This is a genomic window from Algoriphagus boritolerans DSM 17298 = JCM 18970, from assembly GCF_900108085.1.
GTDB classification, from domain to species: domain Bacteria; phylum Bacteroidota; class Bacteroidia; order Cytophagales; family Cyclobacteriaceae; genus Algoriphagus; species Algoriphagus boritolerans.
On the sequence record NZ_FNVR01000001.1, the window covers coordinates 293,397 to 351,067 of the forward strand.

Annotated in this window: 52 protein-coding genes, 1 tRNA gene and 2 pseudogenes (2 of these 55 cut by a window edge); 32 read left to right on the forward strand and 23 right to left on the reverse strand. The window is 43.7% G+C overall.

Going from position 1 to position 57,671, the window contains the following annotated elements:
* The 3 genes from C4S61_RS01260 to C4S61_RS01270 all read left to right on the forward strand — a co-directional run.
* A protein-coding gene (locus tag C4S61_RS01260) for an AAA domain-containing protein (protein ID WP_103922978.1) crosses the window boundary here: on the forward strand, positions 1-336 show its 3' end. The gene continues 3,555 nt to the left of window position 1, outside the view; 336 of the gene's 3,891 nt are visible here — the last part of the coding sequence; its start codon lies off the left edge, out of view; the stop codon is at positions 334-336.
* Between the two features lie 299 nt (positions 337-635).
* Complete coding sequence (locus C4S61_RS01265; protein WP_103922979.1) at positions 636-977, forward strand: helix-turn-helix domain-containing protein; 342 nt, start codon at positions 636-638, stop codon at positions 975-977.
* Positions 971-2,272, forward strand: coding sequence for a type II toxin-antitoxin system HipA family toxin (locus C4S61_RS01270; RefSeq protein ID WP_103922980.1), 1,302 nt, complete (start codon positions 971-973; stop codon positions 2,270-2,272). The genes C4S61_RS01265 and C4S61_RS01270 overlap by 7 nt, the downstream gene beginning before the upstream one ends.
* 56 nt (positions 2,273-2,328) lie before the next feature.
* Here the strand turns inward: C4S61_RS01270 and C4S61_RS01275 are convergent, their stop codons facing one another.
* Positions 2,329-3,099, reverse strand: a complete 771-nt coding sequence (locus C4S61_RS01275; RefSeq protein ID WP_103922981.1) for a YdcF family protein — start codon at positions 3,097-3,099, stop codon at positions 2,329-2,331.
* Positions 3,100-3,279: 180 nt separating this feature from the next.
* On the opposite strand from C4S61_RS01275, the gene C4S61_RS01280 reads away from it, so the two are divergent.
* The 4 genes from C4S61_RS01280 to C4S61_RS01295 all read left to right on the forward strand — a co-directional run bounded on the left by C4S61_RS01280 (position 3,280) and on the right by C4S61_RS01295 (position 8,030).
* A complete protein-coding gene (locus C4S61_RS01280) occupies positions 3,280-3,687 on the forward strand; it encodes a nucleotidyltransferase substrate binding protein (RefSeq protein WP_103923155.1) in 408 nt (135 codons plus the stop codon).
* Complete coding sequence (locus tag C4S61_RS01285; RefSeq protein ID WP_103922982.1) at positions 3,687-4,004, forward strand: nucleotidyltransferase family protein; 318 nt, start codon at positions 3,687-3,689, stop codon at positions 4,002-4,004. The genes C4S61_RS01280 and C4S61_RS01285 overlap by 1 nt, the downstream gene beginning before the upstream one ends.
* A 227-nt stretch (positions 4,005-4,231) precedes the next feature.
* Positions 4,232-4,867 (forward strand): Uma2 family endonuclease, encoded by a 636-nt coding sequence (locus C4S61_RS01290; protein ID WP_103923156.1) that lies wholly within the window; start codon positions 4,232-4,234, stop codon positions 4,865-4,867.
* Between the two features lie 220 nt (positions 4,868-5,087).
* Entirely contained in the window at positions 5,088-8,030 is a 2,943-nt protein-coding gene (locus tag C4S61_RS01295; protein ID WP_103922983.1) for an FAD-binding and (Fe-S)-binding domain-containing protein, read from the forward strand.
* 74 nt (positions 8,031-8,104) lie between these two features.
* Here the strand turns inward: C4S61_RS01295 and C4S61_RS01300 are convergent, their stop codons facing one another.
* The 13 genes from C4S61_RS01300 to C4S61_RS01365 form a co-directional block, all read right to left on the reverse strand.
* Positions 8,105-8,518 carry a type II toxin-antitoxin system VapC family toxin gene (locus C4S61_RS01300; protein ID WP_103922984.1) on the reverse strand — a complete coding sequence of 138 codons (414 nt, stop codon included), beginning with the start codon at positions 8,516-8,518 and terminating at the stop codon, positions 8,105-8,107.
* A complete protein-coding gene (locus tag C4S61_RS01305; protein ID WP_103923157.1) occupies positions 8,502-8,774 on the reverse strand; it encodes a DUF6364 family protein in 273 nt (90 codons plus the stop codon). The genes C4S61_RS01300 and C4S61_RS01305 overlap by 17 nt, the downstream gene beginning before the upstream one ends.
* 194 nt (positions 8,775-8,968) lie before the next feature.
* Entirely contained in the window at positions 8,969-9,781 is an 813-nt protein-coding gene (locus tag C4S61_RS01310) for a ferritin-like domain-containing protein (RefSeq protein WP_103922985.1), read from the reverse strand.
* A gap of 18 nt (positions 9,782-9,799) precedes the next feature.
* Complete coding sequence (locus tag C4S61_RS01315) at positions 9,800-10,537, reverse strand: ferritin-like domain-containing protein (RefSeq protein WP_103922986.1); 738 nt, start codon at positions 10,535-10,537, stop codon at positions 9,800-9,802.
* 676 nt (positions 10,538-11,213) lie between these two features.
* Positions 11,214-13,733, reverse strand: a complete 2,520-nt coding sequence (priA, locus tag C4S61_RS01325; RefSeq protein WP_103923158.1) for a replication restart helicase PriA — start codon at positions 13,731-13,733, stop codon at positions 11,214-11,216.
* Between the two features lie 4 nt (positions 13,734-13,737).
* The gene (locus C4S61_RS01330; protein ID WP_103923159.1) at positions 13,738-15,762 is read right to left on the reverse strand and encodes a thioredoxin domain-containing protein; all 2,025 of its coding nucleotides are present in this window, start codon (positions 15,760-15,762) and stop codon (positions 13,738-13,740) included.
* A 69-nt stretch (positions 15,763-15,831) separates the two neighbouring features.
* Positions 15,832-16,818, reverse strand: a complete 987-nt coding sequence (locus tag C4S61_RS01335; protein WP_103922988.1) for a GSCFA domain-containing protein — start codon at positions 16,816-16,818, stop codon at positions 15,832-15,834.
* 150 nt (positions 16,819-16,968) lie between these two features.
* Complete coding sequence (locus C4S61_RS01340; RefSeq protein WP_103922989.1) at positions 16,969-17,400, reverse strand: DUF1801 domain-containing protein; 432 nt, start codon at positions 17,398-17,400, stop codon at positions 16,969-16,971.
* Between the two features lie 2 nt (positions 17,401-17,402).
* Positions 17,403-17,792, reverse strand: coding sequence for an SMU1112c/YaeR family gloxylase I-like metalloprotein (gene gloA2 / locus C4S61_RS01345; RefSeq protein WP_103922990.1), 390 nt, complete (start codon positions 17,790-17,792; stop codon positions 17,403-17,405).
* Positions 17,793-17,860: 68 nt separating this feature from the next.
* Positions 17,861-19,930: a S9 family peptidase gene (locus C4S61_RS01350; RefSeq protein WP_103922991.1), complete on the reverse strand. Its 2,070-nt coding sequence runs from the start codon at positions 19,928-19,930 to the stop codon at positions 17,861-17,863.
* A gap of 38 nt (positions 19,931-19,968) precedes the next feature.
* Positions 19,969-20,478, reverse strand: coding sequence for a DUF1016 N-terminal domain-containing protein (locus C4S61_RS01355; protein WP_103922992.1), 510 nt, complete (start codon positions 20,476-20,478; stop codon positions 19,969-19,971).
* Positions 20,479-20,481: 3 nt separating this feature from the next.
* Positions 20,482-21,789, reverse strand: coding sequence for a D-alanyl-D-alanine carboxypeptidase (locus tag C4S61_RS01360; RefSeq protein ID WP_103922993.1), 1,308 nt, complete (start codon positions 21,787-21,789; stop codon positions 20,482-20,484).
* Between the two features lie 217 nt (positions 21,790-22,006).
* Positions 22,007-24,223 (reverse strand): sodium-translocating pyrophosphatase, encoded by a 2,217-nt coding sequence (locus tag C4S61_RS01365; protein WP_103923160.1) that lies wholly within the window; start codon positions 24,221-24,223, stop codon positions 22,007-22,009.
* 226 nt (positions 24,224-24,449) lie between these two features.
* Between C4S61_RS01365 and C4S61_RS01370 the strand changes: the two genes are divergently transcribed.
* The 4 genes from C4S61_RS01370 (at position 24,450) to C4S61_RS01385 (ending at position 25,744) form a co-directional block, all read left to right on the forward strand.
* On the forward strand, positions 24,450-24,734 hold the full coding sequence (locus tag C4S61_RS01370) for a hypothetical protein (RefSeq protein WP_317046035.1): 285 nt from the start codon (positions 24,450-24,452) through the stop codon (positions 24,732-24,734).
* Positions 24,735-24,802: 68 nt separating this feature from the next.
* Entirely contained in the window at positions 24,803-25,210 is a 408-nt protein-coding gene (locus tag C4S61_RS01375) for a DUF4174 domain-containing protein (RefSeq protein WP_103922994.1), read from the forward strand.
* A 110-nt stretch (positions 25,211-25,320) separates the two neighbouring features.
* Entirely contained in the window at positions 25,321-25,557 is a 237-nt protein-coding gene (locus C4S61_RS01380; RefSeq protein ID WP_103922995.1) for a hypothetical protein, read from the forward strand.
* 113 nt (positions 25,558-25,670) lie between these two features.
* Positions 25,671-25,744: transfer RNA gene (locus tag C4S61_RS01385), tRNA-Pro, on the forward strand.
* Positions 25,745-25,997: 253 nt separating this feature from the next.
* Here the strand turns inward: C4S61_RS01385 and C4S61_RS01390 are convergent.
* Positions 25,998-26,243, reverse strand: coding sequence for a transposase (locus C4S61_RS01390; protein ID WP_235009718.1), 246 nt, complete (start codon positions 26,241-26,243; stop codon positions 25,998-26,000).
* Between the two features lie 397 nt (positions 26,244-26,640).
* Between C4S61_RS01390 and C4S61_RS22190 the strand changes: the two are divergent.
* The 10 genes and pseudogenes from C4S61_RS22190 to C4S61_RS01435 form a co-directional block, all read left to right on the forward strand.
* Positions 26,641-27,152 (forward strand): annotated as a pseudogene (locus tag C4S61_RS22190) (IS66 family transposase); the annotation flags it as partial.
* A gap of 84 nt (positions 27,153-27,236) precedes the next feature.
* The gene (locus C4S61_RS22195) at positions 27,237-27,371 is read left to right on the forward strand and encodes a transposase domain-containing protein (RefSeq protein ID WP_235009745.1); all 135 of its coding nucleotides are present in this window, start codon (positions 27,237-27,239) and stop codon (positions 27,369-27,371) included.
* A gap of 241 nt (positions 27,372-27,612) precedes the next feature.
* Positions 27,613-27,846 carry a thioredoxin family protein gene (locus C4S61_RS01400; RefSeq protein WP_103922996.1) on the forward strand — a complete coding sequence of 78 codons (234 nt, stop codon included), beginning with the start codon at positions 27,613-27,615 and terminating at the stop codon, positions 27,844-27,846.
* Positions 27,847-27,927: 81 nt separating this feature from the next.
* Positions 27,928-28,665, forward strand: a complete 738-nt coding sequence (locus C4S61_RS01405; RefSeq protein WP_103922997.1) for a hypothetical protein — start codon at positions 27,928-27,930, stop codon at positions 28,663-28,665.
* A gap of 64 nt (positions 28,666-28,729) precedes the next feature.
* Positions 28,730-28,840 (forward strand): DUF2024 family protein, encoded by a 111-nt coding sequence (locus C4S61_RS22595; protein ID WP_200820521.1) that lies wholly within the window; start codon positions 28,730-28,732, stop codon positions 28,838-28,840.
* Positions 28,841-28,997: 157 nt separating this feature from the next.
* Positions 28,998-29,606, forward strand: a complete 609-nt coding sequence (locus C4S61_RS01415; RefSeq protein ID WP_103922998.1) for a MarR family winged helix-turn-helix transcriptional regulator — start codon at positions 28,998-29,000, stop codon at positions 29,604-29,606.
* A gap of 406 nt (positions 29,607-30,012) precedes the next feature.
* On the forward strand, positions 30,013-30,246 hold the full coding sequence (locus C4S61_RS01420) for a YdeI/OmpD-associated family protein (protein ID WP_235009721.1): 234 nt from the start codon (positions 30,013-30,015) through the stop codon (positions 30,244-30,246).
* Between the two features lie 480 nt (positions 30,247-30,726).
* Complete coding sequence (locus C4S61_RS01425) at positions 30,727-31,563, forward strand: N-acetylmuramoyl-L-alanine amidase-like domain-containing protein (RefSeq protein WP_103923000.1); 837 nt, start codon at positions 30,727-30,729, stop codon at positions 31,561-31,563.
* A 152-nt stretch (positions 31,564-31,715) separates the two neighbouring features.
* Positions 31,716-33,539 carry a Xaa-Pro dipeptidyl-peptidase gene (locus tag C4S61_RS01430; RefSeq protein ID WP_103923001.1) on the forward strand — a complete coding sequence of 608 codons (1,824 nt, stop codon included), beginning with the start codon at positions 31,716-31,718 and terminating at the stop codon, positions 33,537-33,539.
* Between the two features lie 222 nt (positions 33,540-33,761).
* Positions 33,762-34,589: a sterol desaturase family protein gene (locus C4S61_RS01435; protein ID WP_103923002.1), complete on the forward strand. Its 828-nt coding sequence runs from the start codon at positions 33,762-33,764 to the stop codon at positions 34,587-34,589.
* A 5-nt stretch (positions 34,590-34,594) separates the two neighbouring features.
* Here C4S61_RS01435 and C4S61_RS01440 read toward each other — a convergent pair whose 3' ends face one another.
* Positions 34,595-35,029 carry a nuclear transport factor 2 family protein gene (locus C4S61_RS01440; RefSeq protein ID WP_103923003.1) on the reverse strand — a complete coding sequence of 145 codons (435 nt, stop codon included), beginning with the start codon at positions 35,027-35,029 and terminating at the stop codon, positions 34,595-34,597.
* A gap of 185 nt (positions 35,030-35,214) precedes the next feature.
* On the opposite strand from C4S61_RS01440, the pseudogene C4S61_RS01445 reads away from it, so the two are divergent.
* Positions 35,215-36,025 (forward strand): annotated as a pseudogene (locus C4S61_RS01445) (Gfo/Idh/MocA family protein); the annotation flags it as partial.
* A 15-nt stretch (positions 36,026-36,040) separates the two neighbouring features.
* On the opposite strand, the gene C4S61_RS01450 reads toward C4S61_RS01445, so the two are convergent.
* The gene (locus tag C4S61_RS01450) at positions 36,041-37,486 is read right to left on the reverse strand and encodes a M48 family metalloprotease (RefSeq protein WP_103923004.1); all 1,446 of its coding nucleotides are present in this window, start codon (positions 37,484-37,486) and stop codon (positions 36,041-36,043) included.
* A 279-nt stretch (positions 37,487-37,765) separates the two neighbouring features.
* Positions 37,766-38,005: a hypothetical protein gene (locus C4S61_RS01455; RefSeq protein ID WP_146064320.1), complete on the reverse strand. Its 240-nt coding sequence runs from the start codon at positions 38,003-38,005 to the stop codon at positions 37,766-37,768.
* A gap of 176 nt (positions 38,006-38,181) precedes the next feature.
* On the opposite strand from C4S61_RS01455, the gene pta reads away from it, so the two are divergent.
* From pta to C4S61_RS01490, 7 genes are all read left to right on the forward strand, one after another.
* On the forward strand, positions 38,182-40,272 hold the full coding sequence (gene pta / locus C4S61_RS01460) for a phosphate acetyltransferase (protein ID WP_103923006.1): 2,091 nt from the start codon (positions 38,182-38,184) through the stop codon (positions 40,270-40,272).
* A gap of 154 nt (positions 40,273-40,426) precedes the next feature.
* Positions 40,427-41,623, forward strand: coding sequence for an acetate/propionate family kinase (locus tag C4S61_RS01465; protein WP_103923007.1), 1,197 nt, complete (start codon positions 40,427-40,429; stop codon positions 41,621-41,623).
* A gap of 785 nt (positions 41,624-42,408) precedes the next feature.
* Entirely contained in the window at positions 42,409-43,341 is a 933-nt protein-coding gene (locus C4S61_RS01470; RefSeq protein WP_103923008.1) for an RraA family protein, read from the forward strand.
* A gap of 19 nt (positions 43,342-43,360) precedes the next feature.
* Positions 43,361-44,641: a mandelate racemase/muconate lactonizing enzyme family protein gene (locus C4S61_RS01475; protein WP_103923009.1), complete on the forward strand. Its 1,281-nt coding sequence runs from the start codon at positions 43,361-43,363 to the stop codon at positions 44,639-44,641.
* A 15-nt stretch (positions 44,642-44,656) separates the two neighbouring features.
* A complete protein-coding gene (locus C4S61_RS22200) occupies positions 44,657-45,319 on the forward strand; it encodes an enolase C-terminal domain-like protein (RefSeq protein ID WP_235009722.1) in 663 nt (220 codons plus the stop codon).
* Between the two features lie 79 nt (positions 45,320-45,398).
* Entirely contained in the window at positions 45,399-46,475 is a 1,077-nt protein-coding gene (locus C4S61_RS01485) for a bile acid:sodium symporter family protein (protein ID WP_103923010.1), read from the forward strand.
* 223 nt (positions 46,476-46,698) lie between these two features.
* A complete protein-coding gene (locus C4S61_RS01490) occupies positions 46,699-47,148 on the forward strand; it encodes a KTSC domain-containing protein (RefSeq protein ID WP_103923011.1) in 450 nt (149 codons plus the stop codon).
* A 97-nt stretch (positions 47,149-47,245) separates the two neighbouring features.
* Here C4S61_RS01490 and C4S61_RS01495 read toward each other — a convergent pair whose 3' ends face one another.
* The 5 genes from C4S61_RS01495 to C4S61_RS01515 form a co-directional block, all read right to left on the reverse strand.
* The gene (locus C4S61_RS01495) at positions 47,246-48,112 is read right to left on the reverse strand and encodes a cation diffusion facilitator family transporter (protein WP_103923012.1); all 867 of its coding nucleotides are present in this window, start codon (positions 48,110-48,112) and stop codon (positions 47,246-47,248) included.
* Between the two features lie 267 nt (positions 48,113-48,379).
* Positions 48,380-49,684, reverse strand: coding sequence for an APC family permease (locus C4S61_RS01500; protein ID WP_103923013.1), 1,305 nt, complete (start codon positions 49,682-49,684; stop codon positions 48,380-48,382).
* A gap of 111 nt (positions 49,685-49,795) precedes the next feature.
* A complete protein-coding gene (locus C4S61_RS01505) occupies positions 49,796-50,671 on the reverse strand; it encodes a hypothetical protein (RefSeq protein ID WP_103923014.1) in 876 nt (291 codons plus the stop codon).
* A 207-nt stretch (positions 50,672-50,878) separates the two neighbouring features.
* Entirely contained in the window at positions 50,879-53,455 is a 2,577-nt protein-coding gene (locus C4S61_RS01510) for a cation-translocating P-type ATPase (protein ID WP_235009723.1), read from the reverse strand.
* A 66-nt stretch (positions 53,456-53,521) separates the two neighbouring features.
* Positions 53,522-54,064: a DUF4924 family protein gene (locus tag C4S61_RS01515; RefSeq protein WP_103923015.1), complete on the reverse strand. Its 543-nt coding sequence runs from the start codon at positions 54,062-54,064 to the stop codon at positions 53,522-53,524.
* Between the two features lie 310 nt (positions 54,065-54,374).
* On the opposite strand from C4S61_RS01515, the gene lepA reads away from it, so the two are divergent.
* The 3 genes from lepA to folD form a co-directional block, all read left to right on the forward strand.
* The gene (gene lepA / locus C4S61_RS01520) at positions 54,375-56,162 is read left to right on the forward strand and encodes a translation elongation factor 4 (RefSeq protein ID WP_200820523.1); all 1,788 of its coding nucleotides are present in this window, start codon (positions 54,375-54,377) and stop codon (positions 56,160-56,162) included.
* 355 nt (positions 56,163-56,517) lie between these two features.
* Positions 56,518-56,886 (forward strand): four helix bundle protein, encoded by a 369-nt coding sequence (locus C4S61_RS01525; protein WP_103923017.1) that lies wholly within the window; start codon positions 56,518-56,520, stop codon positions 56,884-56,886.
* A 57-nt stretch (positions 56,887-56,943) separates the two neighbouring features.
* On the forward strand, positions 56,944-57,671 hold the 5' portion of the coding sequence (gene folD / locus C4S61_RS01530; RefSeq protein ID WP_103923018.1) for a bifunctional methylenetetrahydrofolate dehydrogenase/methenyltetrahydrofolate cyclohydrolase FolD. The gene runs 157 nt beyond the window's last position; only the first 728 of its 885 coding nucleotides appear in the window; the start codon lies at positions 56,944-56,946; its stop codon lies off the right edge, out of view.

Here is a 57,671-nt window from a genome sequence, read left to right on the forward strand (position 1 = left end):
CCCGGTTTGGCTTTGCTTCGGGAATTTTTGAGTTGGGTCAAATCTCAAAGCAAGGCTAGAACTGTTCCTGCCCCCGAAGTGGCTACTGATGGTTTTGAATTGGAATGGAGTCTGAAAAACCTACTTTTGGAACAGGATAAGCGTTTTTCCCTGCAAATTTCTTCCGGTATTATGGATTTGGTTAGGACCGATGAGCAAGATGAGCAATGTGCAATCTTGACCGATGATCAGCGCTTTTATGATTCACCTACCGCGAAAGCTGCGATGGCTTATCATCCGATTTTGTTGGAAGAGAAAGGCTGGAAATGGGAATGGAAGTGGAGCAGGCGATTTTAGAGTATCTGGATATTAGGCATAAGTATCAGAATTAAGAGACGAGATGCTAGAATTGAAATTTTTTAACGAATGATAAATCAATCATTATAATAATTTTCAACATTTAATGAATGAGAAACAACTCATTAAAATTTTGATTTAGAATATATTAAATCAAGCTTTGTCCTGGAAATTTTATTTCTAATAGCTAGCCTCTAATTTCTTGGCACTTGAGTCTTAATTCTCTCTAAAAACTAATTAAAGTTTGATTTGTCATTCATTAAGTGATATATTTGACTATAGTGAATGAATAAAGAGTCATGAATATAGCTCAGTTATCAGATATGGCCATTCTCCGGATGATCGGAGATTTTATCAAAAAGAAGCGAATGGACCTCAACAAGACTCAGGATGAGCTTTCTACGGAGGCGGGGATTAGTCGATCCACCCTGAGTCTACTTGAGCGTGGGGAGAAAGTCAATCTTATCACCTTGATTCAGGTATTGCGGGTTTTGGATGAGTTGCAGCTATTGGAAGTGTTTGAGGTGAGGCAGCAGATTCGTCCGCTCGATTACATTAAGCTTCAAAAAAAATACGAGCGGCAGCGAGTGAGGCACTCCGATATGGCTGCTGAGGATCCTATACCGCCTCTAGAATGGTAGTAGCAGCAGAAGTTTGGCTTTGGGAAAGGCTTGTCGGTGCGGTATTGTGGGATGATGGCGAGCAATTGGCGAGTTTTGAGTATGATCCCGGATTTTTGCGCTCAGGTTGGGATATTGCTCCGATTACCATGCCCTTGAGCCAAGGTAAAAGACTGCATACTTTTCCGGAGATCCGCAGAGGTCGGAGTGATGCTTTTGATACGTTTAGAGGACTGCCGGGGCTTTTGGCAGATATGCTCCCGGATAAATATGGGAATCAACTCATCAACGCCTGGCTTTCTCAAAATGGACGTCCAACGGATAGTCTGAATCCCGTAGAGCTGCTTTGCTTTATAGGAAAACGAGGGGTTGGCGCTTTGGAAATTAAGCCTTCTTTGCGAAGCGAGTCCGGTGTGGCCACCAATCTGGAAATAGACAGCTTGGTGCGCATGGCCAATAAGATTCTGAACGCCAAAGAAAGTTTCCAGACTGACTTATCCAAGGAAGAGGAGGAAGCATTGGCGGATATTTTAAAGATCGGAACTTCCGCAGGCGGGGCCCGTGCCAAGGCAGTGATTGCTTTCAATCCTGAAACTGGAGAGGTCAAAAGTGGTCAGATTGAAGCTCCTGTAGGTTTTTCACATTGGCTGATCAAGTTTGACGGGGTCACGGACAGTCAGTTCGGTGCTTCGGTGGGCTATGGTCGGGTGGAGATGGCGTATTATCTCATGGCTTTAGATGCTGGAATTCAGATGAATGAATGTCGGATTTTGGAGGAAAACGGTCGGGCGCACTTTATGACTAAGCGATTTGACCGAACAGATCAAGGCGGAAAAATCCACATGCAGAGCTTATGCGGTTTGCGGCATTTTGACTTCAATCAGGTGGGAGTCTACAGTTATGAGCAGGTATTTGAGACGATGCGGATGCTTCGTTTATTCTATCCTGAAGCAGAGCAGCTATTTATTCGGATGGTCTTCAATGTTTTGGCGCGAAACTGTGACGATCACACCAAAAACTTTGCATTTCTGATGGATAGAAGCGGAAAATGGTCGCTTTCACCTGCCTATGATATATGCTATGCCTACCGTCCGGGAAGCTTGTGGGTGAGTTCTCAGTCCCTTCAGGTCAATGGAAAAAGAGATAAAATCACAGACGTGGATTTTTTGGAAGTGGCCCGAAAGATGAATATCAGGAAGCCTGAGGAAAAGATCGAGCAAGTCAAGTCCGCGATTCGACGATGGAAGGAATTTGCGGAAGAGGTGAAAGTCGATGCAAAACTCCGAGATTCGATTCAGGCTACACTTTTGGTTTAGTGTCTACCAACCTAGGCCTTGGAAGGTTTTCGAAACCTGCTAGATCAAAAAAGCCATTAAATATATCCGATCAACTTATAAGCGATGATTCCAATCCACTCTTTAAATAGTTTAGTCCAGTATTCCAGAGAATAGGGGTCTGGAAAGAGGAGGGAAGGGATATCGTACTTGATGTCATGGGAATAATAATCTGTAGGGAAAGTAACAGTTCTCAATCCAACTTTATCAAAGCAGCCTTTGGCCCGCTTCATGTGAAAGGCTGAGGTGATTAGCATAAATTCCTGATCGGTGGAGATTCTGTTTTTTTCTAAAAAATCACGGGTAAACTGGGCGTTTTGGGCCGTGTTTTTACTTTGATCCTCGATTAGTATGTCCGATTCCGGCATTCCGGTCATGATCAAAAATCGCTGAAGTAATTCAGCTTCGGACTGAGGATTGACGGGATTCAGTCCCTGACCGCCCGTGATGAGAATTTTTTTGATTTTGCCCATGCGGTAGAGCTGGAGGGCATGGGTGATGCGGTCTGCGCCCTTGTTGAAAAAAGTACGGTCCGTGGCAGTCTTGTTGAGATTGGTGACGCCTGTGAGTACGATCCCGATTTCATGGTTTTCGATTCCATCGAAAGACTTAAATTCAGGTTCCCAAGCCAAAAGCGCCAAATTAGATAGGAAAGGATTGGTGAAAAAGAGCAAAAGTGCAAGGCCAGTCCAAAGGCATTTTTTTCCCCATTTTCTCTTAAGAAAAATTATTCCCGATAAAATCAGGATCAACACGATCGTCAATGGCATGGCCAAAAAACTCAGAAACTGGGAGAGATAGAAGAACATGTATGTGATTTATTTTATTGACAAAAAAGGGTTTAAATGATCAATTTTCAAATTCAATTTCCAAAGTTCGAGGAGGTCGAGTTCCTTGACCATTGATCATTGAGTTTGGTCATTGCTAATTGAACACTGATTTTTCTCCCAAGGTATTTGTGGTAAATTGAATCATCTATTTAGATGATTATGGATAAGGATATTCGTTGGATTCAGCGTTTGGATAACTTTCAAAAGGCGATTAATCTGCTTGTGGAAGTAGAATTTATGGATTTGGCCGAACTTTCTCAATTGGAAAAAGAGGGGATTGTCCAGCGATTTGAATATAACTTGGAGTTAGGCTGGAAGACGCTGAAAGATAAAATGGAGTTTGATGGCTTAATTTTGGATCGTATTTCTCCAAAAGTAGGGGTAAAGGAAGCCTTTCAGGCTAAGTACATCGATCAGATTGAGGTTTGGCTGGAAATGATCAATGATCGGAACTTACTAAGTCATAGTTATGATCTGGAAACCTTTGAATCCGTTATTCCTGATATCCAGTCTGTTTATACACCTTTATTAGCCTCACTGGCAAAAAAACTTTCAGAAATTCACTAATGGAAACCTTTGGCCTAACCGATAAATCCTTCCAAATCCTTCTAGAGATTTTCAGGAATTACCCTACCATTTCTGAAGTAAAAGTCTATGGTTCGCGTGCCAAAGGAACCTACAGCGAACGTAGTGATCTGGATTTGGTGATCTTAGATGAGCTTGATCGAAAGACCTTGGGTGAAATCTGGATGGATATTAATTCGAGCGATTTTCCATTGACCGTAGATTTGCAAGTCTATGGGGAAATTAAAAATGAAAATCTTAAAAAGCAGATCCATCGTGTGGGGAAGATTTTTTATGTCGCCAAGGGTAATTTAGTTTAATAACTTATTTCAATTTAAGGGTCAGTTGGATCTTCCTTGATCATTGAGTTTGCACATTGATAATTGATCGTTTCTAAATTCTCAATAGTCAAATTCAATTTTCAATATTCAAGTGTGCCTAAACCAGACATTACATTAAAACATTCTCTTTTTTTCAAGACAAGTTTCTGAAAACCAATGGATTTATTACTTTGGGTTTTGGTATTGACAACTTTAAGTTTATGATAATGAAAGAATACCGCATTCCATCCAGAATCATTGATCCTGCCGATCGTGTCGAAGAACCGGATGTCAATGCCGGACCCTATTCTTATGCGGATTATTTGACTTGGCAATTTGAAGAAATGGTGGAGTTGATCCATGGAAAAATATTCAAAAAAGCCGCAGCTGCCCCTCGAAGAAGTCATCAAATGGTTTCCGGTATCCTGTTCAATAAGTTGTTTAATTTCCTGGAAGGAAAGAAATGCCATGTATATTTAGCACCTTTCGATGTTCGTTTCCCAAAGGAATCAAAGGCAGACAAGGATGTTTACAATGTAGTACAGCCTGATATTTCAGTCATTTGCGATTTGTCCAAATTGGATGTGCGAGGATGCATTGGCGCGCCGGATTTGGTGGTGGAAATCCTGTCTCCGGGCAACAGTCAAACAGAAATCCGCTATAAGTATGGGCTTTATGAAGAGTTTGGGGTAAAAGAATACTGGATTATTCACCCAATAGAATTTTCACTTTTCATTTATACTTTGAAAGATGGGAAATTCCAATCCTCCCGTCCATTTACTTCCGGTGACCTGATTACCTCCGAGGTTCTTCCAGGATTCCACCTTGATTTGAAGGATGTTTTTAGAGGATATGATTTCTGAGTTGGAAATTCAAAGATTCAGATATCAAATTCAATACTCACTTATCAAGAGGTCCTTCCTTGATCATTGAGTTTGCTCATTGATAATTGATCGTTTCTAAATTCTCAATTTTCAAATTCAATTTTCGATTATCATGTAGGTCTTGCCTGGAGCAATGTAAATTGAACATTTTAATTTCAATCTCATTTCTCTTATCAGCCTCATAAAGCTATTTTTGACCATGCTTTCAGATCACCCAAACCTATTGCCTTTATTGGAGCAACTTTCAATTCAATTGGATGGTACTCTTCAGTTTGATTCCCTGACCAAGACGCTTTATGCGACCGATGCTTCCGTCTATCGGGAGATGCCTTTGGCAGTCGCTTTCCCCAAGTCAGAATCAGATATCCAAAAATTGATTCATTTCGCTACCGAGCACAACACTTCTCTCATTCCCAGAACGGCAGGAACTTCTCTTGCCGGGCAATGTGTAGGTAACGGCATCGTGGTCGATGTCTCCAAGCACTTCACCCAAATCTTGGAATTCAACAAGGAAGAACGTTGGGTTCGTGTGCAGCCGGGCGTAGTGCGCGACGAACTCAACCGGTTCCTGAAGCCTCACGGCCTATTTTTCAGTCCGATTACTTCTACTGCCAACCGAGCGATGATCGGTGGGATGGTGGGAAATAACTCTTCAGGCACAACTTCCATCGTTTATGGTGTGACTCGGGACAAAGTAATTTCCCTCCATACGATACTCAGTGATGGGAATAAGGTCGTTTTTGGGGAAATCTCTCAGGATGAATTTGATCGAAAATGTGGGCAAAAGGATCTGGAGGGAATGCTCTACCGACAGGCTTTTGATGAATTGAACAATCCGGAGAATCGTGAAGAGATTCATGCCCAATTCCCCAAAAAGTCCATTCATCGCCGAAATACGGGTTATGCGGTGGATGAATTGCTAAAAGCGGAGCTTTTTGAAGGCAAAGAAAAATTCAATTTCTGTAAGCTTCTGACAGGTTCGGAGGGAACTTTGGCTTTCACGACAGAAATCAAAATCAGCCTCGATCCCCTTCCCGATCCGGTAGAGATCGTGGTGGCTGCCCATTTCGAAAGCATTCACGAAAGCATGAAATCTGCCCAAGTTGCCATGAAGCATCCTGCAACTGCGGTAGAACTGATGGATAAAATCATCCTCGACTGCACGAAGGAAAGCATCGAATACTCCAAAAACCGCTACTTCGTGGAGGGCGATCCGATGGCGATTTTGATGATTGAGTTTCGTGGCAAAACGCTGGAAGAAGCTATGGCAAAAGGGGAGGCACTAGTTGCTGACCTGCATGCGGCTGGTTATGGCTACGCCTATCCGATTATCGAACCTGCCAAGGTTGCATCTGCTTGGGCACTACGTGCGGCTGGTTTGGGTCTCTTGGGTAATATTCCGGGCGATCCCAAAGCAGTGGCTTGTATTGAAGACACGGCCGTAGATATTGAGGACTTGGCGGACTACATTGATGAGGTGGATGCGATGATGGAGGGCTTCAACCAAAAGCCAGTCCATTATGCACATGCGGGTGCTGGTGAAATTCACTTGCGGCCGATTTTGAATTTGAAGAAAGCCGAGGATGTCGAGGAGTTTTACCAGATTTCTTTGGCCTCGGCCAAGTTGGTAAAGAAGTATCAAGGTTCACTTTCCGGTGAACATGGAGACGGACGCGTTCGGGCTGCATTTATTCCGCTGATGGTTGGGGAGAAGAATTACGAACTTTTCCGCAGAATCAAATACACCTGGGATCCAAAAAACATCTTCAATCCCGGCAAGATCGTGGATGCCGCCCCGATGAATAAGTTTCTGCGCTATGAGCCGGAAATGAAAACACCGGAACACCAGACCGTTTTTGACTTTTCAGCAGCAGGTGGAATTCTTCGCTTGGCTGAAAAGTGCAATGGTTCAGGAGATTGTCGAAAACTTCCGGGTTCGGGCGGGACGATGTGCCCAAGCTTCATGGCCACCCGAAATGAGCGGGACACGACTCGTGGTCGGGCGAATACCTTGAGGGAATTCCTGACCATGGACAAGAAAGAAAATGCCTTTGACCATCCCGAGATCAAAGAAGCCATGGACCTTTGCCTGAGTTGCAAAGGCTGCACAGCCGAGTGTCCATCCAACGTGGACATGTCAAGCATGAAGGCTGAATTTCTTTATCAATACCAAAAAACGAACGGAGTGCCACTTCGCTCCAAGGCTTTTGCTTACATCAATGAATTGAATGAATTGGGTTCAATCGTTCCGGGAATCGCTAATTTCTTCCTTAGCAATTCCTTTACCGGAGGTCTGATGAAGTCATTTCTGAATGTAGCGCCAAGCCGGAATATACCTGAAATCAGCCCGATCAGTCTTCGAAAGTGGTACAAAAAGAACTACGCTTCCTTAGCGGGTCCTACGAAAACGATCAAGTCAGTGTACTTCTTCGTGGATGAATTCACCAATCACAACGATACCCATATCGGAATTAAGGCGATTTCACTGTTGAAAAAGTTAGGCTATGAGGTGAGGGTAGTGGATCACCAGGAAAGTGGGCGGTCCGCGCTTTCCAAGGGTTTACTGGAAAAAGCCAAAAAACATGCGGAAGCAAACGTACGGATTTTCGAGAAACTGATCGATGGCAATACGCCGCTGATTGGATTGGAACCTTCTGCGATATTAAGTTTCCGGGATGAATATCCGCGGATTGTCAGTCCAGATTTGGTGCCTGCGGCAAAGAAGCTCAAGTTTCATGTCAAGTTGATCGATGAGTTTCTGGGGCAGGAAGTAGCTGCCGGGAATATCAAAGCGGAATCCTTCACGGCTCAACCTCAAAAGATTAAACTTCACGGCCATTGTCATCAGAAGGCTTTGTCCTCACTGAATTGGACGCAAAAGCTGCTTTCGCTTCCCGTCAATTATTTGGTTGAAACCATTCCTAGTGGTTGCTGTGGGATGGCGGGAAGCTTTGGGTATGAAGCAGAGCATTTTGATGTTTCTCAGCAAATCGGGGAGTTGGTGCTGTTTCCGGCTGTGAGAAATGCAGAGGCGGAAACCATCATCGCAGCACCGGGCACTTCTTGCCGTCATCAGATTGCTGATGGGACTGGGCGAAAAGCCAAGCATCCGGTGGAGATTTTGTGGGAGGCCTTGAAATAAGATCAAATTGAAATTTGAAATTCGAGTCAAACTTCACTTGTTTTCCTGCTTCTCCGGAAGCTGGATTTTTCCTTTCAAAGCTTTTTCAAAAGCTGAATGGGTGTCAAAATGGGAAGTTGTGGCTTGGAGTGTTTTAAAAATTTCAGATCATTTGTTACAATCCCTTCCATTTCAGAATTGATAGCGATAAAATAGTGTATAGCATCTTCGATGTCGTCAAAATCTGATTCTACTGCGCTAAGCACCTCATATTTTGAGCTTTCCAAAAAGTCAAATCTTTTAGCAATTACTCCTGCAATCTGTTTGGTCACTTCCAAACCCTTTGCAAACTCGAGGTAGTAACAGCAAGTTTGGAGTACTGAAATCGAGATAAAACCATGAATCTTTCTTTCTTCAAGTTTTAGGAAAAATTCATTCAATCGACCTTGGTCTGGGCTTCTTTCCAGAAAAAAATCCAGAATCACATTCACATCAAAGAAGATCTTCATAGCCCCACTTTTTAGCCTTGGCTTTATAGTATTCATCTTTCCAATTCATTTCTTTGGGAAATTCAACCTTGGATTTCGGCAAAGACTTCATGTATTCTACTAAAGTCATCCCATTTGGAAGGGTGGGGCGAGTTTTGATTAAAGCCTCAAAGTGTTCCTGTACCAGGTTTGAGACACTTGTTTCATGCTGCTCGGCGTATTGTTTGATTTTGTTGAGCAGATTTTCTTCGATCGTGATGTTGAGCTTCTTTTTCATCTTATGCGTATGAATGCTCCAATGCACGTATAAATGGTTGAAAATGATGTTGTTCTTTCTCTTTTTGGAAAAGGAAATACTGTGGAAATCTGGTAGAAATACAGCCTTCGGCCAGAATAAAGATTTACTTAGGTTTAAAAACAAAAAATAGGGCCAATACTTTCGGATTGGCCCTCCTGCATTTGAAAACAGGTTTAACTTTCTGACGGTACAATAAACAAACCAGCGATGGTCAATACCTCATCGGTAGTCAATGGCTCGTCAAAACTTTCAGTAATTCCGTCTGAACCTATTGGTGTCACCGTAGTTACATTGACACCTCCTTGGATCAAATTATCCTCCCCGTCATATACTGCCTGAGTAGCCTCAGGCATACCCATTCCCCGTTCTGCCTGAGTGATCCAACCTTTCAAACCTCTCAATCTCCTGACTTCCGAAGCATGTCGGGCCTCCACTGAATGAATTTGAAGGGCTGCAGTTAATACCCCATTCTCTTCAATTAAATTTCCAGCCTGACCTTTGTATGCTCTTACTCCGGTATCCTCAAAGGCCTGAGCCAAAGCCAGAAATTGCTGATAATCCGTGAATGGAGAGAAGGCACCTCCGACTGTAAAATCAAAAGTGGGCTTGGCTACCGGGGTACCGCCATAGCTTTCGATTACTTTGATCAGAAATGCCACATGATCCACTTCGTGTTTCTCGATGGTTGCAAACACTGCGCTATCTCTACCGCCGGGAATAAGACCTGGCGTATTGATCCCGGTAGTGTAATATTCAGCCTCCAGGAATTCTAGTGTCAGTGCAAAATTAAGTACACCCAAAACTGTGGGAATATGTGCTGCTGATGCTTTCTGGATACTTGCTGCAAAGATGGCAGTTGGTATGGCTGCAAAGGCCACATTTTTTCCAATATTGGTGAGCTTTCTGAACGCTTCACGTCTGCTGGTAAAGGCATCAAGCTCTTCGGTCTTGACACCATACATATTGAGAACTTCAAATATTTTCATGTCTTTCTTATTTTTTGATTAGGAGGTTGGAAGTTGATTTGCGATGATTTTATTGACGATAAAAGGTGAGGCCGCCTCAAGGACCTGAGCAGGTGAAAATGCCCTGTCTAATCCATTTACATCATCAACTACGTCTGATCCGGCAAAAGACGTGAAGTCAGCATCAAAAATGCTTCTGATCGCTGCGGCATGGCGTGCTTCGACGGAGACAATCTTTCCTGCAATCAGCAATAAATCAGCGCTTACAAGTAACTGACCCGCGCCATTGTAAGCTGCTACTCCCAAATCCTCGAAGGTTTTGGCAGTCGAAAGCACACTTGCTCTGTCGTTGAAGTCGACCGAGCTCAAATCAAATGTGAGGTCAATGATGGCGTCCTTGCCTAAGGCAGCTTTGAGAAAATCGCGGTGAGCTACCTCATGGTTGCGTAGGTCCTCCATGATCGTCATTTCCTCTTCGGATATGCCTGAATAGGGATTTGCCACCACAGCCAAATAGAATGCTGCCTCTAACTGCTCCAGGGTGTAGGCATAATTGAGCACGCCGATGTCTCCTTTTCCCAAAGGAACTGCACGCTGATCAGATGCAAGGGGAGCTTGGCGCCCATTTGGTAAGAAGTCAGAAACTTCCTGGCAACCTGCCATAATTAATCCGGTGGCAGCCAATGTAGCTCCTCCGAACTTCAGAAAATCCCGGCGATTTCCATTGTACTGGATTTCGGTGCTGTTTTCTGCTTTCGATTGTTTTGTTTGGGACATGTGATTTTTGGGTTTTGGTTTATAAATTAATTAACCATTAGACAGCTCAATACATTGCCTAAAAATTAAATAGGAAAGAAATGTCAATTCTCAGACTATATATTAAACTACACTAATGCTTTCCCAAATCAGAAAAATACCAATCACAGCCAGTTGGAATCGCAAAAACAGGAATTTTATTAAAGAATAAAATCCACTAATCGATATCTAAAAAGGCTTTTCCCATATACGAAGTGCATTTTTAAAGTGGATTTATCAGATTGGAAAAAAATTGGAATTTTTCGGGTTTTAATTTTTCAAAGTGATTGGGGAAGCAGAAATTAAAAAAAAATGAGGTAATTGGTGGGACAATTCCTGTTAATAAGGAAAATTATCGTGACGGTGAAAAGTAGGAAGAGACTAGGTAAAAATACAATTGAAACACAGCCTTTGGAGAAAAAATCCAATGGTACTACTTTTCGAGGTTTGGATTCTCTTTTGCGAACCTTTAGCATTTTATTTATGCATGGATTGCATATTCCGAGTGGCGGGAAATCCCTAAAAACCCAACTATTCAAGGAAAAAAATCCCGTTATCCTGCTTCTCCGGAAGCAGGATTTTTTGTTCGTAATTTACAGCTCCGCCTTAAACAAGAAAATTGGCGGTCACATTTTCAGATAAAAATCCGAAAATCAAATCAACTTGGATCCACATCCACGATCCACCTCACGGATCGGAATTCTGGGCGAGATTGGAGTTCTTCTTGGATTTTGGCCAAACTTTCCTTAAAAACGCTTTGGGTATTGCCGCTTCGGTCCAGTTTGATCAGGCTTTCAAACTGAAATTGATTCTTGATTCGGGCAATAATTCCTTTTTCCGGGCCGAGGACGATCTTTTTCACCGCAATATTCGCCATCTCCCGATGCAGGGCATGGGCGGCTTTTTCGGAGACTTTGAAGTCGGCATGCCTGGTGGTGATTTTTACCAGCTTGACATAAGGAGGATAGTAAAACTTCTTACGGTCCATCATTTCCTGACGGAAAAACTCGAAGTAATCGCCCTTAATTACTTTCTTATACAAGTCATTATTCGGGTTTCTACTTTGGATGATCACCTGACCCTGCACTTCTCTGCGCCCGGCACGACCAGCCACTTGAGTGATCTGCTGAAAAGCGCGTTCCCCAGATCGGAAATCCGGAAAATTCAAAATTCGATCTCCATCCCATATCCCCACCACAGTCACTTTACCAAAATCCAAGCCTTTGGTAATCATTTGCGTTCCCACCAAAATATCAATCTGCCCAGCTCCAAACTCATCCAGAAGACGCTGGTACCCATATTTGTTTCGGGTTGTATCGAGGTCCATTCTGCCCATTCGAGCCTCCGGGAAAAGTAAACTCAGCGATTCCTCGATTCGCTCCGTGCCCATTCCCATCGTCGTCAATTGCGTACTTCCACAAGCAGGGCAGGATTGAGGCACTTTTTCCTTATAACCACAGTAATGGCAGCGCATTTCCCCGGCAAACTGATGATAGGTCAAACTCACGTCGCATTGTACACACTGCCCCGTCCAGCCGCAGTCTTCACACTGAATGTAAGGGGAGTAGCCCCGGCGATTTTGGAAGATCAACACCTGCTCCTGCTTGTCCAATGCTGCTTGGATTTTCTCCCGCATCATGCGGGTGGAGTCCAGTTTGAGCAAGTTTTTCTTTCGATCTTCAGCCAAATCGGCCAAGTGATATTGTGGCATCGTGGCATCTCCGAAGCGATGGGTGATTTCCACATAGCCGTATTTTCCCTGATTGGCATTGAAATAGGACTCGAAGGACGGAGTCGCCGAACCTAAAAGTGTCTTGGCCTGATGAAAATAAGCCAACATCGTCGCCGCATCCCGGGCATGAAACCTCGGTGCCGGATCAAATTGCTTGTAACTGGGCTCGTGTTCCTCATCAATGATAATCATCCCCAGACTGTCAAATGGCAGGAAAATCGATGAACGGACACCGACTACGAATGAAAACCTTCCGCTTAAAACGCCATTCCAAACCTCAACTCGCTCATTGTCGGAATATTTGGAATGGTAGACACCCATTTGGGAGCCAAAGACTTTTTTCAGCCGACTCACAATCTGCGTGGTCAGTGCGATTTCGGGTAAAAGTAACAGCACCTGCGAACCGCTGTCCATCACTTCCCGGATGAGTTGAATGTAAATTTCCGTCTTGCCGCTACCGGTCACTCCATGCAAAAGAACAGTTTGTTTGGTTTCAAAATGGGTTTTGATTTCCTCAAAAGCGGTCTGTTGCGTGGTTGACAGAATGGCCGGTTCTTTTTCAGGTTCTTCCTCAGGAAGTCGGTTTACTACAACTTTGAAGGACTCGAAAATTCCGTTTTTGATCAGGGTTTTGAGCGAACTTTCAGAATCGCCTTCTTCCAGTAGCCTAGCTTTATCCACGCCCTTTTCATTCAGCTGTGGCTTTTGGAATACAGGAATGTCTCGCAGATATTTCAGCAGAATGGATTCCTGTTTGGGTTTGCCCTGAACCCCCTCAAAAATTGTCTCCAAAGCAATTTTATTTGAAGCAATATCACCAGTCAGTCGAATTCTGGTCTCAATTTTTGGCGTATATTTTTCCAAAACTTTCTCATAAATGAGAATGGCTTCTTTAGCGACAAGACTTTTCAAGATCGGGTGAATGGTCTTTACACCAAGGATCTTTTCGCAGTCTTCGTAGCTGATTTCCTCAGTTTTCTCCAAGGCTTCCAGGATCTTTTCCTCCCGAAAATCGAGTGGATATTTGCTTTCCTCCCGGTCAAAATTCGGGTTGAGCTGAATCTTACTTTCGCTCGAAAGCCGCAAACCCGAGGGAATGGCGGCATGCATCACTTCCCCGATATAGCAGCAATAATACTCTGCCATCCACACCCAAAAGCGGATTTGGAGCGGATTGACGCTGGGTTCGATATCGAGCACATCCAAAATCGGCTTGGATTCATAGGCCTGTGGAGGCTTGTTGTGCACCTTGCCGATGATGCCGGTCAGGACTTTCTTCTTGCCAAACTGCACCATTACCCTGGAGCCAATTTGAATCTGGGGTTTCAGAATTGACGGGATTTTGTAGGTGAACATTCTCGGAATAGGTACGGGCAGAATGATATCGGCGAAGTTATTTCCGCTGTCTTTTCCTAAAAATTCATGATCTCCAAACAGACTTTCCACCAAATCAGGCTAAATAGGGTAATTGAGATGCTGCTTCCTCCAAGGTGCTCACCGGCTTTTGGCAGGCATGATCGAAGCAAACATAAATTAACGCATTTCCACTTGAATCGGGTGTTTTACCCTGAAGAATTGGGGCAGTTTGTGTCGGAATTTCTGACCATCCGACGATTAAATTCGGGAAATAGGCCGATTGAATTTCGCGGGCTTTTAGTTTCGCTCCTTGTCCCACGATTCCGATTTCGGCAGTAGGGATCAAGCTTTCCAAATAGAAATGTGCCCAATTGCAAAGAAAACCCGGTTCTTTGAGGATCAACTCTTTCATGCCGCCAAGCATTTTTGAGGCTATTTCCGAATATTTTTTTTGATAGGTGAAAAGTGAAAGTCGGTGAAGGTTTCGGGCCATGATGGAATTTGACACGGGAATTACATTGTCAAAAAGCTCCTTTTTATTGGCAATGAGTTTTTCAGCTTTGGGGTTGTTGAAAAAGAAAAAGCCATCAGTTTCATCGTAGAATTCCGCGATGCAGAAGTCTGCCAATTGCTGCGCAAAGTCCAGCCACTCGCACTTGCCACTTGCCTCAAATCCCATCAAACTCGCGCGAATCAAAGCTGAATAATCTTCGAGAAATGCAGGAGTGTAGGCTTGACCATTTTTATAAACACGATGCAAAACTCCGTCAACCATCATTTTTTCCTTTAAGAAATTGAGGTTTTTCAAAGCCAATTCAAGCATCCGTTTTTCTCCTGTGGCATAAAAAGCCTGAATCAAACCGGCTGACATCAGACCATTCCAACCTGCCAAGATTTTATCGTCTTTCCCGGGATAGATGCGTTGATTTCGCACTTGGAGCAGTTGTGCTTTGACTTGGTTGAGTTTTTCGAAAAGGACTTCTTCAGTCATTCCAAACTCACCGGCAACTTCGGAATAGCTTCTTGTCTGGAAGAGAATATTGCCTTCCTCTTCCCAATTTCCACTGGGCTTGAGGTTGTAAAGTTTACTTAGCCAAGGCATTTCATCCGGGATAATTTCAGCTAATTCAGCATGAGTCCAGGTATAAAATTTCCCCTCAAGGCCTTCGCTGTCTGCATCCTGTGCAGCGTGAAATCCACCGTCTTCCTGAAGCATTTCAGCCTCCAGCCAATTGACCGTTTCAGTTACTTTTTCAAGGAAAAATGAGTCTTTGCTCACTTGATAGGCTTTTGCATATAGATCAAGAAGCTGCCCGTTGTCATAGAGCATCTTTTCAAAATGCGGTGCAAACCATTCACCATCCACAGAATAGCGCGCAAATCCCCCACGGAGCTGATCGTAGATCCCACCCATTCCGATCTTCCGAAGGGTGAAAAAGACCTTTGCTTTAAGATCTTCATTTTTGCTTAGCAAGGCATAATCCAGCAAAAAATCCCAAATCGCCGGCATCGGAAATTTGGGAATCCGGTTCATTCCGCCCCATTCCGGGTCAAACTGCGCACTGAGTTTGGCGACAATTTCCACCAAATCATCTGCCTCCAATTCTGGATTACCAGCCGAAATTCCGTATTTATCGGTTTCTTTTCGATTCAGACTTCGTCCAAAACCTTCGGCACTCTCCGCCAACTGATCGGCATGTTTGGCATAAGCGTCGGCGATATTGGCTAGGAGTTGCTTCCATTTCAGATTTGGAAAATAGGTGCCGCCATAAAAGGGTTTCTGGTTTGGCATCAGGAATACATTCAGTGGCCAACCTCCCTGAAGGCCCATCGCCTGTACCGCATCCATGTAGATGTTGTCAATATCCGGACGCTCTTCCCGGTCGATTTTAATGCAGACGAAGTGTTCATTCATCAGATCGGCAGTCACCTGATCTTCAAAACTTTCCCGCTCCATCACATGACACCAATGGCAGGCCGAGTAGCCTATAGAGACTAGGATGGGCTTGTTCTCAACTTCGGCCTTCCTCAGCGCTTCAGCTCCCCAAGGAAACCAATCCACAGGATTATGGGCGTGCTGAAGGAGGTAGGGGGATTGGGAATGTTGGAGACGGTTCATTTTATTGAAAAATTTGAATATTGAAAGATTTGAAAATTGATTGATAGTTGGTTTGGCCAACTCCCCCTTTTAAAGGGGGTTAGGGGGATTTATTTTTCCAGAAATGAATTCTATTTCCCTTGAAAAATCAAATTCTCCGTCCAATCGTTCCAGTTTGATGAGTAGGTTTTGAAGGAATTTCTGATGAGAAGTGCTCTCTGGATTGAAAGGTCGATGGGCAAGTTCGAGTTGCACTTTTTGGATTTCTGTGACTTTGGATTGGGTTTCTGAGGAAAAAATGCACGATTTCCACTTTTCCCAAATGTAGTTTTCTGCCTCTTCTGTGGGATGGATTCGGTCCGGTTTATAGAAGCGATAATCCCGCAGTTCGTCCATCATAATTTCATAGGCTGGAAAATAACTGACGGATTCCATTCGTCTTTCCAAATTGGAGCAAAGCACCCGAAGCATACTTTTGCTCAGCTGATTCTCCGGAATTCCGTCCTTGAGGTGACGGACGGGACTGAGCGTTAAGATGATTTTTAAATGAGGATAAACTCTGGAGAAATTATCCAAAACACTCCAAAGCCCCATTTCCATCTCTTGCAGTGGCGATAGCGATTTTTTAAACAGTTTCAGAGGCTGCTTGTGGCAGTTGGCAACTTTGCCGAAGGATTCGTGCTCGTAAATCCAGGCAGTGCCCAAAGTCAAAATCAGGTGGGTTCCTTCTTCGAGGTAAGTTTTGGTCAGCTTTAATCGCTGATCGTATTTTTCTTTCAGTTCCTTCGCTGACTTTCCCACCACATCCGAATGGGTGGAATAATGAAGGAAAAGACCTTCCATTTCCAGGATGCCTTCTTTATCCAGGGGATCATTGAACAGTGCATGATCGAGCAGATCCGCCAAATTGTGTGGATGAAAGATCGTCCCAAATGGATTGACCAAGACATCAAATTTGGCATCTTTCATCTTTTGACCAATCGTATGCGCAAAGCAGGAACCCAAGCTCAGGATTTTTGATTTGTGGGATATTGGATGGTCTGAAGCCGGGATTTCGAAGGGTGTGAACCAGTTCATGATTTGAAGTTAAGGATTCCGAAAAGTTGATTCAGGATTTTATTTTATTAATAAGCTCCCACCGAGCTGTTTGTAGCAGGCATGTTTACCTAGAAAATAATTCAGACCTGCCAGGTTTTCAAAACCTGGCAGGTCTTTTTTATGGTAAGTCTATGCTTTCGGAAGCGGATATTTTTCCTTCATAAAATCATACGATTCCTTGATTAGAATTCTTAACACATCCTCATTCAAGTGAGATAACTTATTGAAATAAATGCAGGATGCCCCGGTTTTGTGCTTGCCAAGATTGGCCATGAGCGAGTCAAATTTATTTTCCATACAGCCAAGGAGGTACAGTGACATGGAAGCTTTTCGGGGAGCAAAACCCGCGATTAGAAACTCACCTTTTCTTCCGCTTTCGTAGTGGTAATGGTACTTTCCAAATCCTACGATGGAATCTCCCCACATTACCGCTTTTTCTCCGGTGACTTCTTCCATGATTTTTTTGAGGGAAAAAGAATCGGCACGTTTTTGAGGATGTTCAGTAGAATTGAGGAAATCATCCACCGAAGCATCGGTTGGTTGGGTTTTGTTTTCTGGCATGCTTAAATCTCGTAAAGTTCGATCGGTAAATCATCCGGATCAGGAAAAAAAGTGAAGCGCTTGCCGGTATGTTCGTCCACCCGAATGGGTTCGGTGTTAATTCCTGATTTGATTAAAAAGGCGATGGATTCCTCGATGTTTTCAACTTCAAATGCCAAATGCCTGAGTCCGCAGGCTTCGGGTCCGGAGGTTCGTATAGGAGGATCTGGAAATGAGAAAAGCTCGATCAAATAAAGTCCGTTTAGCTCCAAATCCAATTTGAAAGACTTCCGATCCTGCCGAAAGACTTCACGAATTATTTTGAATCCCAATACATCAGTGTAGAACTTCTTGGACCGCTCATAATCTGAGCAGATAATGGCGATATGGTGAAGGGATTTGAGATTTATCATATTTTCGTCAATTGTCGACAGTCCACAGACCACGGTCAACAGCTGTGGTCTGTGGACTGTGGACCAGATTAATCTATCAAATGCTTTTTCAAAAAATCCGCTGTGGCCTGATGCACACGTATCATATTGCTCCATTTCATCCAATGATGGGTATCACCGGGGATGAAAATCGACTCATAAGGCTTGTTCATTTCCTCAAATCTCCGAATCAAGTTGGTGGTTTGACTTACGTTGACATTGCGATCATCGTCTGAATGAATGAAAAGTACAGGAGAAGTCCAGGTTTTCAGATCGGCGATGGGAGAGGATTTCCAAGCGATTTCTTTGGCCGATTCATAGTCTGGAGCCACCTCATATCCTTCCGGTAAATCATATCTGCCATCCAGATCATGCACACCGTGGATATCTACTCCAACTTTGAATAAATCTGAATCTCTAGCCAAAGCCAAAGCAGTATGATAACCGCCATAACTCCCTCCATAGATTCCGATTTTTTCGGGATTCACTTCAGCCAGCGAAGCTAAAAACTCTCCCCCGGCTTTAATGTCCTGGTACTCTACTGCTCCCTGATAGTAGCCTTTTGCAGGTCGGTGGAATTCATAGCCATAGCCGATTCCCAGACGATAATTCACCGAAAGGACTACAAAGCCAAGTTCGGCCAAGTATTGATTCAGGGCATAGGCATTGGAATAATAATCCATGTAGCTCCATCCCAAGAGCATCTGCCGCTGCGGGCCGCCGTGGACAAATACGATTCCCGGTTTTTTGGCCGATCCGCCTTCTTTTTCAAAGAGCTGACCATAGACGGTTGTGCCATCGGGAGCTTCAAATTTTACCTGTTTTGGAGTGACCAAACGAGAAACAGGGAAATCAGTTGGAAGTGAATTTTCCTGGAGCAGGAAAGTTGAAGCGCCATTTTTTATGGCAACTAAATGTGAGCGTTGAGGTGTGGCGGAGAAATAGGCGAGTTTTCCATTCTTACCAACAGAAACGGGGTAAGCTTCAATTCCGGTACCGGAAGTTTCCCACTTCAATTTTTTTGAACTCAAATCAACCGATCCAATGTGTCTTCTATCTAAATCTTCCTTTTCGGGACCCGCATTGGCCGAGAAGACCAGTTTTTTTCGATCCGAACTCATTTTCACCTGCTCGATCATGTAGTCCCCGGGGGTCAGGATTTGAATTTTTCCCGAAAGAATATCCATTGAATATAAGTGCTGCCAACCGTCTTCATAGGATTGAAAGATCAATTCGGAATCAGTAGAAAAGTCAAAAAAGCCAGGAGAATATGAGCCTCTGAGCGTTTCAGGCGCCTTCCAAAGTTTCTTACCCTCACCAGTTTTTATATCAGCAATCCAAATTTCCCAAGGAATATGTCGGGGTTCGAGCAGGGGAAAGGCCGCACCTTCTCCGCCTCGGGTTCGGATAAACGCGATTTGGGTTCCGTCAGGCGACCATCTTGGATTGGAATCCCGGTGAAAAGAAGCTGCCAAAAACTGGATCGGAGTATTCTCATCCCGATAGATTCCCAACAGCTGATGACCTCCACGATTGACAGTGAATGCCAGACTTTTTCCATCTGGAGAAAATACCGCAGAATTGACAGTTTCCTTGATTTGAAAAAGTTGGGCTGGTTTCACTGATCCCTCAAGCTCGCTTTTCCAGATTTGACCGCCCTTCAAAAAAGTTAATTGGCTGGGAAAACCTAGTGAAATATCATCTCCTTCGATGATTACTCCGGGCTTTTTTGATTCCAAATTTACTTTCCAGATTTCGACCTTGGGAAGTTGGGGTAAGTTTTGTGCATTGACTGTGGAAGAGGCATTTCCTCCTCCGTGATCTCCACCACGAACGAAAACAAGGTATTCACCATCCGGAGAAAATTGAAGGCTACTGATTTCCTGTCCGTCATCTTCATTGAATGCGGTGAGTTTTTCAGGAATGAATTCAGGGCCTTTCGCCCAATACACATTTCGCTTTCCCTGCTCATTCATCGCCCAAGCGATGGCTTCTTCAGTCGGAGAAGCTACCAGTTCGGATGGGAAACTGAACTTCCCTACCTGCTCCATGGTGAAGGATTGGGAGAAGATCGAGTGGGAAACTAAAAGAAATAGGAAAAATTGGAGGAGGTTTTTCATGGTTTATTCAATCTCGAGGAGTTTTTCTAGTTCGGTGGCTAATTGTTGTTTGTTAGGTAAATAGAGTTGTATCGCATTTTATCCTTGCTGATAGGGATTCGGTGAAAAAGCATGCTCTTCATTTGCCGTTTCAACTCCCTTACGCTCCAGTTTTCCTTTTCACATTGCTTGGTGTAAAACCCTATTTCAAGTTCCTGATCTGACTTAATTATTTCTACGTAGTGACTCCAATTCAATTGTCCAGACAGTGTCTGGATTTTTGGAAATTTCAGATAATACTGTCTGATCTGAAAAAGATTTGAGCGGCTAAATCCCTTTCCGAATTCCATAGAAAGATCTCTGGAAAGACGATCAAGTAATTCAGACCCATACTCAGCTTTGTTTTTACCACTTTGCTCAAATTCAACAATATGCCTGCCTATTTGCCAATAAGTTTGAACCAAAATGGTGTTTATAGCTCTACCTGCGTGCTCTCTGCCCAAGGGAAGAAGTTCCGAGATTTGGGTTTTTAAGCCAGAATAAAAGTTGTTGTCAGCTTTGATTTCCATTGGCTAATACGTATCATGAATATAATAAAGCACCTTCTGAAGTTCAGTTTTCAGGTCATTGGACGGGATTTGGTAATTATTCATCAAGCAGGAGAAATGAAGAATTTTGCCGCTCTTGGTGATCAGGTAGCCACTGAGTGAATTGGCCATGCTGAGCGTACCTGTTTTTGCATAAATATAGGGAGCCTGACCTTCATCGGCTTTGTACCAGCTTCGGATCGTGCCTGATTCTCCTCCTGAAGGAAAATAGGCTTTGATTTTCTCCAGCGGGACTTCTTCCCTGATTTTTTTCAGCAGTGCAATAATGGATCTTGGAGTAAACATATTTCTCGACGATAACCCCGAACCGTCGTACCAAACAGGTTCATCAGGTAGATCCGCCAATAGGTTTTCTTTGGCATAGCTTATGGCTTCCGATGTGCTGAGAGTATTTGCAAGTTGATCCGAAACCAGCAGCAACAATTGCTCAGCAAGGAAATTGTCACTTATTTTCATCATTTGTGCGTAGATGCTGTCTACCGGATGCGTCTGAAGTTTATTTGGATCGAGTTTTAAGTAGGATTCATTCTTGATCAAATCAACTCTTTTTTCCAGTAATTCGGAGAGCATAACTGAAGTTAGTTCAGCAGAAGTGACAAAGGGTATGTCGGTTTCAAAGTCTTCATCGACTTTTTCATAGGTGATTTGGTAAGAAAATAGGTTGGAAAACCGGTCCCTTCTAAATTGATATCCTTGCCAGTTTTCTGTTTCTTTTCCCGAAAGCAAAGTTCTAAATCGCTCAGGAATAACTGAGATCTTTTGGTCATCCTTAGCTTTTTGGAAACGCACCACATTTCCATACATGGGAAAGGCGGATCGCTCAGTAGCATAGTAGGCATTGTACCAATCCCAAGCCCATCCAGGTCCAAATGCGTTTACCTGATCGAAGTTATTCAGCAGGTAAAGGTTCTTACCTGAGTTTTTCAGGAAATCCAGCACCTTGTTATTTTTCAAATCAGGATGAAGAAAGCTTGGATCCCCTGTACCCCAAAAAATCAGGGAATCACCTTTTTCCAGATAATTCAAGCCATTTACCAATCCACCTCCCAAAATGGAATAGGCTGTGTAAAAAGTGAAAAGCTTCGTGTTGGAAGCCGCAATAAAGTAGTTGTCCGAATTAATCTCTACCAGTGGCTTTTCCTTTTCAGGATCAACCAACATAAACCCAAAGTGACCTTTTTCAAAGACTTCAGATTTGGAAAGGGATTTATTGATTTTTTGGACGGTGCAGGAGGATAAGACGATTAGTAGGCCGAGGATAATTTTCTTCATACCTGAAATTAGGGTTTCCCGCTGATTTTCGCGGAAAAACTAGCGGATTTTCACAGATCGACTCCTGTCTTAAATTCAAAATTCTTTGGAGTACTTAGGATTTGCAAAATTTTAGACCTGGCAGGTTTTCAAAACCTGCCAGGTCTTGGATATGCAAAGTCAAAAATAAAACCGCCCCTTTTGATCAGAGGCGGTTTTCGATTTGGTTGTGAATTAATTATTTGGTAATCGTGATCGTTTCGGTTTCGATTTTTTTACCGTTTACGATTTTGATTTCTTTTTTCACTTCTTTTTTTACCACATTCTCACTTAAGGGACTACTGTGAGTACCTTCGGAAATATGTGGAGCAATGACCAAGGCTACGATGGACATCAATTTGATCAGGATGTTCATAGAAGGTCCTGAGGTATCTTTGAACGGATCACCTACTGTGTCACCTGTGACGGAAGCCTTGTGAGGCTCTGATTTCTTGTAGTACATTTCTCCGTTGATTTCCACGCCCTTTTCAAAGGACTTTTTGGCATTGTCCCAAGCGCCACCGGCATTGGATTGGAAAATTCCCATTAAAACTCCTGAAACAGTGACGCCTGCAAGGGTACCACCCAATACCTCAGGTCCAAAAGCAAAACCGATGATGATCGGAGAAAGTAGCGCAATCGCTCCCGGAGCGATCATTTCACGGATCGAAGCTTTGGTGGAGATTTCCACACACTTTTCATATTCCGGCTTGGTTTTGTATTCCATGATGCCCGGTATCTCTCTAAACTGACGCCGTACTTCGTTCACCATATCCATTGCAGCACGACCTACGGCAGCAATAGCAAGTGAGGAGAAGATAAATGGAATCATTCCCCCAACGAAGAGTCCCGCGAGTACGTCTGCTTTGTAAATGTCAATCGCGTCTATTCCTGCGATACCGACAAAAGCAGCAAACAAGGCCAAGGAGGTCAAAGCAGCAGAGGCGATGGCGAAGCCTTTTCCAGTTGCCGCTGTAGTATTTCCTACAGCATCCAAAACATCCGTTCTGCCCCGTACTTCTTCCGGAAGCTGACTCATCTCAGCAATACCACCTGCATTGTCTGCGATAGGGCCAAAGGCATCGATTGCCAGTTGCATCGCTGTAGTAGCCATCATACCTGCAGCTGCGATAGCCACGCCATAGAGACCAGCAAATTCATAGGAACCGTAAATGCCTCCTGCCAAAACTAAAATTGGAAGAACTGTGGATTCCATTCCTACAGAAAGTCCACCGATGATATTGGTTGCGTGACCCGTTCCTGACTGCTTGATAATGGACAAAACCGGTCGCTTGCCCATGGCCGTATAATATTCTGTGATGATGGACATCAAGGTACCGACTACCAAGCCTAAGACAATGGCATAGAAAACGTCCATGTTGGTGAATTCATAGCCTCTGATGGAAAGGGTTTCAGGAAGCATGTATTGCACTACAAAAAATGAAGCGATACCGGTGAAAATGATGGAGGACCAGTTCCCCATATTCAGCGCCTTTTGTACATCTCCTTTGTCGTCTTTGATCGTGACAAATGCCATCCCCATAATAGAAAACACAATCCCCAAACCAGCCAAAACCATAGGAAGTAGGATGGGAGCAATACCTCCGAAGGCATCAATCGAAACAATCTCCCGACCCAGTACCATGGTGGCAAGAATAGTTGCCACGTAAGATCCGAACAAATCGGCACCCATACCGGCTACGTCACCTACGTTATCACCTACGTTGTCAGCGATAGTAGCAGGATTTCTAACGTCATCTTCTGGAATTCCTGCTTCTACTTTACCTACCAAATCCGCTCCGACATCGGCAGCTTTGGTATAGATTCCTCCACCTACACGGGCAAAAAGTGCTATAGACTCAGCTCCCAAAGAAAAACCTGCCAATACTTCCAGTGCTTTTTCCATTTCGATACCATTTACTCCGGCACCTACACTGACGACAAACACTTGATATAAGATGATAAACAACGAACCAAGGCCCAAAACTGCCAAACCTGCCACACCAAGTCCCATCACAGATCCACCTGTGAAGGAAACTTTAAGCGCATGCTTTAGACTCGTACGAGCCGCCTGAGTAGTTCGAACATTCGCCTTGGTGGCGATTTTCATTCCGATGTATCCTGCAAAAGCAGAAAGAAATGCGCCGATGAGAAATGAAATTGCAATCGTAGGGTGGGAAGTTTCGACCAGCATACCCGACCACGCCAAAACAATAGCAGCAATAATAGCAAAGTAGGAAAGTACTTTCCATTCCGCTCTTAAAAAGGCCATGGCTCCGTCGGCAATGTAGCCGGCTAATTCTACCATGTTTTTGTCTCCTGTGGCCTGCTTTAATACCCAGGAGGATTTGATAGCCATCACGATCAGGCCCAGAATCCCGAGAACCGGGACCATATAAATCAACGCTTGTTCCATACTGTAATTTGATTCAATTTGGGTTTTTGAAAATTGCTTGGGCAAATATAGAATTAATCCAATACCAGCCAACTGGAAAGCGAAATAGGGAAACTTGATCGATTTTGGAATAATGTAGCCCTAACTGTAGTTTTCTGAAATTCAACTGATTGTCAATTTTATATGCTATCAGCTAATTTAAGTTGTGAGGATGTTTAATTTTGAAAGGAAATTAAATGAGCATACAATGATGGATCCTTCACATGAATTTCTGAATTTGGACCCGGTTGAGGAAAAGTTTGGTCCGGAACTTTTGGCCCTGTGGTATGATGGAAAGGGCGATTGGAAGCTGGCCCACGATCAGGTAGATCATCTTTCAGGTAAATCTGCTGCCCGTGTTCATGCCTACCTGCACCGAAAGGAGGGCGATCTTTGGAATGCGGATTATTGGTACTCTAAAGCCGGTGAGGTGCGTCCACTTGTTAGTTTGAAGCAGGAATGGGAAGACTTAGTCAACCGATACTTAGGTTAGATTTCAAATTTGACCTTATTACTTGAGATTAATCTAAACCAATTCACACTGACAAAAGTAATAGTAGTATGAGCTTCTTGATCTTTAATTTCATTTTACTATCACTTCTGTTTTCAAATCCCAAAACTCCCAAAGATTTGGTTTGGAAGCATCGGGTATTGATCATTCAATCTTCAGAGTTGGATTCAGTTTGGTTTCAGGATAACCTAAAGGAAGATTTAACGGATCGGAAACTGCTGATTTTTCATTTTCAGCAGGGTACTTTACTGAAAACCAATTTTGAGGAGAAAATTGACTCCGGCAAATTTTTGGAAAAGCTCAAAAACTCCGATGAAATGGAATACCGCTGGGCATTGATCGGTCTGGATGGAGGAGTGAAAAACCTGGGAAAATCGAATCCTTTACCCTTGGAAATTTTTAGGATCATTGACTCCATGCCCATGCGAAGCGCTGAAATCAGGAAATCCGGAAAATGAACTGATTTAGTTTGGTTTTTGTCCTAAAAACTACCGAAAAATACCCTCTAGAGGGTATTTTTCGGTAGTTTTTAGAAGACTATTTTTGAGGAAACTTCTAAAAATTATCTATGAAATTCTTTTATCTATCCTCTAAACCCAATAATCTAGGAATGTTTGAAGTCCACGAAAAAGAGTGTGAAGCCATTCCGGATGCGATTGACCGAGATTATCTCGGACCTTTTAATAACGGGAAAGAAGCACTGAGAAAAGCCATCTTGATTAATCCGAATTCTGTTTGCTGCGAGAAATGTTGTACCTCGAATTTTAATGCCTTGTTTGGACAATCAAAATCCCGGGAAAATTGAAATCCTGATTTTTAAGAACCAAGTTTTAATTCTAGGTTTGAATAACGTGTTTTAGAAAACCTTGAATTTGAATTTTATTAAATCCTTTGAAAGCTTAAATTTGAACTCCAAATCGGGGTGTGGCGCAGTCCGGTAGCGTACACGTCTGGGGGGCGTGTGGTCGCAGGTTCAAATCCTGTCACCCCGACTTGATTATCAGGGAGTTACGAGAATTAAAATCGTAACTCTTTTTTTTTTGCACAAGATTTGCATAAAAGTGACTTTATTTCTTTCAGATTCTTACTTTGAATTAATTCGTTTTAGTTCTTCAAGTATCTTTTTTTGAAGATCAATTAGGGTCTGCTTAAAAACTCGAGATTTTCATATCCTTAAAACCAGTCCAGACTCGAATCTGGACTGGTTTCTCATTTCCATTGGGTTGAAATTTATGTTTTCCATTGTCAGTAGTGCACACATGAAGGTCTCCCTCGCTGAAAAACCCAAGCACAACAGTACTTCCCCAGCCAGTTTGACCAGGTGAGCACTAAGATGATTGCGGCGATCCACGACTGGCTGGTATCCTTGAGTCTTGACTTGATCCGGTTCAATCCGTATCCTGTCTTTGCCTGACCAAACTTGCCTTTTATCGGATTCCGCTCTCCCGCTCTTAGGTGGTATTCTACTGCCTGGGCCGATGGCCTGCTCAAGGGCTTGGCCGCCAGTCTAATCCCTTTGTCCTTCAGCCATTTTCTGTTTTCAAGGTTACATTAAATTTTATCGGCCAATACTTTTGTAGCTTTTTCTGGCCTTTTGCCGATATGTTCTGGGCTTCTTGCCAACCGGTTGTTTGGATCCAGCTGGTTGTAAAATGGAGTTTGGAAACCGACCAACGTAAGTTGGTTGGGGCTGTACTACGGGCTGTTTGGTGCACGTCTTTTGGTGGTCTTGGCCATATTTTCTGGCACTTGGTTATCCTTAAATTCCCAAGAATATCCCGAAAATTCCAAAAAAAATACATTTTAAAGTTTATCAACAGGCCCCGAGGACGAAACACCGATCAAAGTTCTGGACAGAGATCACAAAAACGGAATTCATCAGGGGTACATGTGGCTCTACCATGCGCCGGTGGACAGGCTCGTGCTGTTTGACTACCGAAGAGGCCGGGATCAATCCGGCCCCAAAGCCATGCTGGCAGACTTTAAAGGGATCATCCAGACCGATGGCTATAGTGTCTATGATGCGCTATTTGAAAACCATCCTGATATCCATCTCACGTTTTGTATGGCCCATGCTCGCAGATACTTTGTCGATGCGGTTAAGGACGATGAAAAGCAAGCCAACTACGTGCTGGACCAAATGCGCACGCTATACCTGCTGGAAGAAAAACTGAATGCTGAAAACGCGACTTGGGAACAGCGGACTGAGGCCAGAAAAAACATGCGGTTCCCGTTTTGGAAGCACTGGGTAGCTGGCTGAAAGAAAATCTTTACAAGTACAGACCGACAAGTCCGATGGGCAAAACCATTGCCTATGCCCACAAACGCTGGGTAGGACTCAGTGCCTATACACTCCACGGACAGATGGAAATCGACAACAACCTGGTCGAAAATGCGGTTCGTCCACTTGCCATAGGAAGAAAAAACTACCTCTTCGCCGGTTCACATGAGGCGGCTGAGATGACCGCAGCGATGTATTCCTTCATGGCCAGCTGCAAAAAGAATAATATCCATGAGTTTGAATGGCTCAAAGATGTCTTCGAACGAATCCAAAGTATAAACCACAAAAGCCTCTACCAGCTGTTACCCTCTAACTGGAAAGAATACCGCCCTACATAATTTTTTTTACTTACAATATGGGTTGGTCGGATGGATACAGTTAAAACTGACTTTTAACTACTGCAATGAAAACGGACTCTTAGACAAGCAAATTAATCTCTTCTTTCAAATTTTTTTTGACTGATTATCAATGACTTCCTACATTTTTAAAAATTATCCTATAAAGTAATTCTAATAGTAAGGAGTCCTTACTATATTTGAATCAGCAATATCGCTAAACAAAGTTTTAAACATTAATCAAATGGCAAAATCAGTTTTCTATCACGCAGGATGTCCAGTATGCGTGAGTGCAGAGCACGACATCGTTAATCTAATTGGGGCTGATAATGTAGAACTCGTTCACCTTGGCGAAGACCGTAACCGTATTGCAGAAGCTGAAAAAGCAGGTGTAAAATCCGTTCCAGCTTTGTTAACACCAAGCGGAAATGTACTTCATCTTAATTTTGGTGCGTCTATGGCTGAGGTAAAAGGCTAAAAAAATTTCCGTCTAAATGTTAGGAGTCCTAATTTTATTAGGGCTTCTAACCTAATTTTCAACCAATAATGTTCAAAAAAAATGAAACAATTATTTCTTCTTCTCGGACTTTCGCTTTTCGCAGTTCAAAGTTATGCCTGCGACAAATGCGGAAACTACAACAATGACGATTTCCAAATTAAAGGTGTGAGCGTAAAACACTCGGCCGACATAGCGGCTACCATTTGGGAAATTGCCGTAGAAGGAACAGCAGGAAAAACAACACCTACACCAGCAGGACAACTGAATGGAGCACCTGTTTTGGGCTACGTTTTCCCAACTTCCTTGAAACCAACCGTTGTTGGATTTAGTGATACCGAAGGCATAGTGGCCCTTGCCCTTACTTCACATCCTGATTTTGACGACACACCGCTGTGGGATGAAAACACAGACCGCAATTTTGACAATGACGGTATTATTTGGCATCCGCATTGGGTAATTTTAACCGAAGACAAACGTGTGGAAGGTGGTTTGGCAGTAAAACAATTCGACCCAAAAGACACGAGTGTGGTGTTACCACCAACCAATCCAGGAATGCCAATGTATATGGATTCACCAGGCTTTCAGGTCATCACCAATGGAAATACTATAAAAGTGGTTGTTCCTGATTATCGAATTAACAATAAAACGGATTTTTCTTATGACGGAGTTGCAGCCTATATGCAAGTGAATACAGGCGGAGACGGCGGACACGGTGGCGGAGACAAACCAATGCTTGGTGTTTACAAAGTGTATTCAGTGGCAAGTGGAGATTTGTCGCTACCCTATAAAGTAAAATAATATTTTTTGCCCTGTAAAGTTAGGATTCCTATCTTTGCAGGGTTTCATTTGTTATAAAACAAAAATGAAAGTAGCAGTTTGGGAGACCTATTCAACAAAAAAAGACGGTAACGTGATGCACTATGACATTATCGCAACCGAAGAAGATAAAGACACTGTCGTAATTTACAGTTAGGATAGAGATTATCTGAAAACCAAAAATAAGACAGACAACCCTTAATATCCAAAAGAATGTAGCTTTTTCCACATTGAAACCGTGAGATCTCCAAGGGAAAAAGAAATCAATCCTAAAGGATATTTTATAAGTGAAATGGAAAATTGTAAATCAATAAATGAAACATTCAACTTTTAACCTTAACGAGCAAAACCAGAAAATTGAAAGCCGAATTGTGGTGGCTTTGGAACGAATTTCGGAGGCGTTTAGAGTGTTGCTTTGGAATGAAAGTAAAGAAAACTCATTAAGTCCGATCCAAATCCAAATTTTGATTTTTATTCACTTTCACGACTTGGAAAAATGTAAAGTGGGTTATTTGGCGGACGAGTTCAATATGACCAAAGCCACTATTAGCGATAGCGTCAGGGTTTTACTTTCCAAAGAATTAGTTACCAAAGAAACAGACCCGATCGACACCAGAAGTTATACCCTCTCACTTACTGACGAAGGAAAAAAAGTAGCCAAAAAAGCATCATTCTTTGCTTCTTCCATTGAGCAACCCCTTGAAAAACTGACACAAGAACAAAAAACAATAATGCTTAACGGTTTATTGGGATTGATTTACAACCTAAATAAATCAGGTATAATTACCATTCAAAGAATGTGTTTTACTTGCTCTTTTTACCATGCGGAGAACGGTATACATTATTGCAATTTACTGAAAACAAAGCTTGCCGAATCTGAAATCCGGGTGGACTGTCCTGAACACGAAGTGCTTAAGTCATAAAAATAAAGGTCAGCTTACAGCATGGCATATGCGTAAAGCAGGCTGAATTACTAAAATTGAGTATTTTTCAACTATCAAGGTTTTGTGCGGGCGGACAGTGAATTGCTCCGAAATCCCACACTACGCTTTTTCTTGTTCGATGAGCAAAATCCCAAAAAACCCACCCAGTCCTTTCCAGACTCTTTTCACCAATACTTCTATCGGTTCATTTAGGCAAGGAGGCTAATCTTTTCCTATGGTTTTGACTTTTGGAAAAGAAGAGAAAACACCAAAACCCCAAGAGTCATCCAAACCATTCCCGTATCATTTGGAAAAAGTAAAATTTAAAAGCGCAACGGCCAATGTCGAATAGGCAGGCACCTTCGAACGCCCCAAACGAACTGGTTTATGGGATTTTATGGATGATGTGTCTCGGCTGATCTTGCTTCAGGACCTGCGGGATGAACGGGAAAAGCATGCCGGAGCTACCGAATTTTTTCATGCAATTAAGGACTCCAGTGAGCGTTTTGTCCTGCGGTGGCTGAAACTCGCTAAAACCAAAAAAACCAGAAAGGCTCGAATTTTAGAGTTGGCTGAGCTTTCCGCCAGGGGAGAGAAGTTAAACCCGGAATATGCATTAGAGCTCCTATTCCGAGCTTAAAATGCTTCAAAATCAATCGCTTTGCTGCATTTAACTCATTCACCAGAGCGGTGCTATGACTCATTCGTTAATTGCTTAATTTTCTTTTATTTAAAACTATCGTAACGAACTCTAATGCAAAATCCTGGTTAAAGTGGAGTTGAGATTCGGCCGGTCGATTGGTTTGGGAAGGATTAAACCCATTGGATTTTTCTACAGTTTACGTTTTAGTTTTAAGCAACAGTAAAATAGTCCAAGGTCAGTATGGAATTCATTGTCAAAGACGAGGAGCTGGTCATTCACTATATCCCCGGGAATGGGGCTTGGACCTATCAGCTGATCATTCCCAATACGAAGGAAATCAAGGGATAACCATGGGGCTGATTTTTGGCCGGAATTTGGATTGAATCCGAGCTGTTAACATATTTGATTCTGAATTTCTGAAGTATTATTACCAGATTGAATTCTTAACCTTCCCTTCAATACCAATTCTGAAATCTCATGCGCCTTTTAACCCTTTTTCTTTTCCTTTTTTCATTTTCGCTAAGTGCCCAAACCGTCTGCACGCTTGAAAGTCGTGATCGATTGGATGCGATGTTAACTGAGCTTTCTCAGGAAGATCTTTCTTCAAAATCGGTTAAGGAACTGACTGTTGAAATTGGGCAAAGATTTTTGGGAACGCCCTATGTCGAAAAGACGCTTGAACTCCCCGGTGAGGAAAAATTGGTCATAAACCTGACCGGTTTGGATTGCACCACCTATCTGGAGACCGTGGTGACTTTGGCCCGAATTGCTAAGTTGGGTAACCTGACTTTTGATGGGTTTGAGCAGGAACTTGAGCGAATCAGATATCAGGATGGGGTGAGAAAGGACTATTCCTCACGCCTTCATTACTTCTCGGATTGGATCTATCAAAATCAGGAAAAAGGCATCATCCGTGATGTCACCCTAGAAATGGGAGGAAGCGGCTATCCCAACCAGCCTACCTTCATGTCTGAAAATCCCCAATTCTATGCGCAATTGAGCAATCCTGATTTTTTGCAATTCATCAAAAAAGACGAGCAGGAGATTGCCAGCAGAACCTACCATTACATCCCAAAAGCAGAAGTCGAAAAATTGGAGAAAAACATCCAACCCGGAGACTTGATTGCGATCACCACTTCGATGAAAAATCTGGACATCGTCCACGTGGGATTTGCTATCGAAAAGAATGGACGGATTCACCTGATGCATGCCGGAACCGGAAATATGCAGGTAGAAATTTCCGATAAGCCACTCAGCGACTACCTAAAAGCCAATAAATCCCAATCGGGAATTATGGTTTGCAGGCTTTTGTAGGTGAACCTTTGAGGTTTTAAAAACCTCGAAGGTTTAGTGCTGCAGATTACCTTTGATTTTTATTTTAAAACATCCAAAGTCTATATTTAAAATCAGCAGAGAAAAAAACTTCTCCTTCCGAGAAGACTGTAAATTGATCATTTAACGCAATCATGATAAAAAACCGAACTAGATCAATCTTTACGATTGGTTTGTTTTTCAGCCTTACAGCTGCAATCGCCCAAGTCAAACCCATTTTCGAAAACGGAGAAGCCCAAGTGGTGCCTGAGCTCAAGGATTCATCCAATTGGATCAGACATGACCTGTGGGTAGAGACGGAGTTTGATACCGATGGGGATGGGAAGTTGGATCGGATGCACGTGGCTGTGACACGTCCATCACAGACTGAGACAGAAGGATTGAAGCTTCCCATTATCTATGCCAGCAGTCCCTACTATGCCGGGACAGCAGGCAATGCACCGATTTTTTGGGATGTCAGGCATGAGTTGGGCGCTCCCGCACCGCCAAGAAATACCACGGAAGTAGTTCGTACGGGAAAGCGACCGATCATTTCCAATTCTGAAATTATGAATTGGGTTCCCCGAGGCTACATTGTCGTGCATTCTTCTTCACCGGGAACTGGACTCTCCCAAGGTGCACCGACAGTCGGAGGAGACAATGAATCTTTGGCTCCCAAAGCTGTCATCGAATGGCTAACCGGCAAAGAAAACGGCTACACTTCCCCGGAAGGAAATGAAAAAGTAATGGCCTTCTGGTCAACAGGAAAAGTCGGTATGACCGGAACTTCCTACAACGGAACCCTGCCACTGGCCGCAGCGACCACGGGTGTAAAAGGACTTGAGGCCATTATCCCAATTGCACCAAATACTTCTTACTATCACTATTACCGTTCCAATGGTTTGGTTCGTTCACCGGGAGGGTATCTGGGTGAAGATATCGACGTCTTGTACGATTTCATCCACAGCGGTGATGAGTCCAAAAGACCCTACAACAACAAAACCGTTCGTGATACCGAAATGGCGCAAGGCATGGACCGGGCCACAGGCGATTACAATGAGTTCTGGGCAGGTCGTGACTACCTGAATGATATGGAACCGATGAAAGCCGCACTACTCATGTCCCATGGATTCAATGACTGGAATGTCATGCCTGAGCATAGCTACCGGATTTATGATGCAGCCCGTGCCAAAGGAATACCTCATAAGATCTACTACCATCAAAACGGCCACGGTGGACCACCGCCCCTTTCGATGATGAACCGCTGGTTTACCCGTTACCTTCATGGGGTAGAAAATGGGGTGGAGGACGAGCCCAAAGCTTGGATTGTACGTGAGCAGGATCCACAATCCAATCCAACAGCCTACGCCGACTATCCAAATCCGAAAGCCTCAAATGTGAATTTTTACCTCCAGCCCGGAGCACCTGCTGTTGGTTCTTTGAGTTTGGAGAGGGAAGCCTCACAGGAAAGAGAAACCTTGGTAGACAACTATTCATTTCCGGGTTCGGCTTTGGCGCAAGCGGAATATTCCGAGCATCGATTGCTCTACCTCAGTCCAGTGCTCAAGGAGGCGGTGCATATTTCGGGGATTCCAAAGATCACCATCAAACTCGCGTCTAATAAGCCTGCTGCCAACCTCTCGGTTTGGTTAGTTTCCCTGCCTTGGACCGAGGGACGTAATGCCAAAATCACCGACAACATCATCACCCGGGGTTGGGCCGATCCACAAAACCATGCTTCGATCAGCGAATCAGAACCCTTGGTGCCTGGTCAATTCTACGAAGTAAGCTTCGATCTTCAGCCGGATGATCAGATTATTCCCGCAGGTCAGCAGATTGGATTGATGATTTTTTCTTCGGATAAGGAATTTACCATTTTACCAAAACCGGGTACAGAACTTACGATTGATCTTGATGGAACTGTACTTAAGCTTCCGATAGTAGATGGAAAAATCGGGATGGAGAAAGCGGTGAAGTAGATGCCAATTTGAAAACTCAATTTGAATTTATGTAAAGCAATAGGAATGTGGCTTTAGACCATTCTGTGCAAAATCATAAGTTCATTGGGGCTTTAGCTAAATTCAGATCAGCTTTATGCTGATGTGTTTTTCTAAGGGTAATTTCAATCAGTAAATAAAAAATAGAATCAAAAAGAAACCTTCGAAATTTGAATCTGTTTAGTTATTTAAATACCCTGACTGATGGAATTCAACCTGGATTGGCTACTTAAAACGGATTATACCACGCCTTCAAATTTTTTGATCCTCACAGGGATTTTGCTGGTTGGAATTTTCCTGCGATACCTCGCTTTAGCTTGGATCTACCATGAGCTGGTTTATAAAAAGTTAGGAGACTTCAGACCATACAGAAGGCTTCATCAGCAGGTAAAACTCGGTCAGGTTCGGCGAGAGATTTGGTATTCTTTTTTGGGCGCAATCATTTTTGCCCTGGCCGGAACTGCAATGCTGATTTGTTGGCAGCGAGGCTATACTCAACTTTACACTTCACTTTCGGTATTGGATATCCTCTGGATTCCGCTCGCTTTTATTGCCGCGCTTTTCATCCACGAAACCTACTACTACTGGCTTCATCGCTGGATGCATCACCCCAAAGTACTGCATCGCTTCCATCACATCCATCACACTAGTTTGTACACAAGTTCATTTACTTCGTTTTCCTTTCATCCAGTTGAGGCTGGATTTCAGGCTATTTTCCTTCCTGTTCTGGTTTTGCTGCTACCCATGCATTTTTTTGTCCTGATTGGCTTGCTGATTACGATGTCGGTGACCGCGGTGATCAATCATTCGGGTGTGGAGGTTTACCCCAGTTCAGCGGTGAAGTCTCCCATGACCAAATGGATTATCGGAGCGACGCATCACGACATGCACCACCTCAAATACCGCTGCAACTATGGGCTGTATTTTACCTTTTGGGATCAGTGGATGGGGACGGAGGAATCGGGTTTTGAAGACCGGTTTTTAAAACATTCCGTCAAAGAAAAAAGTATACCGGACAAATTCACTTCTTAGTTTCTTTAGCTTTGTGGATAACGAAAGGACTGTCTTGCCAATAATTTCCACTCGCCTCTTTCCTTTACCCAAATCATCATCAAGCCCATATTGAGGCTGTTTGTCGTGCCGTTTAATTTGGAGAGGATTTCGGCCTTCACATTTTGTCTGACGATTGCCAAATCTTTCCCGTGAAAAGCGATAGTTTGATCGCTTACCTCCCAGAATTGATAATCTGAATTTTTAGCTTCGAATACAGCCACAAATTCCTCCTGATTTTCGATGGTACCAGCTGAATGTCCATAGCTGAGATTTTCTGAAGTGAGTTTTCGGAGCGTTGCGGCGTCCTCGGTCAGTAAAGCGGTCCTCATCTTTTGAAGGACTTCATCAACTTCTTTTTCAGATTGGGAAAATGCAAGGTTTGTGATGAAAAGAAATACTAACAGGAGCGAAAGTTTCATAATCGGTTAGTGATGAGGCTAGCGTTGATAATTCAAAGATTCAAAGTACAAAAAACCATCGGGATTTTCTTTCATTTCAAAAATGGAGGATGATGAACGCTATAAGTACGAGGCATTGTGTTGTAATATCAGTTTAAGGCTTTTTAAATGTTTTTTTTTGAACAAAGTATAAGTTCAAATTCCGCACTCCATCGTTTTTTAAATCTGTGAAAAGTATAGAGTCAGGGGCGATTGGACGCAGACTTTGGGCTAAATCCCGTGAAAATCACCCCGGACCGCATTCGGACTGGTTTTGGGATTTTGAGAAAGCAGGGAGTGGGGCAATCCTTGATTTAGGATGCTATTGTGGGGAAATTGCTAGGAATTTTATCGGAAAAGAGGTCCTTCCTGTGGAAGTAATTTGTTGGGCGAATACACAAGTGAAGCCGATAGACGCAGAAGGTCATGCCATCGAACTGGTCAACTATGAAAATGGCGCCATCGGACAGTTTGAAGTTTCCAGGACCTACAGAGGAGAAATGGATCTTAGGGATGAGGTGATGGGAACTGAAGGCACCATCTGGGTCAATTCATTTTTGCGAACCGGATTTGAGATGCTTTCGAGCGGAAAAGGGGAAGATTATGGAGTCGAAAAGGCAGAAACTTTATCAGGGTGGCTTTTCCCCGTCGGAGACGAAGCCCACGAGTTGGGCTATCCCGCGATGTTTGTGGATATGTTTGACTCGTTTGAAAAGGGGACGCCGCCCTCGGGAGACTTTCTATGACGGCCATGTGATCAATCCAATCTTGGATGCTGCGGCCTACAAATCAGCTAAAATCAAACGTTGGGAGGAAGTTCAGCTCCCTGTTTGGCTTGGAAAAAGGGGACCTACCTAGCCTTCCGTTTATCAGGAATTTGACTAAAACCATTGGCTTATAAAAGAAGAACTCCTGCCGAATGGCGATGGGAAAACGATCCTAAAGCACAAATCGACAGGAGAAATCATTACGAAGTAAGCGGGAGAATCCTGTTTATTTCCCGACCACCTTGATCAGTGTGCCTTTTTCCACCTGATCTGTCAATAGTAAACCATTGAGAATAGCTAGTTCATCGAAGCGTTCGGTTGGCATTTTTGCGTTTTGTAAAGCAGCTTGAAAACTCATTTTTTGAGGTACTGAATAGAGACGTACCACATCTGGCTTGCGGTTAAGTTTATCAGCATCTTTCAATTCCTTGAAATTCCTGGCTGTGGAAAGAAAAACCGGCTGATACTGCGGGAAATTTGCGAGGGCGGTGACGCCTAAAATGTGATAGGTATTTCCCCCATACTCAATCAAAGTGGAAAGAACTCGGATGGTTCCTTGCTCTTGCTTTTGATCGGCTATCATCATGAAGGCCGGCAACCCGTTGATGGTTTCTTTTTTGGATTCCACCAATTCCAATTTAAACTGTGTCAGGATTTTTTGGGCTATCTCCTCCATCGTACCTGTTCCGGCAAAAGAGAAAGAAAGTAATGCATCGCCGGCTTTTGGTCCCATTTGCACCTGTTGTGGCGTATTTTGAAAGTTCCACTGTTGAGGAGTAGGAAACTGGAATTTCAGGACGGGATGATAGAAGATATTGTTTTCGACAAAACCCTGCCGTGGATCCTCCCCCAAAACGATTCCATCAATGAGTTGTAGGTAAGCATTTCTATTGACTTCCGGATTGGTCAATTTAAGTTTTGACTTCCACTCCTCAGCAAGTTTTGCCACGGTCATGTTCCGTTCCGCAGGGGAGGGGTGAGTAGATAAGAATTCAGGGATTTCGCTGGCACCTTGCTTTGCCCCTTGTCTTTCCAGTGTGTTAAAAAATCCTGCCATTTCGGTAGCATCGTACCCGATTCGGGAAGAATATTCCACACCCAGTTCATCGGATTGTCGCTCCGCATCTCTGCCAAAACTCAAAAGTGCAACCTGCATACCCTGGGAAAGGGGCTCGGCAAAATTCGCCAGTTCCGGTACGAGCACCATTCCGGCGATCATTCCGATCTGACCCAGCATTTGATTTCGCTGCTGAATGACCGAGTGACGCGCCGTGACGTGTCCGATCTCATGACCCAAAACCCCGGCAAATTCAGCCTCATTGTTGAAATGAGCCATGATGCCCCGGGTGAAATAAACATAGCCTCCGGGTACTGCAAAGGCATTGATTACAGGGGAATCCACGACCTTGAAATGATAATCAAGTTTGGGACGATGAGAAACGGCCGCCATTTCGAGACCTTTCTCTGTAATGAATTTTTGAATTTGCGGGTCTTGGTATTCTCCAAAAAAAGCAGTGATTTCAGGGTCAGATTGCTGTCCCATGGCGATTTCCTGCGCCTCTGACATCAATACGACTTGCTTTTTTCCCGTCACCGGATTGATAGCGCAGCTGGTAGTCACAGCGAAAAGGACGGCTAAGCTTAGCTGTCCAATTAAAGTTAGGTTTCTCATAGTTTGGCGGTTGATGGGTTTAGTATTCTTTTTCAATTTAATCATTCAAAAAATCTGCCCCAATTCCTATACCATGATCAAAAGAAGTGATGTTTAATTTATTGATAGTTTAGGTTTCCACTTTGAAATTGTGAGCAATTCTTGATTTTGGGAGACCTGGTTCTGCTGTCTTCGGGCGCTATACTTTTATGGTTTTTTCTTTCCTGTGAACCTACCTGATGCCATGTCAGCCAAATTCACCTTACCGCTCCTTTCAGTGGAAGAGGTGACTGTACCGTCCTAAGTTATCCAATTGCCCTGAATGGAAAATTCCAAATGGATGACACTTCCATTCAGTATTCTCGTGACAGGAGAATCTCCCGGCTGACCGGTGTGGATGCCAGTGATTTTTTCTCCTTCCCGCTTCAAAACAAAACTTGGCGATCCGCTGCCTGCGTCGGTTTGGACATTCATGACCCAAGTTCCTGAAAAATTGATCGAGTTTTGGGCTTCGGCATTGAATCCAATGAAAAAGCGCAACAATACGGTTGAGAGAATGGTATTTATGGTTATATCTGTTTTGGTTTATTGGTTATTCAGTTATTGAAAAAAGAGTAATTTGATTATCCGACCTGATCTTTGTCAGGAAAATCCCGAGATTAAAGCTTCAATTTTGAGGAAAATTTACATACCACGAATTATTGTTTTTTGCCATTATGACCAACGCCATTTACCTCACGACTACCGAGCCTTTTTCAGGAAAATCCATCTATGCGCTCGGACTAGTCAATCTGCTCGCAGGCAAAACGGATAAGATTTCTTATTTCAAACCCATCATTACCGTTGGGAAAAAAGAGAAAGACCGTCGACTGACGTTAATCAAAGAGCATTTTAAGCTTGCCCAGGCTTATGAAGACATGTTTTCATTTACCATTCAAAAAGCCTTTAAAGAAATCAATCGAAATAATGAGGCTTTTTTGATCGATGCAATCATCGAGAAGTTTAAGCGCCTTCAGGAAAGTTCCGACTTTGTCGTGGTCGAAGGAACTGATTTTGCGGGTTTCAGCTCCAATGTGGAGTTTAACGGAAATGTATCTATTGCTAAAAATCTGGGAATTCCTGCGGCAATTATTCTCAACTGTTCCCATAAATCGGATGTGGAAATTGTGGAACAGGCAATTTCTACAACGAATGCATTCCTTTCAAATGGGGTGCAAGTACTCACCCTTGTCGCCAATAAAGTGGAGCAGGGAAAGGAAACCGAACTCCTGAAAAAACTCACACAGGCATTGCCAAAGGAAATTTTAATATCTGCGATTCCTGTGCATCTGGAGTTGAGCAATCCCACCATGGAGGAAATCCGCGATGCGATGGGTGCAAAGGTTTTTTTTGGAGAAAACCTGCTTACCAATCGGGTAGATCACGTGATCGTAGGAGCGATGCAGCTGCGAAATTTCCTTCAAAGAGTGAAAAACAACACCCTGGTCATCACCCCCGGGGATCGGGGAGATATTATCATCGGAGCGCTCCAGGCTAATATTTCCAAGAATTTCGGTAAAATCGCCGGTCTCGTCCTATCCGGTGGAATGCTTCCGGAGGATTCCATCGTTCAGTTGGTGGAGGGCTTGGAGACGGTTGTCCCCATCCTTCAAGTTGAGGAGGCCACTTTTGAGGTGGTGACTAAGATCAATGACATCAAAGCCCGCATTTCAGCAGATGACAAAGAAAAAATTGCTATCGGAATTGGACTGTTTGAGCAGGCTGTGGATGAGAAAGCACTGACCGCCAAACTTGTCGGCTTTCACTCCGATGTGCTCACTCCGAGGATGTTTCAATACCAGCTGGTGAAGCGGGCCAAATCGAATAAAAAACATATCGTTTTACCCGAAGGAGAGGATGATCGGATCCTGCAGGCGGCTGACCAGCTAATTAAACAAAATGTGGTCGAATTGACGATTTTGGGAAATAGAGAGTTTATAGAGCTTACCGTGAAGCGGCTTAATCTTTCGCTGGATTTGGATGCTGTGAAAATAGAAGCTCCGGTGAGTTCCATTCGATTTGAGGAGTATGCGCAGACGCTTTTTGAGCTGCGAAAAAGCAAGGGACTTACCATTGAAATGGCACGTGACCTGATGCTCGATGTTTCCTATTTTGGTACCATGATGGTCTTCAAAGGCCATGCAGACGGAATGGTCAGCGGGGCGGTTCATACGACACAGCACACGATTCGACCTGCATTGCAATTCGTCAAAACCAAACCCGGCGTGGCGACAGTTTCCTCGGTTTTTTTTATGTGTTTGCCAAACCGCGTTTCGGTGTTTGGAGATTGTGCAGTAGTGCCCAACCCTACCTCAGAACAGTTGGCTGATATTGCGATTTCTTCAGCAGAATCTGCCAAAATGTTGGGTATCGAACCAAAAATTGCCATGCTTTCCTATTCCTCGGGTTCGTCAGGTGAAGGAGAAGACGTGGAAAAAGTCAGGAAAGCTACCCAACTCGTCAGAATTCGGAGACCGGAATTAAAAGTGGAAGGGCCGATCCAATATGATGCAGCGGTTGACCCTGAAGTAGGACGCAAGAAAATGCCGGATTCGGAAGTTGCAGGCCAGGCAAGTGTGTTGATTTTTCCGGACCTCAATACCGGAAACAATACCTACAAAGCCGTACAGCGGGAAACTGGCGCTATCGCCATTGGCCCGATGCTGCAGGGCCTCAATAAACCGGTGAATGACTTGAGTCGGGGTTGCACCGTAGTCGATGTGTTCAATACAGTGGTGATTACGGCGATTCAGGCGCAGGAAACTTGAATTCAATGACCAATGCTCAATGACCAATTTTCAATTACCAAGGAGGAGAAGTCCTTGATAATTGAGTTTGATGATTGATCATTGAACATTTCTCAATAACTCAATTTCTAATTACAACTTCCCAACTTCCCAACTTCCCAACTTCCAATCTTCCATGAACATCTTCGTCATCAACTCCGGCTCCAGCTCGATCAAATACCAACTCATTTCCATGCCGGAGGCAAAAGTGATTTGTGTCGGAATGGTAGATCGGATAGGTTTGGAAGGCGCCAAAATTGAATACAAGGCATTCTTACCTTCCGGTGAAGTCAGTCTAACCGAGACCAAACGGATTCCGGATCATGCATCAGGCTTGAACGCCGTAGCGGAATTATTGACCGATCCCAAAGTGGGAGTCATCTCCAATCCCGATCAGGTTCATATTGTAGGGCATCGAGTCGTGCATGGTGGGGAGCAATTTTCCAAAACCCAATTGATCACTAAGGAAGCCAAAGCAAAAATCAAGGAGCTTTTTCCATTGGCCCCCCTTCACAATCCCGCCAATTACCTTGGGATAGAGGTTGCCGAGACCATTTTCACCAATGCCAATCAGGTCGCTGTCTTTGACACGGCATTTCATCAGACCATGCCTGAGGTGGCTTATCGAATGGCAATTCCCAATGAATTCTATGAAAAACATGGCATCCGGGCCTATGGTTTTCATGGGACGAGTCATAAGTACGTTTCGGAGCAGGCAATTGATTATCTTGGAAAAGCCGATTCCAAAATCATCACCGTTCATTTGGGCAATGGTTGTAGTATGGCAGCGATCAAAGATGGGAAATGCATGGATTCCAGCATGGGATTGGGACCAATGAATGGCCTGATCATGGGAACCCGTGCCGGAGATTTGGATCAATCGGTGATATTTCATCTGGTGAATCAACTTGGCTATTCACTGGATGAGGTGAATACCATCCTCAATAAGAAAAGCGGAATGCTGGGTTTGACAGGTTTCAGCGATATGCGGGATATCCGAAAACTATATGATGAAGGTGACAAAACGGCAATTCTTGCCTATGCGATGTACGCCTATCGGATCAGGAAATACATTGGGGCCTTTGCCGCTGCGATGAACGGGCTGGATGTTCTTGTCTTCACAGCGGGAGTGGGAGAGAATGATAGGTTGACCCGAAAGCTCGTCTGTCAGGATATGGATTTCCTGGGTATCCGATTGAATGAATCAAAAAACGAAATACACCAAAAAAGCCTACACGAGATCCATTCATCCGATTCTCCGGTCAAGGTTTTGGTCATTCCTACCAATGAGGAATTGGAAATTGCGATGCAGTGCTTTGAGCTGATTGGATAATCATTTTTAAAAAAAGATCAACGTCAATTTTTAGTTTGGTAAAAAACTTCCAACTAAAACCTATAAAAGGTGGAAATTGAACCAAAAACTTAATCTGGTAAAACTTGAAACCCTTAAATTTTTTAAGAATTCGACAAAAACGATTTTTGTTAGGGCTTTTTGTTAGGCAATTGTAAAAATAAGCAGTGTCAAAGAAGTCTATTTGTGCATTTTTTGCACTAACAGACATAAAAAGGCCAAAAAAATCTCTTATTTAAAAAACCGATCAAACTGGGTGAGACATTATCTTCAAAAGGTTTCAACTTTTTAATCTCCCGACCCTTTTCCATTTTTTCCAAAAAAACATTCCAATCATTTGATATTTAATCGAATGAGAACTACCTTTTATTAGCTAATCATTGTTCATTCATTCCTATGGAGGAATTTTGCTTAGTGACAAAAGCCCAAACCTAACCCAGTTTTTATGTTCCCGGAAAATCTACAAAGATTCTCCAGCTCCTATTCACATGAATTATGGATAGCTGATTTTTTGATTTTAGGAATAAAGCCGAAATTGAGATTCGTCATAATTGTACCTTTTCTCAAGTGGATCCCAACTAAATTTCTTAATTGGCAAGATCCCATTTTCTCTATTTTTGGTTTGAACCAACTTCCAATTCAAGAGCCTCTTTCAAATGCTGAAAAGCCTATCCAGAAATTCCTGTTTCACCAGAATCCAGATTTATTCCATTTGTGTCCAAAGAAACTATTCAACGGAATAATTAATAAATACAAGATACCTATCTATGAAAAAAGCCTTTCTGACCTTCCTGTCGCTTTTTTTGGGATACCAAGTCGTCATTTCCCAGCAGATCAGCAAAGAAGAGTTGATTTTCCTCACCCAGGAGTGGAAAGGGGAGCGATTTGAAGATGGCAGACCAAAGGTACCGGACGAAATACTCGACCGCATGCATCTCGTTACCCATGATGAAGCCTGGGCAGTGATGAAAAACGCCGGGTATTTCTATCAATATGCTGATGGATGGCAAATCATCAATCCGGACAGCATTCTGATCGGAAGGGCCGTCACAGCTACCTTCATTCCCGGCAGACCAGATATCCATGATGCAATCGATGCCCGAGGAAAGGCGGAAGGGAAAAAAGGCCAAAACTCCTGGCCTGTAGATGTCCTGATCAAACGAGATGTCTACGTCGCAGACCAGTTTGGAATCCATGTCAACGGACCGACCATCGGGGACAATGTAGGCAATGCCATCTATGCCAAAACCGGGAATGGAATCGTATATCACGGAGCTATTCGCGATATCGCAGGATTGAAAGAGTTACCGGGATTTACTTCCTATTTCTCTTCCTATCATCCTTCCCATCACAACCAGCAAGGCAATCTTAATACCATGCTCGTAGGAATCAACCATCCCACGCGGATCAAGCAAGCTACCGTGATGGCAGGGGATGTTGTCTTGGGTCGGGATGGGGGAGTATCATTTATTCCGGCTCATCTGGCAGAGAAAGTGGTCATCACTTCCGAGATCGTCAGGCTGAGGGATATGTTTGGTCATGAGCGAATCCGGGAAGGAAAATACACTGCAGGGCAGATCGATATGAGATGGGCGGACGACATTGAGCGGGATTTTTCGCAATGGCTCAATGAACGTATCGATCAGCTGCCGGTGCCCAAAGCTCAAATTCAGGAATTTCTCAAAAATCGAACTTGGTAACCTATTTTAGAAACCCAAAATGAATTCAAAAAACAACAGTATCGGTAGAAGATCTTTTTTTTCAAAAAGTGCCGGATTGCTCGGAGCGGGAGTCTTTGGTACGTTTGGTCAGGGTTTGGAAGCAGCGGTGGAACGGACGCCTTCCGCCTCCAACCCCTCAGATCTGAAAATCACAGATCTCAAATGTGGCTACGTCCGCGGAGCCCTTTATGTCAAAATTTACACCAATCAGGAAGTATGGGGTTGTGGAGAAGCGGTAGACGCTATCCAGGGAACCTACTACCTAGTCAAACGAATGGGTGATCAGATCAAAGGTCAAAATCCACTCAACCCGAATCGAATTGCTGAACAGTTGCGAAAAGGGGCTTTTTTCGGTGGAGCGCAAAGCGGCGTATATGTCGCGGTCCTGACAGCAATTGAAACCGCCCTTTGGGATCTGACCGGAAAAGTGTTTGGAATACCTGTTTACCAGCTTTTGGGAGGAAAATTCCGGGACAAAATCCGCGTGTATTGTGATACCGCCCTTTATACTTCGACCAATCCGACGCCCGATGATTATGCCACAGCCGCAAGAGGGGCAGTAGATCGAGGCTACAATGCAGTCAAATTCGATGTAGATGACGGCAGGGATCCAAACAAATACGACCGGTTCAACTGGACAGCAAGTCCCATGGAAATCGACCGGATGTACAATGCCATCGCTGCGGTGAGGCAGGAGGTGGGTCCCAACATCGACATATGCGTCGATATGCACGGGCGATACGATGCGATCACCGGGATCAAAATGGCCAAAATGTACGAGGACCTCAATCTCATGTGGCTGGAAGAGCCCGTACCGGCTGACAATATCGATGTCTATAAAAGAATCACGCAGGAAACTTCCACGCCTATCTGTGCCGGAGAAAATATCTATTTAGCCTATGGCTTTACCCGGCTTCTCTCAGAAAGTGCCATAGATATCATCATGCCTGATGTTCAAAAAGCCGGAGGATTAGGAGAAGCGCAGCGGATTGCCAATCTGGCAAATCTCTACTATGTGCCGTTCTCTCCCCACATGGTTGCTTCATTTCTTGGAGCCATGGCCGCCTGCCATGTCTGTGCTTCTGTGCCTAATTTCCAGATTATGGAATGGCAGATCTACATGGACACCCAGCCGCTCTGGCAAGATATCGTGACTTACGATGGACCAAGAACCGAAAACAGCTTCATCACCCTGTCGGAGAAGCCTGGAATAGGTGTAGAAATCAATGAAGAAGGGATGAAAAAGCATGCCGTACCCGGAGTTCCCTTTTTTGAATAAGCTAAGTCCAACCTAATGACCGCTAGATTTGATACTTATTTCGCAGGAATTTTCATCCTTGCTTTGATCCTAAACTGCACTACGGCTTACTCCCAGCAGGAGGGCATGCCGCCTGATGTGATTCGACAACTTACCTCGGAATGGAAATGTGAACGATTCCCCGATGGAAGACCAAAAGTGTCAGATACCATTTTGGAAAGACTGAAAAACATTTCTATCGAAGAGGCTTGGGGAGTCCTGCAAACCAAAGGATACAAGAACCAATACGAAGGGGACTGGCAGATCATGTGGCCGGATTCTACCATGACTGGGCAGGTGGTGACGGCCCAATTTATGCCACTTCGTCCCGACTTTGATAAGCCCATCAAGGTCATGCATCAGGCAAGAACACTGGTTTCATTTATGGCGAGCGTCCATTGTCCAGCCGCTACACGAAACTTCCTGTCCTTAGAACATCACTCAGTGAATATTCCTTGGTGGGAGTCCATGTTTAATTTGGTGGGTGGGGGCAAAATGATCGATAAAGGCTATGCGCCGGTGCCTCTGACCGCGCCGGGTTTGGGAATAGAAATCAACGAGGAGGTGGTCAAAGAACACCTGCATAAGTCTGATTCTAGCTATTTTGCGCCCACAGATGAATGGAATGAAAAGCGTTCCCATAATCGACTTTATAGCTAAACCCATTTCGATTTCTTCTTGACATGTTTAGGTAGAGATTGCCTTTAAGTTCCATTTTCCACTCACAACTCGTTTTATATTGAAATCCCTCACCAAAGCTTTTCAAATCTTAGCTGTCTTGCTATCCATAGCCTTGATATATTCGATTTCCAGCCAATTACATACCCTGACGGGCGTATTAACTGTTGCTTTCCTTTTACTGCTCAGCCTCTATTTCCAAAAAGTAGAAAGTCTGAAGGGCTACAGTTTTCCGATTGTGATTTTTGGGATGGTGGCCTTGGGAATGTTTTTTCCAAGCTATTTTCAGGAATACGAGGGTTATAAGTTTTCCAATCTGATCACTCCCTTGATCCAGTTGATCATGTTTGGGATGGGGGCGACACTGAGTTTGAAGGATTTTGCAGCAGTGGTTAAAAGCCCAAAATCGGTCGGAATCGGGGTAATCGCTCAGTTTTCCATCATGCCCTTGATCGGATTTGTGTTGGCAAAACTCAGTGGTTTGGAGCCGGAAATTGCCGCTGGGATTATTCTTGTAGGTTGCTCCCCGAGTGGAACTGCATCCAATGTGATGGCATTTTTGGCCAAAGCCAATGTGGCGCTTTCCGTCACCTTGACTTCGATCACCACTTTGCTTGCGCCGCTAATGACCCCGCTTTTGATGAAGTTGTTGGCAGGTCAATTTATTGAGATCGACTTGGTAAAGATGATGTGGGATATTTTCAAAATTATCCTGTTGCCTGTCGGTGCGGGATTGATTGTGCATCGGCTTTTGGGTCAAAACATCAAGTACATCGAGAAATTATTGCCCTTGATTTCCATGCTGGGAATCGCGCTGATCATCTTGGTCATCACCGCTGCGGGGCGTGACAGTTTGCTGGAAATCGGTCCACTGCTGATTCTTCTGGTGATGATTCACAATGTGATGGGTTATGGAGTGGGTTATTGGTTTTCGAGACTTACGGGAATGAATGAGCAGGATTCCCGAACATTGGCCATTGAAGTAGGGATGCAGAATGCAGGCTTGGCCTCAGGACTTGCGAATCTTTTGGGCAAAATCGCCACCGTTGGATTAGCTCCGGCAGTATTTGGTCCAATGCAAAATATTACCGGATCGATCTTGGCGACGGTGTGGAGTAGGAGGGAGCCAAAACAGTAAGTTAGGGCTGCGCTGGTCGATTTATTGAAGGGAGAAATATTTCAATGAAGGTTTGATTTTTAGGCCAAACAATCGATTCATTGGCTTAACTCTTGAATTTTAAAATGATAAAGCTAAAATGATCGAATCCAGCCCATCAATTCACTGCCGTTAATCCTCCATTCAGAATTTCAATCCATCTCCCGATATATTCCTACCTTTGCGAAAATTTTAAAGAGCATCAATGAAGCGGATTAACGAATACAAGAAACTTTTTAACGTTGAAGGTCCGATTGACCTGAAGCAACTGAAAACCACCTACCGAACACTCGTTAAGGAATGGCATCCGGATAAATTCCAAGCAGGCGACGAAAAAGCCAAGGAAGCTGAAGAGAAAAGTACAAAAATCATCGATGGGTACCATTTTTTGGTGAGCATCGCTCCGGAAACTGCTGAAGCCAATCTCGAGGAATATACCAAGACGATCACCCAATCGGGTATCGGAGATTTCCATTATAAAAATCAGGTGCTTGAGATCACCTTTTTGGATGGGAATACCTATGAGTATTTTGGAGTGTCTAAGAATATCTACACCAAGTTTCTTAATGCTGACAATGCCTATCGTTTTGCCAGACGCAATATTCTCAGCGATCACCTGTATCGCAAGTCCAAAAGGACACTGGAGACGGCTTAAGGATTTGGCGAAATGATTACTAAAAAAAGAGCTAAGGGAGATTCCTTTAGCTCTTTTTTGTTTTCTTCCTGTGAGATCTTTCCCAATAAACCGATAATCAACTCGGCTCAATATGGATTAAGACATTGCCCAATTCGGGGATTTCCTTTCGAAGGGTATCCTTCAGTTTATGTGCAATGTCATGACCTTCCGTCACGGTCAAGTCCCCTCTGACATGTGCGTGTAAATCAACGTGATAGGTCATACCGGCTTTTCGGACAAAGCACTTTTCTGTGCCTTCGATTCCCTCGACTTTTTGTGAAATTTCCCGGATCTCTTGTGTGAGTTCGCTGAAGTTGTTTTCATCCATCACCTCGCTCAGTGCAGGTCTGAATATTCCGTAGCAGTTGTAAAGGATAAATCCACAAGCCACCAAGGCAGCATAATCGTCTGCAACTTCAAATCCTTCCCCTCCAAAGATGGCAACGGAAATTCCGATAAATGCGGCGACCGAGGTGATGGCATCTGCCCGGTGATGCCAAGCTTCTGCTTTTAAGGAGGAGCTTTTGAGCTTCTTGCTTCGGCTCATGACGATCTGGTAGGAGATTTCTTTCCATAAAATAATTCCTCCTAAGACATACAAAGTCCAAGATGCAGGTAGTGCATGCGGAGTTTGAATATTTTTGATCGCCTGCCAAGCGATAGTAAAGGCCGAAATAATCAGAAAAACGACCACGACAAAAGTGATTAAAGGTTCGGCCTTGCCATGTCCGTAGGGGTGATTTTCGTCTGCTGGGCGCTCTGCATATTTCAAACCTAGGAGTACTAAAAATGAAGCGAAAATATCCACTGTTGACTCAATCCCATCAGCAATCAGTGCATAGGAATTACCAAAAATCCCTGCCAGAAACTTGCTCGCCGCCAAAACAGCATTGGTAATGATGCTGAAAATGACGGTGCGTATGGCAAGATTGGAGAAGGACATCTGGTAAAAGTAAGGATTTTGAAAGTTAGGTTTTACGAATGACGAGTTAGGAGATTAGTTAGAACGACAAATGCTTGTTCTGAATAGGCCAGAATTCATAATTCAGCGTTCTTTATTCGTTTTTTGATATTTTTTCATAGTTGAAGGGGTTATTGAATTTTGGAAATTTTGAACTCCGAGTATCGAATACTGTATTTCGAAGTGTCCTTTGACCTAAATCTCAAATCCGAACTACACCATCCGACATCTGGAATCCCAAATCCGCAATCAACCGCTCCCTTTTTTCCCCAGCCAATACAATCCCGAACCCAGCGCGATAAACAAAGCGGTCATCCAGATTGAGCGCTCACTGACTTGCAACATCAGCCAAATACAAGCCAAAATCCCTAAAATTGGGACTGTGTAACCTCCTTTAAGAATAAATCGGCCCTCTCCAATAAACTGGGAGCGGAGCCTCGGAATCGCTGCACAGCTCATGATGTAGAGAAATAGTCTGGATAAAACAGTCATCGCTGCCAATACGGTGAATGATCCAAATGCGGATAGCAAAAAAGCCGAAACTCCAAAGAAAATCACCGAATTAGCAGGTGTGAGGAACTTGGGATGAACTTCACCAAACCACTTTGGAAGGGATTTTTCCAAGGAAAGCGCGTAGGTCAAACGGGTAGATGAAAACATCGATCCCAGCAAATTCGCAATCACCGAGGCCGCCACACCGATCATCAGGATCACAGCTCCCGCATTTCCAAAAAGTGATGCAGAAGCATCCAAAAGGGGTGTTTTGGAATCCGCTAAATTGGGCACAGCAGCCTGAGTCACCAATTGAATCAGCATATAAAGTACCGCCACTACCGCAAGACCCAGGAGCAAGCCCAAAGGCATATCCCGCTCGGGACGTTTGGCTTCACCTGCAGGAACTACAGCCCCTTCGAAGCCTACAAATGCATAAATCAATAACAAAGCCGCACTTCCCAAATCTGAAAAAGGTGGAATGGAAGAGTCAAAACTCGGAATTACCTCTGCTCCTAACAGGATAAATCCACCCAGAGGAAGCAAAATCAAAACTGTAAACTTGATAAGGGTAAACACAGTCATCGAGCGGATCGATTCTACAGATCCCAACACATTGATCAGGCTCAAAAGCAAGCAAGTCAAAGCAATGGATAGCAACCTTCCGGCAGATTCACCGGCTACGGGCAGGAAATAGGCAATGCTATCGGTGAGTAAAACCGTATTGGCGGAAAAGGAAATCAAGCGTGCCAGGTAATACAACCACCCCCCCTGAAAGCCGATAAAAGACCCAAATGCCAGCGTTCCATATCTCACGGGGCCGCCAGTTCCCCGGAAATAACTTCCCAGCTCAGCAAAACATAAAATCACAGGCAGAATCAGCAACGCACAAAATACATAAATCAGAATACTGTATTCTCCTGCCAATGCAGCCGCCCCGCTTGGAAGTCCGAAAATCCCGGCTCCGATCAGTCCGTTGACCACCAGCATCCAGATCCCCCAAAGGCCTAGTTTACGGGGTAATTTTTCCTGGATGTTTTCTGATTCGGAACTGAGCTTCATGAATTCGTTTTTCAAAAATTCAGATGGATTGAATCGGAAAAATAGAAAAATTAAGATAAGGTCAACTAGTTATTATGACGAGAAGCAGGACTATTTCGTCAAGAGGAAAATTCATTCTGTAGTGGAGACAGTCTTTAGCTCTTTGGAAGATTCCGTTTTCGTCAGCAAGTAATTATAAATGTATGTGACTAGCAATACCATCAAGCCTGCGATGACGGCCAAGAGTACATTGTAATAGGCAGGTGCAGATAAAGTCAGACGCAGGAAAATTGTAGCCAATGCAAAGGAGGAATAACGAAAAAGGTTAAAATATTTGGTGGTGTAACGCAGGGAATACAGCAAAATGAATACATCTGTGAAAATCAAGAGGTTGTAAAAAAGCTTGACACTGGAGTTGAAGGTTTGGCTTTCATAGGCCATAAACAGGTCGTAAAGACCAATAACCACGAAGAAAAACACCAGGTAAATGGATAGGAGTTTCTTGATTTTGATGAAGCCTGATTGCTCTTCATAGTTTCGGGTGATCCGAAAATGCCGTTGAGCCCTGTAAAAAAGGCCTGTGATCAGGAATACTAAAATTGCCCCAAAGGCATCTGATATGATGGGAATCATTTCAACCAGAAAATCCTTGTTCCATTCCAGATCATCTAAATAATGTCCAAACTCCTTGAATGCATCCCTAAGTAAAATCAGTGAAATAATTTCAAACTGTTTACCCACCGAGTCTGCTACGGAATTCGGAAAGAGAAAAATCAAACTCATCGCCTCAAAAATCAACAAGACGTTAAAAGCCAATTCGATAGAAAAGAATATATTGATTTGCATACCCGATGGCAACAGATCGAAATGAGAGAGGAGAGCGACCAATAGTCCGATCAAAAACGTAATGACAACAATATTGCTGATCAGTTTACTGGCTTTTGGACTTTCCCAAAGCAGGTGAAACTTGTCGTATGAATTGATTTGATACTGAAAAATTCTCCTCATTTGGGTAACGCAAAGTTTGAGTTCTAATAAAATTTTTAACTAAGCGTTCAAAGGGATTGTTAACTTCGAGATAAGATTTACGAATTACGAGGTCTGTGAAAGTATGAATGTCCTTGGAAATGGATGCATTCAACTTTTTCAAGCATTCATTTCTTCGAAATATTGGACTTTAAATGAGAAATCCTGAATGATAAAGAAGTTTTGATGCTAGTTGATAAACCTGATTCTTACCCACTTTTCCAACTCCACAGCATGGAAAACGATCAAGCCCATTCCCCCACAAAAGAGTAATTCTTTCAGATTCAGTGGTTCGGTATGGAAGATTTCATTCATAAATGGAAGGTAAATCACCCCCAGTTGCAGGACAAGAGTTCCGCCGACGGCAAGCAAAAGTGGATAATTACTCAAAAGTCCCTGCCGGAAAAGAAACGTTCGGTCACTTCTCACGGCCATCACATGTCCAAGTTGGGAAAAGGCCAACACCGAAAACACCAAGGTCTGCCAATGCCATCCATTTTGCGTTGCCCAATACTGAGTGAATAGTGTGACTGCGGCCATCAGGATACCTACCCAAATGATATGGTAACCGACACCCTCTGCAAAAAGACTTTGTTTTGGAGGTCTTGGAGGTCGTTTCATTAGGTCAAGTTCGGGTTTTTCTCCTGCCAAGGCCAAGGCAGGAATTCCATCGGTGACCAAATTGATCCAGAGAATATGAATGGGTAAAAGTGGGTTTGCAAATCCTAAAAACGGAGCAATTCCGACGACCCAAATTTCTGCGGTATTGCAGGTCAGGATGTACTTGATGAATTTTCGAATATTATCATAGATCCTCCGACCCTCTTTTACTGCTTTGACGATCGTGGAGAAGTTATCATCCAGCAAAATCATGTGTGAGGCTTCCTTGCTGACATCAGTCCCGGTAATTCCCATCGCTATGCCGATATTCGCTGCTTTTAACGAAGGCGCATCATTCACTCCATCTCCGGTCATGGCAGCATAGTGCCCTTTTTGCTGCAAAGCCTGCACAATCCGGAGTTTTTGTTCGGGGGCCACCCGGGCATAAACACTCACTTTTTCCACTTGATTTGCAAAAGCTTCATCACTGAGGTTGGCCAGTTCTGCTCCTGTCAGGACAAGGTCATCAGCCTTCCAAATACCGACTTCAGCGGCAATAGCCCTGGCCGTGGCAGGGTGGTCTCCGGTGATCATCACAGGTTTGATCCCGGCAGTTTTACATTCTTTGATTGAAACTTTCACTTCTTCCCGTGGAGGATCGATCATGCCGACTTTGCCGAAATACTCCAAGTCCATTTCCAAATTGTTCAAGTCCGTTTCCATTGGAAGATTTGGGATCAGTTTTCCTGCGAAAGCGAGGACTCGTTCTCCTTTTTTTGCCCACGCTTCGGAAGAGAGGATAAGTTGTTTGGCGGTTTCTTCATTCTGAAGAATGCTCGAAATGGATTCAGAGGCACCTTTGCATAGGACCAAAACCTGGTCTCCCAATTGGTGTAAGGTACTCATTCGCTTTCGGGTTGAGTCGAACGGAATTTCTCCAATTCTTGGAAATTCCTGAGTCATTTCCTTGAATTGGTCCAGGGAAATTTCCTTCAGCAGACGCTCTACCAATGCCAATTCGGTAGCTTCCCCTTTGGGCTGTCCTTTTTTGTCCAAATGCACATCGTGGCTTAAGCCCATCGCGAGCTGAAGGTTGGAAAATCTGGGAGAAATATTAAGGTGATGGTCTGATTCAAGATTGACCACAGACATTTTATTTTGAGTCAGGGTCCCGGTCTTATCCGTGCAGATGTAGGAGACCGAACCCAGGCTTTCCACTGCCGGCAACTTGCGGATCAAGGCTTTCTTTTTGGCCAATCTTCCTGCGCCAAGGGAAAGGGCAATGGTGATCAAAGCAGGTAATGCCTCTGGAATCGCAGCTACAGCCAGAGTGACAGAAAGCAACAAAACCTGAAATATATTTTCCCCTCGGGCAATTCCTCCGAGAAACAACAGGCCGCAGATGACCAGAATGATATAGGAAATGATTTTCCCAAACTGCTTCATCCGCTGCTGCAGGGGGGTTACTGGGGAGTCCTCTTGCAGCAAGTCCGCAATCTTTCCGATCTCAGTATTCATGCCTGTGCCAACTACCAATCCAAGCGCTCTGCCATTGGTGATGAGGGTACCTTTGAAAGCCATGTTGAGCTGATCACCGGGAGAAAGATCAGCTTTGGAGATGGGATCTGAGACTTTGTCGATGGGGACGGATTCTCCCGTGAGCGAGGATTCGTCTACTTTCAGCGAGAAAGTCTCGAAAAGACGGATATCCGCAGGTATCATATTTCCGGCTTCCAGCAAGACCACATCTCCCGGCACGAGTTCATGGGAGGGGATCGGGACGGGTTCCCCTTTCCGAATCACAGTAGTTTGAGTTTCGGTCAGTTTTTTCAGGGATTCCATCGCCTTTTCAGCACGATACTCTTGGACAAATCCCAAAATCGCATTGAGGACAATAATGACCAGGATAATGAGAGTATCCGTCAGGTCTCCTACAATTCCCGAAATCACTGCGGCAGCAGCAAGTATCAAAATCATAAAGTCTTTGAACTGACCTAGAAAAAGAAGCCAAACCGGCTTTTTCTTCTTTTCCTGGAGGGCGTTAGGACCATATTTCTGTAGTCTTTTTTGAGCCTCTGAAGGGGATATTCCCTCTTTTTGGGAATTAAATTCTGAAAAAAGCTTGGAAATTTCTTCTTGATAAAATGCCATGGCAGAGAACTTCATTTCCCCCCAATTTACACAAGAATTAGGCGATAAATCTCCAAATTTTTCAACCTTTCAATTTTTCAATCACTTAGTTGGCGACATAAAAATCCGCTGTTGGTAATTGAAATTCAACAGACTCAATACGGCCCCAAATGCTTCCGCTGCAGTGAGTTGCTGCTTGTCTACCTTTTTGCCCAGCAAGCGGCAAAGGAGTAATCCGTACACGCCATTCAAACAGATTTGGATTTCATTTCCTGGATTTTCCCCATCTGCAGCCAGGATTGCGTATAGGATAAAAGGTTTGGCTTTATTGTAAGTTTCGAAGTGGTTTTTGTCCGTCTTCAGGAGCTCATAGTGAAGATGAAGTAGATTTTCTACGATTCTGTTCAATTCGCCGAGATGTCCTTTTTCGAGAATTCCCTCGGTTTTCATTTGTTCTAAAAGACCTTCAAACCATCGTGTGATCTCTTGTTTTTCTGCCTCCGAAACCGGATAATGTGAGATCACGTAATGCTTGATTTCATCCATGTTGCCCTGATAGGATCGGATCAAATCCTCCATTTGATACATGTAGATCAGGTATTCGGCAATATTTTGGGACTTTTTCTTTTCGGCGATGGATTGCATGGAATTGGTTTTTTTGCGAAGCAAAGGTAGAAAACATTGGAAATAGGGTTTATCTATGACTAAGTATTTCACTGAAACCGTATTTCATTTTGCGAAGCAAAATTTATTTCCATTGTATTTCCTTAGATTTATTTCCCCTCTAGCCTATTTTTTTTTCACAGTAAAAAGTATTTCGATGCTATTTCGCTTTAAGCTTTATTTTGGTTCACCTTTTTTCAACAAATCATTCTCACAACGTGTATTTGCTGTAAACCCTCTCTTTAATGACTAATCATCCTTCTTTTTTCCTACTTTTGCGGCAAGAATAGCTATGAAAAACATCAGGAATTTCTGTATCATCGCCCATATCGATCATGGGAAGAGTACATTGGCGGATAGGTTATTGCAAGCAACCGACACGGTTGCCGACCGGGATATGCAAGAACAGTTACTGGATAATATGGATTTGGAGCGCGAGCGGGGCATCACGATCAAGTCTCATGCGATCCAGATGAACTATACCCATGAAGGCGAAGAATACATCCTCAATCTGATTGACACGCCGGGTCACGTCGATTTTTCCTATGAAGTCTCCCGATCGATTGCAGCCTGCGAAGGCGCACTACTGATCGTAGATGCCTCACAGGGCGTGGAGGCTCAGACGATTTCCAATCTTTACTTGGCACTGAACCATGACTTGGAGATTATTCCTGTTTTAAACAAAATCGATCTTCCAGGCGCAGATCCCGAGGTGGTAGCTGATGAGGTAATTGACTTGCTGGGTTGCAAGCGTGAAGAAATAATTTTAGCATCTGGCAAGACGGGATTGGGCATAGAAGACATTCTCAAAGCTGTGGTAACCCGAATTCCCGCTCCAAAAGGAGATCCCGAAGCACCGCTTCAGGCGATGATCTTCGACTCGGTTTATAATTCGTTTCGTGGCGTGGAAGTCATTTTCCGAATTTTCAACGGAACTATAAATAAAGGCGATAAGATCAAATTTGTAAATACAGGGCGAGAATACGAAGCTGACGAAATCGGGATTTTGGGTCTCAACCAGATTCCTCAACAAACCATGTCAGCCGGAAATGTAGGCTACCTGATTTCCGGTGTCAAAGTCGCCAAAGAAATCAAAGTTGGGGATACAATCACGCATGTGAAGCGCCCTTGCGATGCTGCAATTCATGGGTTTGAAAACGTAAAGCCCATGGTTTTTGCCGGAATTTATCCTGTAGAAACCACTGATTATGAAGAGCTTCGCTACTCGATGGAGAAACTCCAGCTGAACGATGCATCGCTGGTCTGGGAGCCTGAGACTTCCATGGCTTTGGGCTTTGGATTCCGATGCGGATTCTTGGGAATGCTGCACATGGAGATCATTCAGGAGCGATTGGAGCGGGAGTTTGACATGACGGTCATTACCACAGTACCTTCGGTGCAGTTCAAGGCCCTGATGACCGATGATACCATTAAATTGATCAACGCACCCTCGGACATGCCCGAACCAACCCGGATGAAGCATATCGAGGAGCCTTATGTAAAAGCTTCCATCATTACGGCGGTGGAATACGTCGGCGCGGTCATCACCCTCTGCATGGATAAGCGTGGTCAGATCAAAAATCAGGTTTACCTCACTGCTGAGCGGGTTGAGTTGACGTTTGATATGCCTTTGGCCGAAATCGTATTTGACTTTTTTGACAAACTGAAGACCATCTCCAGAGGCTATGCGTCTTTGGATTACGAACTGATCGGCTATCAGGTGTCACAAATGGTTCGATTGGATGTGATGCTAAACGGTGAGCCAGTCGATGCGCTGTCTGCGATCGTTCACCGGGACAAGGCCTACGATTGGGGCAAGCGTCTCTGCGAAAAGTTGAAGGAGCTTGTGCCTCGCCAAATGTTCGAAATCGCCATTCAGGCTGCTATTGGACAAAAGATCATAGCCAGAGAAACGGTAAAAGCTTTGCGTAAAAATGTCTTGGCCAAGTGTTACGGTGGGGATATTTCGCGAAAGCGAAAACTCCTCGAAAAGCAGAAAAAGGGCAAAAAGCGAATGAGACAAGTCGGCAACGTCGAGATCCCTCAGGAGGCGTTTATGGCAGTGCTGAAGTTGGATTAGAAGTTAGATGGTCGACTATTCATCTTCATTATTCGGTATTCATCATTCGATGTTCGAGATTAAATAATTCACGAAATACGATTTTGAAGTTAGGGTAGTATTCCTTCAATATTCGATATTCATCATTCGATGTTCGATATTAATTTGATTGAAGTTCATTATCTTATCATTCTGTACTACCTGAAATTTTGATTTACGATACAGCTACTTCATCTTTCGTTATTCAATATTCGATGTTTTAGATTAAATAATTCACGAATTACGATTTTGAACTTAGGGTTGTATTCCTTCATTATTCGTTGTTCGATATTAATTTGATTTCGAAATTAGAATTTATCATTTCTAAGATCATTTTATGATGGATCGAAAATATGACCTTGAAGAAAGATTAATTGATTTCGCTTCAGAAATTATAATTTTCACCGATACAATGGTGAATTCCAAAGCAGGAAATCATATGGCTGGTCAGCTTTTGCGCAGCGGAACTAGTCCTGCCTTAAATTATGGCGAAGCTCAGTCTGGTGAGTCAAGAAGAGACTTTATTCATAAATTAAAAGTGATTTTGAAAGAGCTAAGGGAAAGTAGAGTTACCTTGAGGATAATTCAAAAAGCTAAACTTCATCCTGATTTAGCATTTCTAGAAAGACTTAAAAATGAAAGCAATCAGCTTATTTCGATCTTCGTTAAAAGCGTTGGGACAGCTGAGAAAAACAATAATATTTAAAATATTGAACATCGAATTCTGAATGTTGAATGCCGAAGTTTATAAATACAGTAGATCATGCCTATAATCATAGACGGAAAAAAAACCTCCTCCGAAATCAAATCTGAAATCGCAGTCCGCGTAGCAGAAATCAAAGCCGAAGGTGGAAAAACGCCTCACTTGGCTGCGGTCCTGGTAGGAAATGACGGGGCAAGTCAAACCTACGTGGGAGCAAAAGTAAAAGCCTGTGAAGAAGTGGGGTTTAAATCCACACTTGTCCGTCTGGAAGCTGATGTAACTGAGGAGGAGCTACTCAAAGTGGTGGAGAATATCAACACTAATCCTGACATTGACGGATTGATTGTACAGCTTCCCTTGCCTAAACATATTTCAGTAGACAAGGTCACAAGCAAAATTAAACCGGAAAAAGACGTGGATGGTTTCACCCCAGCCAACGTCGGTCGAATGACCTTGAACTGGCCGGCATATGTAGCTGCCACGCCTTATGGAATTGTGGAATTGCTGAAGCGATATCAGATCGAGACCGCAGGAAAGCATTGTGTGGTGATCGGCCGAAGCCATATCGTAGGCAGTCCGATGAGTATCCTGATGGCCAGAAACGGCTATCCCGGAAATGCAACCGTGACTTTAACACACAGCAAAACTCAGAATCTTCCTGAAATCTGCCGATCTGCCGATATTTTGATTGTGGCTATAGGAAAGCCAGAGTTTGTGACAGCAGACATGGTAAAGCCGGGTGCAGTCGTCATCGACGTGGGAATTCACCGAATCGAGGATGCAAGCAA

What these genes read in the sequence shown, in the direction of transcription:
- C4S61_RS22195 (WP_235009745.1), top strand. Translation starts at nt 27,237, where the DNA reads ATGGCCAGCTGCAAAAAGAATAATATCCATGAGTTTGAATGGCTCAAA.
- C4S61_RS01350 (WP_103922991.1), bottom strand. Translation starts at nt 19,930, where the DNA reads ATGAAAAACCTCCTCCAATTTTTCCTATTTCTTTTAGTTTCCCACTCG.
- C4S61_RS01315 (WP_103922986.1), bottom strand. Translation starts at nt 10,537, where the DNA reads ATGTCCCAAACAAAACAATCGAAAGCAGAAAACAGCACCGAAATCCAG.
- C4S61_RS01415 (WP_103922998.1), top strand. Translation starts at nt 28,998, where the DNA reads ATGAAACATTCAACTTTTAACCTTAACGAGCAAAACCAGAAAATTGAA.
- gloA2 (WP_103922990.1), bottom strand. Translation starts at nt 17,792, where the DNA reads ATGATAAATCTCAAATCCCTTCACCATATCGCCATTATCTGCTCAGAT.
- C4S61_RS01400 (WP_103922996.1), top strand. Translation starts at nt 27,613, where the DNA reads ATGGCAAAATCAGTTTTCTATCACGCAGGATGTCCAGTATGCGTGAGT.
- C4S61_RS01440 (WP_103923003.1), bottom strand. Translation starts at nt 35,029, where the DNA reads ATGAAACTTTCGCTCCTGTTAGTATTTCTTTTCATCACAAACCTTGCA.
- C4S61_RS01265 (WP_103922979.1), top strand. Translation starts at nt 636, where the DNA reads ATGAATATAGCTCAGTTATCAGATATGGCCATTCTCCGGATGATCGGA.
- C4S61_RS01525 (WP_103923017.1), top strand. Translation starts at nt 56,518, where the DNA reads ATGATGGATCGAAAATATGACCTTGAAGAAAGATTAATTGATTTCGCT.
- lepA (WP_200820523.1), top strand. Translation starts at nt 54,375, where the DNA reads ATGAAAAACATCAGGAATTTCTGTATCATCGCCCATATCGATCATGGG.
- C4S61_RS01370 (WP_317046035.1), top strand. Translation starts at nt 24,450, where the DNA reads ATGATGGATCCTTCACATGAATTTCTGAATTTGGACCCGGTTGAGGAA.
- C4S61_RS01505 (WP_103923014.1), bottom strand. Translation starts at nt 50,671, where the DNA reads ATGAGGAGAATTTTTCAGTATCAAATCAATTCATACGACAAGTTTCAC.
- C4S61_RS01425 (WP_103923000.1), top strand. Translation starts at nt 30,727, where the DNA reads ATGCGCCTTTTAACCCTTTTTCTTTTCCTTTTTTCATTTTCGCTAAGT.
- C4S61_RS01465 (WP_103923007.1), top strand. Translation starts at nt 40,427, where the DNA reads ATGAACATCTTCGTCATCAACTCCGGCTCCAGCTCGATCAAATACCAA.
- C4S61_RS01430 (WP_103923001.1), top strand. Translation starts at nt 31,716, where the DNA reads ATGATAAAAAACCGAACTAGATCAATCTTTACGATTGGTTTGTTTTTC.
- C4S61_RS01285 (WP_103922982.1), top strand. Translation starts at nt 3,687, where the DNA reads ATGGAAACCTTTGGCCTAACCGATAAATCCTTCCAAATCCTTCTAGAG.
- C4S61_RS01295 (WP_103922983.1), top strand. Translation starts at nt 5,088, where the DNA reads ATGCTTTCAGATCACCCAAACCTATTGCCTTTATTGGAGCAACTTTCA.
- C4S61_RS01360 (WP_103922993.1), bottom strand. Translation starts at nt 21,789, where the DNA reads ATGAAGAAAATTATCCTCGGCCTACTAATCGTCTTATCCTCCTGCACC.
- C4S61_RS01300 (WP_103922984.1), bottom strand. Translation starts at nt 8,518, where the DNA reads ATGAAGATCTTCTTTGATGTGAATGTGATTCTGGATTTTTTTCTGGAA.
- C4S61_RS01275 (WP_103922981.1), bottom strand. Translation starts at nt 3,099, where the DNA reads ATGTTCTTCTATCTCTCCCAGTTTCTGAGTTTTTTGGCCATGCCATTG.
- C4S61_RS01305 (WP_103923157.1), bottom strand. Translation starts at nt 8,774, where the DNA reads ATGAAAAAGAAGCTCAACATCACGATCGAAGAAAATCTGCTCAACAAA.
- C4S61_RS01330 (WP_103923159.1), bottom strand. Translation starts at nt 15,762, where the DNA reads ATGAACCGTCTCCAACATTCCCAATCCCCCTACCTCCTTCAGCACGCC.
- C4S61_RS01335 (WP_103922988.1), bottom strand. Translation starts at nt 16,818, where the DNA reads ATGAACTGGTTCACACCCTTCGAAATCCCGGCTTCAGACCATCCAATA.
- C4S61_RS01450 (WP_103923004.1), bottom strand. Translation starts at nt 37,486, where the DNA reads ATGAGAAACCTAACTTTAATTGGACAGCTAAGCTTAGCCGTCCTTTTC.
- C4S61_RS01340 (WP_103922989.1), bottom strand. Translation starts at nt 17,400, where the DNA reads ATGCCAGAAAACAAAACCCAACCAACCGATGCTTCGGTGGATGATTTC.
- C4S61_RS01510 (WP_235009723.1), bottom strand. Translation starts at nt 53,455, where the DNA reads ATGAAGTTCTCTGCCATGGCATTTTATCAAGAAGAAATTTCCAAGCTT.
- C4S61_RS01355 (WP_103922992.1), bottom strand. Translation starts at nt 20,478, where the DNA reads ATGGAAATCAAAGCTGACAACAACTTTTATTCTGGCTTAAAAACCCAA.
- C4S61_RS22595 (WP_200820521.1), top strand. Translation starts at nt 28,730, where the DNA reads ATGAAAGTAGCAGTTTGGGAGACCTATTCAACAAAAAAAGACGGTAAC.
- C4S61_RS01380 (WP_103922995.1), top strand. Translation starts at nt 25,321, where the DNA reads ATGAAATTCTTTTATCTATCCTCTAAACCCAATAATCTAGGAATGTTT.
- C4S61_RS01435 (WP_103923002.1), top strand. Translation starts at nt 33,762, where the DNA reads ATGGAATTCAACCTGGATTGGCTACTTAAAACGGATTATACCACGCCT.
- C4S61_RS01375 (WP_103922994.1), top strand. Translation starts at nt 24,803, where the DNA reads ATGAGCTTCTTGATCTTTAATTTCATTTTACTATCACTTCTGTTTTCA.
- C4S61_RS01515 (WP_103923015.1), bottom strand. Translation starts at nt 54,064, where the DNA reads ATGCAATCCATCGCCGAAAAGAAAAAGTCCCAAAATATTGCCGAATAC.
- pta (WP_103923006.1), top strand. Translation starts at nt 38,182, where the DNA reads ATGACCAACGCCATTTACCTCACGACTACCGAGCCTTTTTCAGGAAAA.
- C4S61_RS01310 (WP_103922985.1), bottom strand. Translation starts at nt 9,781, where the DNA reads ATGAAAATATTTGAAGTTCTCAATATGTATGGTGTCAAGACCGAAGAG.
- C4S61_RS22200 (WP_235009722.1), top strand. Translation starts at nt 44,657, where the DNA reads ATGACCGCTAGATTTGATACTTATTTCGCAGGAATTTTCATCCTTGCT.
- C4S61_RS01475 (WP_103923009.1), top strand. Translation starts at nt 43,361, where the DNA reads ATGAATTCAAAAAACAACAGTATCGGTAGAAGATCTTTTTTTTCAAAA.
- C4S61_RS01470 (WP_103923008.1), top strand. Translation starts at nt 42,409, where the DNA reads ATGAAAAAAGCCTTTCTGACCTTCCTGTCGCTTTTTTTGGGATACCAA.
- C4S61_RS01270 (WP_103922980.1), top strand. Translation starts at nt 971, where the DNA reads ATGGTAGTAGCAGCAGAAGTTTGGCTTTGGGAAAGGCTTGTCGGTGCG.
- C4S61_RS01290 (WP_103923156.1), top strand. Translation starts at nt 4,232, where the DNA reads ATGAAAGAATACCGCATTCCATCCAGAATCATTGATCCTGCCGATCGT.
- C4S61_RS01405 (WP_103922997.1), top strand. Translation starts at nt 27,928, where the DNA reads ATGAAACAATTATTTCTTCTTCTCGGACTTTCGCTTTTCGCAGTTCAA.
- C4S61_RS01280 (WP_103923155.1), top strand. Translation starts at nt 3,280, where the DNA reads ATGGATAAGGATATTCGTTGGATTCAGCGTTTGGATAACTTTCAAAAG.
- C4S61_RS01500 (WP_103923013.1), bottom strand. Translation starts at nt 49,684, where the DNA reads ATGAAGCTCAGTTCCGAATCAGAAAACATCCAGGAAAAATTACCCCGT.
- C4S61_RS01365 (WP_103923160.1), bottom strand. Translation starts at nt 24,223, where the DNA reads ATGGAACAAGCGTTGATTTATATGGTCCCGGTTCTCGGGATTCTGGGC.
- C4S61_RS01495 (WP_103923012.1), bottom strand. Translation starts at nt 48,112, where the DNA reads ATGTCCTTCTCCAATCTTGCCATACGCACCGTCATTTTCAGCATCATT.
- C4S61_RS01490 (WP_103923011.1), top strand. Translation starts at nt 46,699, where the DNA reads ATGAAGCGGATTAACGAATACAAGAAACTTTTTAACGTTGAAGGTCCG.